The 55,636-nt window shown below is 52.7% G+C and carries 59 protein-coding genes and 3 tRNA genes (1 of these 62 cut by a window edge); 34 read left to right on the top strand and 28 right to left on the bottom strand.

Annotated features, from left to right (window positions below; genetic code table 11):
• The first annotated feature begins 74 nt into the window (after positions 1-74).
• The 6 genes from ACP5H1_RS00630 to infB all read left to right on the top strand — a co-directional run bounded on the left by ACP5H1_RS00630 (position 75) and on the right by infB (position 5,474).
• Entirely contained in the window at positions 75-815 is a 741-nt protein-coding gene (locus ACP5H1_RS00630) for a 30S ribosomal protein S6e (protein ID WP_427970612.1), read from the top strand.
• 107 nt (positions 816-922) lie between these two features.
• Positions 923-2,197, top strand: coding sequence for a translation initiation factor IF-2 subunit gamma (locus ACP5H1_RS00625; RefSeq protein WP_427970610.1), 1,275 nt, complete (start codon positions 923-925; stop codon positions 2,195-2,197).
• Positions 2,197-2,610: a PIN domain-containing protein gene (locus tag ACP5H1_RS00620; protein ID WP_427970752.1), complete on the top strand. Its 414-nt coding sequence runs from the start codon at positions 2,197-2,199 to the stop codon at positions 2,608-2,610. The genes ACP5H1_RS00625 and ACP5H1_RS00620 overlap by 1 nt, the downstream gene beginning before the upstream one ends.
• A gap of 93 nt (positions 2,611-2,703) precedes the next feature.
• A tRNA-Phe gene (locus ACP5H1_RS00615) sits at positions 2,704-2,775 on the top strand.
• A 32-nt stretch (positions 2,776-2,807) separates the two neighbouring features.
• A complete protein-coding gene (locus tag ACP5H1_RS00610; RefSeq protein WP_427970608.1) occupies positions 2,808-3,518 on the top strand; it encodes a nucleotidyltransferase family protein in 711 nt (236 codons plus the stop codon).
• 126 nt (positions 3,519-3,644) lie between these two features.
• Positions 3,645-5,474, top strand: coding sequence for a translation initiation factor IF-2 (infB, locus tag ACP5H1_RS00605; protein ID WP_427970607.1), 1,830 nt, complete (start codon positions 3,645-3,647; stop codon positions 5,472-5,474).
• A gap of 127 nt (positions 5,475-5,601) precedes the next feature.
• Here the strand turns inward: infB and ndk are convergent, their stop codons facing one another.
• Complete coding sequence (ndk, locus tag ACP5H1_RS00600; protein ID WP_427970605.1) at positions 5,602-6,027, bottom strand: nucleoside-diphosphate kinase; 426 nt, start codon at positions 6,025-6,027, stop codon at positions 5,602-5,604.
• Between the two features lie 146 nt (positions 6,028-6,173).
• Here ndk and ACP5H1_RS00595 point away from each other — a divergent pair, with 146 nt between their 5' ends.
• From ACP5H1_RS00595 to ACP5H1_RS00580, 4 genes are read left to right on the top strand one after another with little or no spacing between them, the layout of a single operon-like run.
• The gene (locus tag ACP5H1_RS00595; RefSeq protein ID WP_427970750.1) at positions 6,174-7,082 is read left to right on the top strand and encodes an MBL fold metallo-hydrolase; all 909 of its coding nucleotides are present in this window, start codon (positions 6,174-6,176) and stop codon (positions 7,080-7,082) included.
• Positions 7,079-8,317 carry a bifunctional sugar-1-phosphate nucleotidylyltransferase/acetyltransferase gene (gene glmU / locus ACP5H1_RS00590; RefSeq protein ID WP_427970603.1) on the top strand — a complete coding sequence of 413 codons (1,239 nt, stop codon included), beginning with the start codon at positions 7,079-7,081 and terminating at the stop codon, positions 8,315-8,317. The genes ACP5H1_RS00595 and glmU overlap by 4 nt, the downstream gene beginning before the upstream one ends.
• A gap of 30 nt (positions 8,318-8,347) precedes the next feature.
• On the top strand, positions 8,348-8,572 hold the full coding sequence (locus ACP5H1_RS00585) for a hypothetical protein (RefSeq protein ID WP_427970601.1): 225 nt from the start codon (positions 8,348-8,350) through the stop codon (positions 8,570-8,572).
• A complete protein-coding gene (locus ACP5H1_RS00580) occupies positions 8,538-8,876 on the top strand; it encodes a hypothetical protein (protein ID WP_427970599.1) in 339 nt (112 codons plus the stop codon). Before ACP5H1_RS00585 ends, ACP5H1_RS00580 begins: the two co-directional genes overlap by 35 nt.
• Here ACP5H1_RS00580 and ACP5H1_RS00575 read toward each other — a convergent pair.
• From ACP5H1_RS00575 to ACP5H1_RS00565, 3 genes are all read right to left on the bottom strand, one after another.
• Entirely contained in the window at positions 8,862-9,395 is a 534-nt protein-coding gene (locus ACP5H1_RS00575; protein ID WP_427970597.1) for a hypothetical protein, read from the bottom strand. The two genes, ACP5H1_RS00580 and ACP5H1_RS00575, sit on opposite strands and share 15 nt — an antisense overlap.
• 703 nt (positions 9,396-10,098) lie before the next feature.
• The gene (locus tag ACP5H1_RS00570; RefSeq protein ID WP_427970596.1) at positions 10,099-10,515 is read right to left on the bottom strand and encodes a hypothetical protein; all 417 of its coding nucleotides are present in this window, start codon (positions 10,513-10,515) and stop codon (positions 10,099-10,101) included.
• A gap of 73 nt (positions 10,516-10,588) precedes the next feature.
• Positions 10,589-11,770, bottom strand: a complete 1,182-nt coding sequence (locus tag ACP5H1_RS00565) for a glycosyltransferase family 39 protein (protein WP_427970594.1) — start codon at positions 11,768-11,770, stop codon at positions 10,589-10,591.
• 219 nt (positions 11,771-11,989) lie between these two features.
• Between ACP5H1_RS00565 and ACP5H1_RS00560 the strand changes: the two genes are divergently transcribed.
• Positions 11,990-12,472: a hypothetical protein gene (locus tag ACP5H1_RS00560; RefSeq protein WP_427970592.1), complete on the top strand. Its 483-nt coding sequence runs from the start codon at positions 11,990-11,992 to the stop codon at positions 12,470-12,472.
• 125 nt (positions 12,473-12,597) lie between these two features.
• Positions 12,598-13,821 carry a redox-regulated ATPase YchF gene (locus tag ACP5H1_RS00555; protein WP_427970590.1) on the top strand — a complete coding sequence of 408 codons (1,224 nt, stop codon included), beginning with the start codon at positions 12,598-12,600 and terminating at the stop codon, positions 13,819-13,821.
• Positions 13,822-13,871: 50 nt separating this feature from the next.
• Here ACP5H1_RS00555 and ACP5H1_RS00550 read toward each other — a convergent pair whose 3' ends face one another.
• The 6 genes from ACP5H1_RS00550 to ACP5H1_RS00525 all read right to left on the bottom strand — a co-directional run bounded on the left by ACP5H1_RS00550 (position 13,872) and on the right by ACP5H1_RS00525 (position 18,450).
• The gene (locus ACP5H1_RS00550; protein WP_427970588.1) at positions 13,872-14,264 is read right to left on the bottom strand and encodes an Rpp14/Pop5 family protein; all 393 of its coding nucleotides are present in this window, start codon (positions 14,262-14,264) and stop codon (positions 13,872-13,874) included.
• A gap of 54 nt (positions 14,265-14,318) precedes the next feature.
• Entirely contained in the window at positions 14,319-14,570 is a 252-nt protein-coding gene (locus tag ACP5H1_RS00545; RefSeq protein WP_427970586.1) for a 30S ribosomal protein S28e, read from the bottom strand.
• A gap of 232 nt (positions 14,571-14,802) precedes the next feature.
• Positions 14,803-15,186: a hypothetical protein gene (locus ACP5H1_RS00540; RefSeq protein ID WP_427970584.1), complete on the bottom strand. Its 384-nt coding sequence runs from the start codon at positions 15,184-15,186 to the stop codon at positions 14,803-14,805.
• A gap of 136 nt (positions 15,187-15,322) precedes the next feature.
• Complete coding sequence (gene meaB, locus ACP5H1_RS00535; RefSeq protein WP_427970748.1) at positions 15,323-16,312, bottom strand: methylmalonyl Co-A mutase-associated GTPase MeaB; 990 nt, start codon at positions 16,310-16,312, stop codon at positions 15,323-15,325.
• 16 nt (positions 16,313-16,328) lie between these two features.
• Positions 16,329-16,772: a cobalamin B12-binding domain-containing protein gene (locus tag ACP5H1_RS00530; RefSeq protein WP_427970582.1), complete on the bottom strand. Its 444-nt coding sequence runs from the start codon at positions 16,770-16,772 to the stop codon at positions 16,329-16,331.
• On the bottom strand, positions 16,750-18,450 hold the full coding sequence (locus ACP5H1_RS00525) for a methylmalonyl-CoA mutase family protein (RefSeq protein ID WP_427970581.1): 1,701 nt from the start codon (positions 18,448-18,450) through the stop codon (positions 16,750-16,752). Before ACP5H1_RS00525 ends, ACP5H1_RS00530 begins: the two co-directional genes overlap by 23 nt.
• Positions 18,451-18,588: 138 nt before the next feature.
• Between ACP5H1_RS00525 and ACP5H1_RS00520 the strand changes: the two genes are divergently transcribed.
• Entirely contained in the window at positions 18,589-19,419 is an 831-nt protein-coding gene (locus ACP5H1_RS00520; protein ID WP_427970579.1) for an ABC transporter substrate-binding protein, read from the top strand.
• Here the strand turns inward: ACP5H1_RS00520 and ACP5H1_RS00515 are convergent.
• Complete coding sequence (locus ACP5H1_RS00515; protein ID WP_427970577.1) at positions 19,406-21,001, bottom strand: glycogen/starch/alpha-glucan phosphorylase; 1,596 nt, start codon at positions 20,999-21,001, stop codon at positions 19,406-19,408. The genes ACP5H1_RS00520 and ACP5H1_RS00515 overlap by 14 nt on opposite strands.
• Before the next feature lie 85 nt (positions 21,002-21,086).
• Positions 21,087-23,132: a glycoside hydrolase family 13 protein gene (locus ACP5H1_RS00510; protein WP_427970575.1), complete on the bottom strand. Its 2,046-nt coding sequence runs from the start codon at positions 23,130-23,132 to the stop codon at positions 21,087-21,089.
• A gap of 258 nt (positions 23,133-23,390) precedes the next feature.
• Here ACP5H1_RS00510 and sucC point away from each other — a divergent pair, with 258 nt between their 5' ends.
• Together sucC and sucD are read left to right on the top strand one after the other, a co-directional pair.
• A complete protein-coding gene (gene sucC, locus ACP5H1_RS00505) occupies positions 23,391-24,527 on the top strand; it encodes an ADP-forming succinate--CoA ligase subunit beta (protein ID WP_427970573.1) in 1,137 nt (378 codons plus the stop codon).
• 10 nt (positions 24,528-24,537) lie between these two features.
• Entirely contained in the window at positions 24,538-25,419 is an 882-nt protein-coding gene (gene sucD, locus ACP5H1_RS00500; RefSeq protein WP_427970571.1) for a succinate--CoA ligase subunit alpha, read from the top strand.
• A gap of 4 nt (positions 25,420-25,423) precedes the next feature.
• On the opposite strand, the gene ACP5H1_RS00495 is transcribed toward sucD, so the two are convergent.
• From ACP5H1_RS00495 to ACP5H1_RS00480, 4 genes are read right to left on the bottom strand one after another with little or no spacing between them, the layout of a single operon-like run.
• On the bottom strand, positions 25,424-27,049 hold the full coding sequence (locus tag ACP5H1_RS00495) for a DEAD/DEAH box helicase (RefSeq protein ID WP_427970569.1): 1,626 nt from the start codon (positions 27,047-27,049) through the stop codon (positions 25,424-25,426).
• A complete protein-coding gene (locus ACP5H1_RS00490; RefSeq protein ID WP_427970567.1) occupies positions 27,018-27,482 on the bottom strand; it encodes a hypothetical protein in 465 nt (154 codons plus the stop codon). Before ACP5H1_RS00490 ends, ACP5H1_RS00495 begins: the two co-directional genes overlap by 32 nt.
• Before the next feature lie 42 nt (positions 27,483-27,524).
• Positions 27,525-27,893 carry a methionine--tRNA ligase subunit beta gene (metG, locus tag ACP5H1_RS00485; RefSeq protein WP_427970565.1) on the bottom strand — a complete coding sequence of 123 codons (369 nt, stop codon included), beginning with the start codon at positions 27,891-27,893 and terminating at the stop codon, positions 27,525-27,527.
• On the bottom strand, positions 27,890-28,471 hold the full coding sequence (locus tag ACP5H1_RS00480; RefSeq protein WP_427970563.1) for a DNA-directed RNA polymerase: 582 nt from the start codon (positions 28,469-28,471) through the stop codon (positions 27,890-27,892). Before ACP5H1_RS00480 ends, metG begins: the two co-directional genes overlap by 4 nt.
• A 190-nt stretch (positions 28,472-28,661) precedes the next feature.
• Between ACP5H1_RS00480 and ACP5H1_RS00475 the strand changes: the two genes are divergently transcribed.
• On the top strand, positions 28,662-29,255 hold the full coding sequence (locus tag ACP5H1_RS00475) for a phosphoribosyltransferase family protein (RefSeq protein ID WP_427970561.1): 594 nt from the start codon (positions 28,662-28,664) through the stop codon (positions 29,253-29,255).
• Here the strand turns inward: ACP5H1_RS00475 and prs are convergent.
• Positions 29,252-30,148 (bottom strand): ribose-phosphate diphosphokinase, encoded by an 897-nt coding sequence (gene prs / locus ACP5H1_RS00470; protein WP_427970559.1) that lies wholly within the window; start codon positions 30,146-30,148, stop codon positions 29,252-29,254. The genes ACP5H1_RS00475 and prs overlap by 4 nt on opposite strands.
• A 220-nt stretch (positions 30,149-30,368) precedes the next feature.
• On the opposite strand from prs, the gene ACP5H1_RS00465 reads away from it, so the two are divergent.
• The 4 genes from ACP5H1_RS00465 to ACP5H1_RS00450 all read left to right on the top strand — a co-directional run bounded on the left by ACP5H1_RS00465 (position 30,369) and on the right by ACP5H1_RS00450 (position 33,718).
• A complete protein-coding gene (locus ACP5H1_RS00465) occupies positions 30,369-30,617 on the top strand; it encodes an Lrp/AsnC ligand binding domain-containing protein (RefSeq protein WP_013266982.1) in 249 nt (82 codons plus the stop codon).
• A gap of 184 nt (positions 30,618-30,801) precedes the next feature.
• A complete protein-coding gene (locus ACP5H1_RS00460; RefSeq protein ID WP_427970557.1) occupies positions 30,802-31,872 on the top strand; it encodes a hypothetical protein in 1,071 nt (356 codons plus the stop codon).
• A 34-nt stretch (positions 31,873-31,906) separates the two neighbouring features.
• Positions 31,907-31,980 (top strand) — tRNA-Ile (locus tag ACP5H1_RS00455).
• Between the two features lie 349 nt (positions 31,981-32,329).
• Positions 32,330-33,718, top strand: coding sequence for a dihydrolipoyl dehydrogenase (locus ACP5H1_RS00450; protein WP_427970555.1), 1,389 nt, complete (start codon positions 32,330-32,332; stop codon positions 33,716-33,718).
• Here ACP5H1_RS00450 and cdd read toward each other — a convergent pair.
• Positions 33,709-34,128: a cytidine deaminase gene (gene cdd, locus ACP5H1_RS00445; protein ID WP_427970553.1), complete on the bottom strand. Its 420-nt coding sequence runs from the start codon at positions 34,126-34,128 to the stop codon at positions 33,709-33,711. The two genes, ACP5H1_RS00450 and cdd, sit on opposite strands and share 10 nt — an antisense overlap.
• Before the next feature lie 190 nt (positions 34,129-34,318).
• Between cdd and ACP5H1_RS00440 the strand changes: the two genes are divergently transcribed.
• On the top strand, positions 34,319-35,746 hold the full coding sequence (locus ACP5H1_RS00440; protein WP_427970551.1) for an MFS transporter: 1,428 nt from the start codon (positions 34,319-34,321) through the stop codon (positions 35,744-35,746).
• A gap of 2 nt (positions 35,747-35,748) precedes the next feature.
• On the opposite strand, the gene ACP5H1_RS00435 is transcribed toward ACP5H1_RS00440, so the two are convergent.
• The 3 genes from ACP5H1_RS00435 to ACP5H1_RS00425 all read right to left on the bottom strand — a co-directional run bounded on the left by ACP5H1_RS00435 (position 35,749) and on the right by ACP5H1_RS00425 (position 39,856).
• Complete coding sequence (locus tag ACP5H1_RS00435) at positions 35,749-38,007, bottom strand: DEAD/DEAH box helicase (protein ID WP_427970549.1); 2,259 nt, start codon at positions 38,005-38,007, stop codon at positions 35,749-35,751.
• On the bottom strand, positions 37,970-38,392 hold the full coding sequence (locus ACP5H1_RS00430) for a hypothetical protein (RefSeq protein ID WP_427970547.1): 423 nt from the start codon (positions 38,390-38,392) through the stop codon (positions 37,970-37,972). Before ACP5H1_RS00430 ends, ACP5H1_RS00435 begins: the two co-directional genes overlap by 38 nt.
• A gap of 93 nt (positions 38,393-38,485) precedes the next feature.
• Positions 38,486-39,856, bottom strand: coding sequence for an MFS transporter (locus tag ACP5H1_RS00425; protein ID WP_427970545.1), 1,371 nt, complete (start codon positions 39,854-39,856; stop codon positions 38,486-38,488).
• A 353-nt stretch (positions 39,857-40,209) separates the two neighbouring features.
• Between ACP5H1_RS00425 and ACP5H1_RS00420 the strand changes: the two genes are divergently transcribed.
• The 7 genes from ACP5H1_RS00420 (at position 40,210) to ACP5H1_RS00390 (ending at position 47,688) form a co-directional block, all read left to right on the top strand.
• Positions 40,210-41,523, top strand: coding sequence for a TiaS agmantine-binding domain-containing protein (locus ACP5H1_RS00420; protein ID WP_427970544.1), 1,314 nt, complete (start codon positions 40,210-40,212; stop codon positions 41,521-41,523).
• A gap of 405 nt (positions 41,524-41,928) precedes the next feature.
• Positions 41,929-42,480: a 2-oxoacid:acceptor oxidoreductase family protein gene (locus tag ACP5H1_RS00415; RefSeq protein WP_427970542.1), complete on the top strand. Its 552-nt coding sequence runs from the start codon at positions 41,929-41,931 to the stop codon at positions 42,478-42,480.
• Positions 42,481-42,576: 96 nt separating this feature from the next.
• Complete coding sequence (locus tag ACP5H1_RS00410) at positions 42,577-42,888, top strand: 4Fe-4S binding protein (RefSeq protein WP_427970540.1); 312 nt, start codon at positions 42,577-42,579, stop codon at positions 42,886-42,888.
• Positions 42,885-44,087: a transketolase C-terminal domain-containing protein gene (locus ACP5H1_RS00405; protein ID WP_427970538.1), complete on the top strand. Its 1,203-nt coding sequence runs from the start codon at positions 42,885-42,887 to the stop codon at positions 44,085-44,087. The genes ACP5H1_RS00410 and ACP5H1_RS00405 overlap by 4 nt, the downstream gene beginning before the upstream one ends.
• A complete protein-coding gene (locus tag ACP5H1_RS00400; RefSeq protein ID WP_427970536.1) occupies positions 44,087-45,004 on the top strand; it encodes a 3-methyl-2-oxobutanoate dehydrogenase subunit beta in 918 nt (305 codons plus the stop codon). The genes ACP5H1_RS00405 and ACP5H1_RS00400 overlap by 1 nt, the downstream gene beginning before the upstream one ends.
• Positions 45,005-45,162: 158 nt before the next feature.
• A complete protein-coding gene (locus ACP5H1_RS00395) occupies positions 45,163-46,314 on the top strand; it encodes an AAA family ATPase (RefSeq protein ID WP_427970534.1) in 1,152 nt (383 codons plus the stop codon).
• 9 nt (positions 46,315-46,323) lie between these two features.
• Positions 46,324-47,688 carry a vWA domain-containing protein gene (locus ACP5H1_RS00390; RefSeq protein WP_427970532.1) on the top strand — a complete coding sequence of 455 codons (1,365 nt, stop codon included), beginning with the start codon at positions 46,324-46,326 and terminating at the stop codon, positions 47,686-47,688.
• Here the strand turns inward: ACP5H1_RS00390 and ACP5H1_RS00385 are convergent.
• The gene (locus tag ACP5H1_RS00385; protein ID WP_427970746.1) at positions 47,685-48,560 is read right to left on the bottom strand and encodes a TatD family hydrolase; all 876 of its coding nucleotides are present in this window, start codon (positions 48,558-48,560) and stop codon (positions 47,685-47,687) included. The genes ACP5H1_RS00390 and ACP5H1_RS00385 overlap by 4 nt on opposite strands.
• 127 nt (positions 48,561-48,687) lie before the next feature.
• On the opposite strand from ACP5H1_RS00385, the gene rpiA reads away from it, so the two are divergent.
• Together rpiA and ACP5H1_RS00375 are read left to right on the top strand one after the other, a co-directional pair.
• Entirely contained in the window at positions 48,688-49,410 is a 723-nt protein-coding gene (gene rpiA, locus ACP5H1_RS00380) for a ribose 5-phosphate isomerase A (RefSeq protein WP_427970530.1), read from the top strand.
• The gene (locus tag ACP5H1_RS00375) at positions 49,358-49,846 is read left to right on the top strand and encodes a hypothetical protein (protein WP_427970528.1); all 489 of its coding nucleotides are present in this window, start codon (positions 49,358-49,360) and stop codon (positions 49,844-49,846) included. Before rpiA ends, ACP5H1_RS00375 begins: the two co-directional genes overlap by 53 nt.
• A 2-nt stretch (positions 49,847-49,848) precedes the next feature.
• On the opposite strand, the gene ACP5H1_RS00370 is transcribed toward ACP5H1_RS00375, so the two are convergent.
• The gene (locus ACP5H1_RS00370) at positions 49,849-50,037 is read right to left on the bottom strand and encodes a preprotein translocase subunit Sec61beta (protein ID WP_427970526.1); all 189 of its coding nucleotides are present in this window, start codon (positions 50,035-50,037) and stop codon (positions 49,849-49,851) included.
• A 57-nt stretch (positions 50,038-50,094) separates the two neighbouring features.
• On the opposite strand from ACP5H1_RS00370, the gene ACP5H1_RS00365 reads away from it, so the two are divergent.
• Positions 50,095-50,379: a MazG nucleotide pyrophosphohydrolase domain-containing protein gene (locus tag ACP5H1_RS00365; protein WP_427970524.1), complete on the top strand. Its 285-nt coding sequence runs from the start codon at positions 50,095-50,097 to the stop codon at positions 50,377-50,379.
• Here the strand turns inward: ACP5H1_RS00365 and ACP5H1_RS00360 are convergent.
• The 3 genes from ACP5H1_RS00360 to ACP5H1_RS00350 form a co-directional block, all read right to left on the bottom strand.
• Entirely contained in the window at positions 50,345-51,112 is a 768-nt protein-coding gene (locus tag ACP5H1_RS00360) for a geranylgeranylglyceryl/heptaprenylglyceryl phosphate synthase (protein WP_427970522.1), read from the bottom strand. The genes ACP5H1_RS00365 and ACP5H1_RS00360 overlap by 35 nt on opposite strands.
• Positions 51,113-51,167: 55 nt before the next feature.
• The gene (locus ACP5H1_RS00355; RefSeq protein ID WP_427970520.1) at positions 51,168-51,497 is read right to left on the bottom strand and encodes a hypothetical protein; all 330 of its coding nucleotides are present in this window, start codon (positions 51,495-51,497) and stop codon (positions 51,168-51,170) included.
• Between the two features lie 159 nt (positions 51,498-51,656).
• Positions 51,657-51,735, bottom strand: a tRNA-Gly gene (locus ACP5H1_RS00350).
• 108 nt (positions 51,736-51,843) lie between these two features.
• Here ACP5H1_RS00350 and ACP5H1_RS00345 point away from each other — a divergent pair.
• Positions 51,844-52,959, top strand: coding sequence for an iron-containing alcohol dehydrogenase (locus tag ACP5H1_RS00345; RefSeq protein ID WP_427970518.1), 1,116 nt, complete (start codon positions 51,844-51,846; stop codon positions 52,957-52,959).
• Here the strand turns inward: ACP5H1_RS00345 and ACP5H1_RS00340 are convergent.
• Together ACP5H1_RS00340 and ACP5H1_RS00335 are read right to left on the bottom strand one after the other, a co-directional pair.
• Positions 52,956-54,194, bottom strand: coding sequence for an acyl-CoA dehydrogenase family protein (locus tag ACP5H1_RS00340; RefSeq protein ID WP_427970516.1), 1,239 nt, complete (start codon positions 54,192-54,194; stop codon positions 52,956-52,958). The two genes, ACP5H1_RS00345 and ACP5H1_RS00340, sit on opposite strands and share 4 nt — an antisense overlap.
• A 365-nt stretch (positions 54,195-54,559) precedes the next feature.
• A complete protein-coding gene (locus ACP5H1_RS00335) occupies positions 54,560-54,922 on the bottom strand; it encodes a hypothetical protein (RefSeq protein ID WP_427970514.1) in 363 nt (120 codons plus the stop codon).
• 74 nt (positions 54,923-54,996) lie between these two features.
• Between ACP5H1_RS00335 and ACP5H1_RS00330 the strand changes: the two genes are divergently transcribed.
• Both ACP5H1_RS00330 and ACP5H1_RS00325 read left to right on the top strand, forming a co-directional pair.
• Positions 54,997-55,506, top strand: coding sequence for a hypothetical protein (locus tag ACP5H1_RS00330; protein ID WP_427970512.1), 510 nt, complete (start codon positions 54,997-54,999; stop codon positions 55,504-55,506).
• A 51-nt stretch (positions 55,507-55,557) separates the two neighbouring features.
• On the top strand, positions 55,558-55,636 hold the beginning of the coding sequence (locus tag ACP5H1_RS00325) for an NAD(P)-dependent oxidoreductase (RefSeq protein ID WP_427970744.1). It continues 809 nt past the right edge of the window; only the first 79 of its 888 coding nucleotides appear in the window; it begins with the start codon at positions 55,558-55,560; its stop codon lies beyond the right edge, outside the window.

Genomic DNA, 55,636 nt, shown 5'->3' with positions numbered 1-55,636 from the left:
CCGCAGCGACTCATTATCGCTTAAAATTTGCAGTGAGGTCGTTTTAGTTCGAATAAAGCTGGGGTGTGCTAAGGGTGCCAGGAAGAGAGGAGCGGCCCCCACTAAGGATAGTGATTTCGGATCCCTCCGCAAAGGGGCCCGAACTCAAGGTTAAGGTTAAGGGAGTAGACGATGAAAGCATAGCCTATACGGACTCCATGAAGAAGACCAAGGAGCTGGAGAGAACGGAGCTTCCGAAGGTTAAAATGAGCTCGAAGCTGGCACAGAAGCTTGGCCTCGATGAGGTCGGCGTGGTAACATTATCTTTCAGGTCTGAGGGCAGTAAAACTAACGTGCCAGCTAAGGTCATAATTGATGAGTCGGTACCCGAGAACGAGGTGTGGGCCCACAAAGCCCTAGTCAATGAGGCTGCTGGGAGCGACGAAGCCGAGGCCTACGTCTTTAAGGCTAAAGCCTGGCAGATGGCAGTCCCTGACGATGTGGCCATAAGGCTTGCAGGCCTTAAGATAGGCGATGAATTTGATGGCGTGCTTATAGGCATGCCTGGCATAACAATGAGAATAACTGGAGGCACGGACGCCTCAGGATTTCCCATGCACCCAGGACTTCCGGGATCTGTGAGAAGAAAGATAGTGCTCAGCGGCCCTCCAGGATTCCACCCCCAGAAGGAGGGTGAGAGGAGAAAGAAGACCGTCCGCGGAAACAGGATTCCAGACCCTAGAGCCGAGAGAAGAAAGACCTCGCTGGCGCAGCTTAATATAATAATAGTCAGACGCGCGGAGCAGAAGGCTGCCGCGCAACCTGTGCAACAGTGAGAGGCCTTTTAAGAGCCGCTATGTCGTAAGCTGTTTTGTACAACCTTTAACAAAGGCACCTTAGCTTAAAAGGGAGCGCGAAGTTAGATAAGGTGGTGCTATAAAGCTTGTCGGAGGAGAGCGCCACCGAAGTCAAGCGCGAAAACGAGGAGAGGCCTCAGCCAGAAATTAACGTAGGGGTCGTGGGCCACGTAGATCATGGTAAGACCACGTTAGTCCAGGCCCTAACAGGGGTTTGGACTATGAGGCACAGTGAGGAGATAAAGAGAGGTATGACTATAAAGCTTGGCTATGCTGATGGCGAGATCTGGGAGTGCGAGGGCTGCGAGTTCCCAGAGAAGTTCTCCACGGAGCCCGTGTGCGAGTGTAACCCAGGCGCCAAGCCCAAGCTGCTCAGGAGGGTGTCGTTTGTAGACGCCCCCGGCCATGAGATACTTATGGCCACTATGCTTTCAGGAGCAGCCCTCATGGATGGAGCCATACTTGTGGTTGCTGCCAACGAGCCAGCGCCTCAGCCTCAGACAAAGGAGCACTTCCTTGCACTCTCAATACTTGGGATCAAAAATCTCATAGTGGTTCAAAACAAAGTAGACGTGGTCTCACCTGAGAGGGCGCGCGAGAGCTACAAGGAGATCAAGAAGTTCCTTGAAGGTACCTGGGCCGAGGATGCCCCAATTATCCCCGTGAGCGCCCTGAAGAGGGTCAACATAGATGCGCTTCTTGCAGCAATTCAGGAGTACATACCTACGCCTGAGAGGGACCTCTCTAGCCCTCCACTAATGTATGTAATCAGGAGCTTCGACGTAAATAGGCCAGGCACTCCCCCAAGTGAGCTAGTGGGCGGTGTTCTAGGAGGATCGCTGGTAACGGGTACCCTAAAGGTGGGTGATGAGATAGAGATCCGCCCAGGAATACAGGTGAAGGAAGGCACCAAGATAAGATATGAGCCTATACAGACCGAGGTCACGAGCCTCTACTTTGGTAAGTATCCAGTCAAAGAGGCTAAACCAGGGGGCCTAGTAGCGGTGGGCACCAGGCTGGATCCATCCGTTACAAAGGCGGACAACCTGGCTGGCAACGTAGTTGGTAGGGCTGACCATATGCCTGAAGTATTTGACACGCTCAGCATAGAGCACCACCTCTTTGAGACTGTCGTAGGTATGAAGGAGAGTGTCAGGGTAGAACCAATAACCAAGGGTGAACCGCTTCTATTGGCTGTAGGCCCGGCCTTAACGCTGGGGGACGTTATATCGTCTACAAAGGACGTCGTAACGGTTAGACTTAGGAGGCCTGTGGCCGCGTGGAAGAACGTTAGAATCGCCATAAGCAGGCGTGTGGCAGGCAGATGGCGCCTTATAGGCTGGGGGCTAGCCAAAGTTTGATGGAAGTCAAGGTCATACTTGACACCAATTTTATAATTGAGATTTCCAAGGGGACCGTTGCCCCCTCCATGATAGATGAGGTCTTGAACGCGAAGTATTTGTTAATAACGACCGACTCGATAGTAGAAGAGCTTAACGAGATGTCTAAGCATAATGATGAACTCTCAAGAATGGCCAGGGCCTCGCTCGAAATAATTAGAAGACTTAAAATCGAAGTAGTCCCTACAGACATTGCAGATGGTGATGAGTCCATTGTAAGCCTTGCAAAGAGGCTTAAGAGCGAAGATGAGCCTGTGGTTGTCGCAACCCTTGACAAGGAGCTTCAAAAGAAGTTAAGAAAAGCCGCTGTACCTTACATGTCCTTGAGAAATCGTGGGAAGAGACTAGGCTTATCATGGGATTTACTTTTCTAATCGTGCCTAGAACAGCCTTGGCTCAAGTTATCACCAACCGAACGTGAACCATGTAAGAGCTTAAAAGTCGCCACTACAAGCGCAAATTGCGGTGCCGCCGTAGCTCAGCGGGAGAGCGCCCGGCTGAAGACCGGGTGGTCGCGGGTTCAAGTCCCGCCGGCGGCACCTTTAATGTTAATAAATTGAGGTGCAGGCTGATGACAGTTGCGCTGATATTAGCAGGAGGTTATGGAAAGAGGCTTCGTCCTCTCACTGACGACAAGCCAAAACCGCTGGTTGAAGTCGCTGGGAAGCCTATAATTATGTGGCAGATAGAGTGGCTCAAAAAACACGGTATAACCGACTTCGTGGTACTGGCTGGCTACCGCAAGGAGAAGATAATAGAGTCCCTGGGCAGTGGGTCAAAGCTTGGGGTATCGGTATCATATGTCATAGAGGACGAGCCCCTTGGAACAGGAGGCGCGATAAAGAACGCAAGGCTAATCTACTCGTCGCAGGAGTTTTTCATAGTAGTGAATGGAGACATTATAACTAATATAGATGTTGAGCCCCTCTTTGATAGTCTTAAAGGGAACCCCCAGGCCGTGGCAGCCATGGCGCTAGTGCAGCTTAGGAGCCCCTATGGGATTGTTGAGACGGACAACTTTAACCGCGTTATCAGCTTCAAGGAGAAACCAATCATAGGCAACTACTGGATAAATGCAGGAGTTTACGTAATGAGATCCTCTATAGTCGAGTACCTGCCGGACAGAGGTGATATAGAGAAAACCGCGTTCCCTAAGCTTGCGGCTGAGGGCAAGCTCATAGCTGTTAAGTATGAGCTGACGAAAAACTACTGGAAGAGCATTGACACCTACAAGGATCTCGAGGAAGCCTCTGTAGACTTGCAGGCAACGCCTCTGATTTGAGCGGAGTTACAGCCTTTTTAAGGCTAAGCAGGTGTGCGATCTTTAAGGGTAACAGCCTCTCACCTTAGGTTTAGCTACTAACAGCTCTTAACGGCAGGACCTAGCTAACCTAGCTAGGGAAGAGACATGTCAACGCAGTCGCAGCAGCCTAAGCTAAGACAGCCCATAGTGGTAGTCCTGGGCCACGTTGACCATGGCAAGACCAGCCTTCTCGATAAAATCAGAAGCACGGCCGTTGCTGCCAAGGAGGCAGGGGGCATAACTCAGCACATAGGCGCAAGCATAGTTCCAGCCGATGTCATAGAGAAGCTGGCGGAGCCCCTCAGGAAACTTATACCAATCAAGCTATCGATACCGGGCCTCCTCTTTATAGATACCCCCGGACACGAGCTGTTCTCAAACTTGAGGAAAAGAGGGGGCAGCGTAGCTGATTTCGCGATTCTAGTAGTTGACGTTACCAAGGGCTTTCAGAATCAGACCTACGAAAGCCTCGACCTGCTGCGGTCTCGCAAGGTGCCCTTCCTAGTCGCTGCTAACAAAATTGACAGAATACCTGGTTGGACCTCGTATCCAGACGAGCCATTTATAATATCGTACGAGAGGCAGAGCGAGGAGGCCAAGAGAAACCTCGAGGAAGTCATATATGGTAAAATAGTCCTAAGTCTATCAGAACAGGGCTTCAGCGCAGACCTCTTCACTAGGATCAAGGACTTCACCAAGACTGTGGCTGTTGTACCAGTCTCCGCCAAAACAGGAGAGGGCATACCGGACCTTTTGGCCGTACTTGCGGGCCTCACGCAACAGTACCTTAAGAAGAGGCTACAGTACGCTGAGGGACCTGCTAAGGGCTCGATACTTGAAGTAAAGGAAATACCTGGCCTTGGGACGGTGATAGATGCCATAATTTACGATGGAGTCATCAAGGAGGGCGACACCATAGTCCTTAACGGTAAAAATGGGCCAATAATAACGACTGTAAGGTCGCTCCTGATGCCGGCGCCGCTGAGTGACATGAGAGCAAAGGGCGTTAAGTTCATTTCAGTACCAGAAGTTCAGGCCGCCGCAGGCGTAAGGATAGCTGCCTCAGGACTTGACGACGCTTTGGCCGGATCCTCGCTTTACGTAGCCACGAGCCCTGATGAAGCCAAGGAGATGGCAGAGAAGCTTAGGGGCGAAGTTAAGGAACTCATATTTAAGGGTGACAACGTTGGAGTAATAGTTAAGGCCGACACGCTGGGAACCTTGGAGGCTTTACTGGAAGCCCTTAGAAGGCTCAACGTGCCTGTCAAGTCAGCTGACGTGGGCAACGTGAGCAAGAATGACGTGCTAGAGGCCAGCCTAACAGCCAAGTCTGACAAAAGCCTTGGGGTTATACTTGCATTTAACGTGAAGGTTTTACCTGAGGCGGAGCAGGAGGCCGCCAGAAGCGGGGTTAAGATATTCTCTGACAACATAATATATCACCTGTTGGACCAGTATACAGAGTGGCGCGAGAGGCTAAAGGAAGAAGAAATAAGTGCGCAGCTAAACCAGCTGGTCAGGCCTGGTAAATTCATGATACTGCCCGGCTTTGTCTTCAGAAGGAGCGACCCTGTTATAGTAGGGATAGAGGTACTAGGCGGCGTCATAAGGCCAGGGTACCCCTTGATCAGCTCCAAGGGAAGAGAGGTGGGCAGAGTCCTTGCCATAAAGGATAACGACAAAAGCCTCGACGTAGTTAGGACGGGCGCGAGGGTGGCAATCTCTATAGAGGGCAAGGTAATGGTGGGCAGACAAATAGATGAGGGCGATATAGTCTACACTGATGTGCCCGTGGATCACGCAATTAAGTTATTGACTGATTTCAGGAAATTCATAAGCGACGATGAAGTTATAGTTCTAAAGGAGATAGCGGAGCTAAAGAAAAAGCTAGGTCAAAAGGAGTATGTAGTAGTCCTAAACAGGCTAGGATCTTAGCTTTAGCTGACAGGCAGCTCCTTAATGCCCCTTGGCAATCATCTAGATCCTTTCTCTCATAGATTTTGTAATCAGCCTTTGGTCTGAAAACCTATGGATGACCTAAAATAACTAAATTATGAAGCCGTTAGTAGTTAACATAATCCTCATCGCTAAATATAACCTTGGACTCCCTTTCGAAGCTTTCTGAGGAGTCACTGGCATGTACTACGTTCTCCTGCACTGACAGGGCGAAGTCACCCCTTATGGTGCCTGGCTGCGCTTTTCTGCCATCAGTAGAACCTATCATCTGCCTGACCACCGAGATCGCAGAGTCCCCTTCCAGTATCATTGCCACTATTGGGCCGCTAGTCATAAAGTCCACCAGGTCTTTGAAGAAGGGCTTATCCTTATGTACAGAGTAAAACTCCATGGCCTTCTCACGGGATAGCCTTAGCATTTTCATTGCCACGATCTTAAGGCCCTTTCGCTCAAAGCGCGAGATAACCTCGCCTATCAGGCCTCTCCTGACGCCATCAGGTTTAACCAGCACTAGGGTCCTCTCAGCGGTCATTTCGCACCCCACATGGGGTCGTAAATGAGACGGATTAAAACGCTAAACTGGCTTCAAAGCGTAAAAATAATCTAAGATTCCTTGCATTAAGCATCCCTAGACCTAACCTATTAATGCGCCTTCCTTGCCAATATACAAGAGGAGTGATGGAAGAGGTTAAAGAGTTAATAAAGTTTGAGACGTGGAGTGCCCCACTTGATAGACCTGCTAACAGCTACCTTGTGATAACTAGTAAGTACAGTTTGCTCATAGACGGTGGGTCGTCGCCTATACCGAACTTAAAGTCATATGACATAGACTACGTCCTGTTGACGCACTGGCACTGGGATCATGTACTGGGCCTAGTAAGATCAGACCTTGACGCTGTTATCTGCGCTTCCTCAAGAACTATCAATTATATTTCCAAAGAGCTTCCCACGTACGAAGGCTTCCAGGCGCTGAAAAACGCTTTTGGCGCGGTGCCTACGGAGTTCGAAGCGGTTGCCCAGAAATCCCTGGGCAACACCGTTACCGTGCTCGAGCACTTCTCTAAAAGAAGGGACCAGCTGGTCGACATAAAATCGTGCGACCCGGCGAGATTAGGCTATGTTAGCGTTGTCGAGTGCCCTGGCCATTCTGACGACCATGTGTGTTATATAGTAGGGGAGCACGCCTTCGTTGGCGACTCTATAAATCCTGGCGAAGGCCTCGCATTGCTCAGCGTGCCAGATTACATGAGTTCTATGCTAAAGCTGCTTGCCATCGATAACTGGCACGTGGCTCACCCTGGTCATGGCCCAGAAGTTACCAGGGAGCAGGCAGCCCAATGGCTCTCGGAGCTCTTCAGAAGCAAAATTGAGAAGATGGCCAAACTGGCCTCTTCCCTTGACGGGCAGTGGAGGCCCCTGAAGGATTACTTAGACGTGCTTTATCCTGAGGCCAGTCCTGTGATTAGATGGATAGGTGCCAGGAGCCTTCTAGGTTACGCCATTTCGCTGCAGCAGCTCGGCGTGGCAGAATTAAAAACTGACGGCTCGCCCTGGCTTATAAGGGCCAAAAAGGGTAGCGAGCCGTGAAGCTAGTAATCTTAGCCGCTGGCAAAGGAACTAGGCTCCAACCGCTTACCGAGACCAGGCCCAAGCCTCTGCTACCCATACTAGGTGAACCGCTGCTCTGTCGGCACCTAAGGCTTTTTGCCAACCGCATTAGCCCAGACGAGGTTATTATTGTAACCTCGTACATGAAGGACGTAATATCCAACGCCATAACTAAGTGCGCAGGGAACCTAAACCTTAAGATTAGTTTCGTAGACCAAGGTGAAGAGCGCGGCACAGGGGACGCCATAAGGGTTGCCATGGAGTTTGGAGGCCCAGGCAACTACCTTATAGTTTATGGAGACCTTTTCCTCTCAGAGAGGGCCTATGATATAATATCTTCCATGAGGCCCTACACGGTGCTGACAGCAAAAGCTAAAGAGCCCTGGAATTACGGCGTTGTAAAAATAAGCGAAGGCAAGCTAACAGGCGTTGTTGAGAAACCCCCCAAGGAGGATGTTAAAAGCGACTTAGTTTACTCGGGGGCTCTTTCCGTGGACTACGACTTCATTGAATACCTACGTAAGATAAGGCCTTCGCCGAGGGGGGAATTCGAAGTTACAGATGCCATAAATATGCTCGCCAGCAAGAATGATGTTAACATCGTTTCCATAGATGTAGATGACTGGCTTGATGTAGGTAGGCCATGGGACTACCTGCTAGCTAACAGAAGGGCCCTTAGAGAACTAAAGGGGCAGACCGTGAAGGGTGAAATTCATAGCACAGCCGTTATAGAGGGTCCAGTTTACATCGGGGAAGGATCTGAGATAGGCCCCTACACCGTTATAGAGGGTCCAGTTTACATCGGAAACGGCGTCAAGGTGGGGCCCTCCACCCACATCAGGCCGGAGACAGTGCTATTAGAGGGCTCCAAAGCAGGATATGCCGTTGAGCTTAAGGGTTCTGTGCTCATGGAGTATGCCAGGGCGCCCCACTTTAATTATGTCGGAGACAGTGTAATAGGTGAAGATGTCAACCTAGGTGCCGGCACCATAACGGCTAACCTGCGATTTGACCATAATTCCATCAAAATGTTAGTTAAAGATCAACTAGTTGACACGGGCCTCCAGAAGCTCGGCGCAATAATGGGTGGCCACTCCCAGACAGGGATTAATGTGTCGCTTATGCCTGGAGTTAAGGTAGGTTCCTATGCAATAATATATCCTGGCTGCGTCGTCAGGAGGGACGTGAGGAGTAGAGAGGTCTTTAGGTGCTAGATGTTAAAGTACTGTTAGGGCAGGAGAAGCTTGAAGGCCAGGGTGGCCAAGAGAGGCAACCTTGCATTCATTGAAACGGAGCTGGGCCAGAAGGCTGTAATTCCGTGGGACACTCTCTGCTCATTTATAGCAAGGTACAATCTTGACGTCACAGTCGAGGGCGGACAAATGCCCAAGTGCGTAGAGTACACACCTCACAGCCAAGAGGAGGTGGAAATAGATGTCGAGGGAGAAGATGAAGAAGATAGCAACTGAGGCGCGGGAGGTTGTTAAGGAGATCAGGGATCTAGGTTACAGGTGTTCGGAACCCGAAGATGCGGGCGACTGCCTTGAAAGTTACGTCGAACTGAATGATAATGTGGTGAGGCTCGTGTTCTTGCAACCAAGGTATACCGACCTTATATTGATAAAGCTCACTGATGAGGTAGGCGGCTGTGAGGAAGCCATATACTCACCGCGGGGCCTCTACGTTTTAGCCAACAATCCTAGGGAGGCCGCAGATGCCATAATAAGTAAGGCTAAGATGCTTACCGCAAAACCCAGGTCAGGCCCTTCCTGACGCCCTCTGAACCTGCAGCTGCTTGGACCCACCAACGCTGCTGTCCTCAAGCTCGCTGGTTATCTTAACCTCATCGCCTGCGGTGATCTTTATCCTGCCGTCGTTGGAAAGAGTTATTGCGCCCACAACGAAGGGGCTCACTATCAGGTTGATCGACACGCTACCGCTGACGTCGAGTAAAAGCTTTGAAGCCTTAAGCGTGCCTATCCTGGGCACCTTTATGCTTACCTTCCCAGTGGCCTCATCGACGTCGAACTTTATGGTAACCTTGCTGAACTCTATTATATACCCATCCTCAAGCTCATTTAAGCTGATAACCCCTGAGCCTGAAACGTCCGACTCAAAGGTCCCGCCTGAGGAGACCTCAACCACGTCCTCTGAGGAGCTGGCCTGAGGAAGTGTGTCGAACTCGCCATCAATCTTAACTATGCCAAAGGATATCTCGCCGGTGAGCTTCTTAAGACCGACAACTATCATGTGAGGGTTTTCGTAAACCCTACCATCGAGGTTAAGCCTCATACTCTCTATGTGTAAAGAGGTTCTAGGTTCCTGTGACATTAACTTATGGCCCCCAATAGGTCTTCTTTGCGGTGAGAGGCTTTAACTATATCTCTTACCTCTCTAACGGCCCTTTCGGGCCTCCCACGGGTAAACACGCAGTTATGATAACTCTATAATCCTTCTAGCCAACTTAAGAGCGCCGCCGACATAAGTCATGTTAATCTTGGACCCGCTGGCATAAGGGCCTACAAGTCCCTTGGCATAGCACTCCTTACAAACTCTCCTTACTTCATCGATCTGAACGCTATCTTCGTAGCACACCAGTCTTCCACATATGGGACAGAACGTTATTGATGGCCTCTGACGGCACAGCTCACAGAGGGATCCCTCGCATATTGCACAGATCCCTCTCTCTTTATCAAAATGCCTCTCGCAGACCTCTCTGCCGCAGATCTTACATCTGTATCGCGCCTCGGAGGCCCCGCAAATCTCGCAAAGCTTATGTTCGAGGCCCGTGCCTCGCACCCAGCCTCTATAACACGTTAAAACTTTTTAGCTTAGAAAACAGGCCAAAGAGACTTTCTCTTTTTACATTAACCAAAAGCATTGCCTTTTATGTACCCTGCCAATGAGAAGCTCCTCTGCGGCTAGACGCCTCACTGGCCCAAAGGTCGGCTTAGGTTACGTATCACGTTAAGCTTGTAATCGCAAAATAAAGTGCTTAGTTGCTATTGTCCTCATATAAATTCTCTTGATCCTCGTTGGCGTTCCTAAAAACTAGCGGGTTCTTTACCTTATTCATCTCAAGTTCTGGCACATAATTTGGAAGGCTGTATCTAGTGTGCGTCAGCTCCGCAACTACGTTTCTGGCCTTAAGGCTTCCCAATATCCTTCTCAGCCTGTCCTCCCCTACTATGCCCTGGAAAATAGCCTTCAGCTCTCTCCAGCTTACAGGTGACTTTGCCTCCTCTAGCGCTAGCAGCACCAGCTTCTCAACGTCGGAGTCATCCAATGCCGTGGTCACCAGCAGACCTCCTTCATTGACAAGTTGCATTCTCATGTTATCGTATTCGCTCAGCACCTTAGCCCTCACTCTTTGTATCAGCAGCTCGCGTTTGATAGCGCTAGGATTTACCATTGGTCGGTCGCCTCTTATCTTCTTATAGTCTCCGAGAGTATATAAACAGTAACACATACCATATATAGAATTTTTATTTAAATATTTTTACTTTACTAGATAATATGTCTAGGACCTCGGCCAAAGTGACAGCCATTGCAGGGGTAAAGACTACGGAGTAGAAGCTGTAAAGCGTATGGTTACCAGCCATATAGACGGCCCAGAGGCCCACGAACTCTGCAACGAAGAACGTGCTGCCAGCCCTTATGAGAGCTCTTTCCCTTGAGACGCCTACCACGAACAACGATATGGCTGCTACGAGCGCCACAAGCTCCAGCTGTATGGTCATCGACGCTGCAAGCAGTGGAGAATAGGAGAGCACGAAGGGGTCAACGTTGAAGAACCAGCTGCTTGGCGTACTGGTAGGCGGCCCTGGAGGGCGGCTTACCAGATCCCATTTATAGCCTCCTAATGTCTCTTGGATTACATATAGAACTCCAAAGTGAACGAATAGAGGAATATAGGTAATTATAAAAACTCCAATAACTATAGTGAATATCTTCAGGAACTTTAAGACGCCTGACCTGTTGGGGCTGCGGGAGAGCACCAAAATAAGCAGAGCCAGGAGCCCTGGCAGCGCCGTCTCCTTGGAAGCCCATGCAAGGCCCTCAAATACTGCCGATAGATAATAATGCTCCCTGAAGGCGCTTACAACGGTCAAAGACAAGAAAAACGCTGCATATATGTCAAGCATGGCAACAGAGCCCATAGCAATTAGTATGTGATCTGCGGACGCTGCAAGCCCGGCTATAGCTCCTATAGCTATCCACCTGAGGTCCTTGCCCCATGCTAGCCCAATGTATATTATCAGCGGAATAAGGGATGCCACGATTATGCTTGGTACCCTCCAATTAAATGGCTTATCTCCTAGAAGTGCCATAGAGAGCGCTATTATGTACTTGCCCAGTGGAGGATGCTCAAAGTTATAGTAATTAGACGCGGTCTCACCGCTATATGGAAAGAGCTTTCCATGATATCCAAATGCGCTTACCAGAATTCTCCTTGCAGCATCGACATAATATATTTCGTCGCTGATATATGCGTTGTCATAGCCTCCTCCTTCGACATGGGAGGCATACCAAGAGGCTTTAGCGGCAACATGATAAGAAGCCAGCGCTACTATTATCAGACCACCCAAGAATATTGCCAGCGTGAGCTTCTTACCGAGCCTCCTGCTGGGGAGGGCTTCATCTGCGGCGGATTTGTCTGAGCTCAAACGGTGTCCCGCTCATTTCTCTCTTCAAGAGCTTTTAGTCTTTCATAGGAGTCAGTACCTCACGACCTCCAAAAGCTTATCCCCGCGGGGAAACAATACTAAGCCTTAAGCGAAGCGACTAACTTGTTCATAATAAAAAGGTAGTTATCTCGCGAGTTTAATAGTTAGTTAGCGTAGGCTATAAAGTTACGACTAACAAGTACTAGAAGGGTAGAGGCTGTGAGCGAGTGCAAGGTTAACGTAGACTTCCTTAGGCATATAGCTAATCCAACCTTAGCGCTGGCCATGGTCAATATAAGCAATAGCAGGGCGGAACTGCAGGCTAAAAATCAAGAAGAGAGCAAGCAGGTACTTCAAAAGATAACATCGGCCCTGCTGGATATAAAGAAAGGCCTGAGCAACGGTGAGATAAAATATAATTTCAGCATATATGGAGGGGATCCTCGTAATATTGCCAAGTATCTGGCTAGCCCCGAGTGGAGAGGCCTTGTGGAGCTTACCTTCGGCGAGCTTAAAGATACCCCTGGTGCCTGGGAGTTCGTCCAGGGTGTGCTCGTAGAGCTTCTTACAAAGGCCGCAAATACCTACAGCCCCCGATGCCCTGAGGTGGCAGAGGCCTGCAAGAATGCTATTGAGGAGTTGTCTAAGATGAAGTCAAGCCTCCCTAAGAATCCCGAAGGGACAGAGCTCTCTAAGGCCTAATGCCTTGTTAGCGTTAAAATGATATCTTAGTAGATTCCTAGATTTTGATGAAACAAATGAAACCTTTTCATTCCAAAAACGTTTAAGTGCCTTATGTATATTAACAACGTGGCAGATGACGGCATATGGAGCCAACTAACGCGCTAATCGGCATAGTTGGCAAAACCAACGTAGGCAAGTCGTCGTTCTTCTCGGCCGCCACTGGAATAGAAGTCCCCATTGAGAACAGGCCCTTTGTTACCATAGAGCCGAACGTAGGGATAGGCTATGCAAGAAAGAGATGCGTTCACGTGGAGCTTGGCCTGCCTAAGTGTGACGCCTCCAACAGCGCATGTATTATGGGGTATCGCTACATACCTGTCAAGCTAATGGACGTTGCAGGGCTCATACCCGGAGCTCACGAAGGCAAGGGACTTGGCAATAAGTTCCTGGATGACTTACGCAGGTCTGACGTCTTTCTTTTAGTTGTTGACGCTAGCGGCTCAACTACTGCGGAGGGCGTTCAGGTAGGACCTGGCGCCTACGACCCTGTGGAGGAGGTCAAGTTCGTTATGTTTGAGCTGGACGAGTGGATGTACGAGTCTATCAAAAGTGATTGGAATAAATTCACAAAACTGGCCTCAGTAGGAGCCCTAAGGGATCCTGTTGGCGCCTTCTCTCAGCGAGTATCGGGCTTTGGAATAACTAAAGCTCAGGTCGAGGCGGCCCTGGAGGCGTTAAAGATCGGCGACGCCGAGCTACCCAAGTTGGGCGACGACCAGCTGAGGGAGCTCGTGGTGACCCTGAGAAAGATGACCAAGCCTATGGTAATAGTTGCTAATAAGGTGGACGTGCCGGGCTCTGAGAAGAATATAGAGAGGCTTAAACAAACATACCCTGATGTGCCAGTAGTGCCCGCAAGCGCACTGGCTGAACTTCTGCTAAGGAAGTTATCAAAGCAGGGCCTTATAGACTACCTACCTGGCGACTCGGACTTCAAAGTCAGGGGGGCCCTGGACCAGAGGACCCAGAGGGCCGTCGATATGATAAGAGAGCTGTTTAGCAGGTACGGGGGCACTGGCGTCGTACAGGCTATAAACACGGCGCTGTTTGATGTGCTGAAGCTTATAGCAACGTATCCTGTTGAAGATTTCAACAAGTACACTGATAAGAGTGGCAGGGTGCTTCCTGACGTACTGTTGGTGCCCAGAGGTACTACTGCTAGGGAGCTAGCCTACAGGATACACACAGATTTAGGGGAGACCTTTCTTTACGCAATAAACGCCAAGACGAAGCAAAGGGTAGGCGCCGACTATAAACTCAACGATGATGATGTAATTAAGATAGTAGCGGCTGGAGCTAAAGGCTAATACGTGATGGCCTAATTATTAGTTCTCTGCTCTCATCTCCTAGGCCTCTCTCAGGACCGAAGCTTCTTCAAGGCCCTCCTTACGGTGCCGCTCGTAGCTAGAGGGTATAAAAATACCCTATAGTTATTTATGCTCCTTACAAAGCCCAGAGTAGCCATCAGTTGATCAAAATAGTTAGACCTAACTCTTATTATGCCTCTCCTAAGTTTTGGATCATACATAATGAGCCTAAGCCCCGATAGTGTTAGGCCCTCTAACCCGAAAATATCCTTAAACTTATTTTCTATGGCAGCCCTTAGATCGCTCTCCTGTATCTCGGCCACGGTGGCCACCTCAAACACTACGTATCTTCTCCTTATGCGGCTTCCAAACTTCTTGTTTCTCTGGACAAAAACTACAAGGGTACGCTTAGAGGCTCTAGCAACTACCAGTGAGACGAGCAAGGAAGTTACAGCCGAAAACAGTATGGAAACTACTATGTCTAAGTTTATTAGTTTTCACCTCTTCTTCGTGAGCTTCCTAGCCTCCCTTTCGGTCTCCCTCAATATTATTATATCTCCCACCCTCACAGAGCCCATGACGTTCCTTGTTATGATCCTACCCTTATCTTTACCCTCAAGTATCCTAACTCTTACCTGAGTTACCTCGCCAGCAACACCCGTTCTCCCTATTATCTGTATAACCTCAGCTGGGAACCCTATCTCCTCTGTTGTTGTAGAGGCCTGCTGGGCGCCACCTGCTGAGCTCATAGGTGCTCCCACACAATAGATTATTCAGGTGATTTTAAGCTCTCATCACACAGGCTTGCACGGGCCGAGAGTCTTTTAAATAAACTATTACGTTATGCTGAAACAGAACCAAGTAGAGTAGGTCGATTTCTACTCTATCAAAAGCCTGCAGCAATGCATTTTCAAAAGACTATCGTGAGAGACGGAAACGCTTTTGCCGCGCACCAGAGGTTACAATATAAACCCGGGTTCTCTAACCCTTGCCTCCAACAAGCGTGGAGGCGCTAGGTTCCGTTATTATGCCTGCCTTGAAGAGCGAGTTAATTATATCAACGAAAACGTCGTCGGCCAAGTCGATATATTTTAGAAGCTGAGGCACGTCAGTTGCCCTCAACACAAGCGGCTCTAGCCCGCTTATTCTGCGGTACAGGAGCAGATAATTGTCTCCCAAGGAGTCCCTGGGTACCGTTATCAATAGTGACTTCAGAGCGCTCACGTACGAGAGCAGGTTAGACTGTAACTGCCTAAAGTCATAGGCACTGACGACGTTAGTTGAGAGGGAGCCCCGTATCTTGGCTGCAGTTGACAGCCTTTCTTCTATCACACCCTGCACATAGGTAGCCCTCAAGATGCTCATCCTCGACCCAGGAGAGATTATCCTGCATAGGACTTATTGAGATACAGGCCCTGTGATACTCAGAGAAGATTTTAATGTTAAGATTGGCTGGGAGGCTATTGCTTAAATAATAATGACGTAGCGGGTATGCTGCGACTTATCTCCTGGGAGGCTCAGAAGCACCACTTAAAGAGTTGCAAGCATCGCGGGCGAGCTCAGACGCCACTTCAAGTATACTGTTGACATTTACTACCCTCTCTCTGACCTCCTTTATTCTAGCCTGGAGCGCCTTCTGAACCTCGTCGGCAAGCATCCGCTCAGCCATAAGCCTCACCAGCGTGAGCCTTCTTGCCACAACTTTTTCATTTACCATACCGTTACTCCTCAGGTAACTCATGTGGTCCTCTATCGCACTGGCTACGTCAGCTATCCCTGACCCCATCACTGCACTCGCCCTCAGGAGTCGTGGTTTCCACCCAGGGTTCTGCTGACCTAACTCCCCCTTATCTATAGCGAACGACAGGTATTCGAAAGCTTCCTGGGCGCCAGGCATATCGCTTTTGTTAAGCACATATATGTCGCCTATCTCCATAACTCCAGCCTTTAGCGCCTGTATATCATCTCCAACGCCAGGCATCGTAACTACTACAACGGTATGAACGGTGTTCATGACATCGGTTTCTGACTGGCCGACCCCTACGGTCTCTATAATTATCTTATCATATCCTAAGGCATCCAAGGCCTCTATCATTGAGAGGGCTGCCAGGCTAAGGCCTCCCTTCAGCCCCCTTGTGGAGACGCTCCTTATGAAGATGCCCGGATCTTCAGCCCTCTCCTGCATCCTGAGTCTATCGCCTAACAGGGCGCCGCCTGTAAGCGGAGAGCTGGGGTCTATCGCTATGACTGCGACCTTGTAGCCTCGTCTCCTGAACTCTATGATAAGCTTCGATATTAGGGTGCTCTTACCGGCCCCTGGTATGCCAGTGACCCCAATGACGTGGGCCTTGCCGGCCATACGGGCTATGGAGTCGAAGACCTCCGACGGTAGCTTGTAAGGGTTCTCCATGAGTGTCAGGAACCTACCTATGCTCCTCAGGTTGCCCTTAGAAGCGCTCTCGAGAAGCTGTTCCAGCGCCTCCCTTTCCACTGCAGCCAAGACTTTGTCACCCCATTAAAGCCTCCGACTGACGCTTCTTAGCTGCGAGCTCCCTTATTATTTCAGCCATCTTGCTTAGGCTCTCGCCCGGCAGGAATACCTCCTTGACGCCTAGCCTCTTAAGCTCGTCTACATCAACTATAGGTATAGTGCCTCCGACCACGACGGGTATATCTTCACCTCCTAGCTCTTTCAACTTCTCTATGAGCAGCCTGACGTGGTGCACATGCGCCCCGCTGAGTATGCTAACGCCTATTACATCAGCGTCCTCCTCTATGGCGGCCCTTGCTACCTGCTCAGGAGTCTGTCTTATCCCCGTGTAAACCACCTCAAAGCCGGCGTCCTTGAGGGCTCTTGCTATAACCTTGGCCCCCCTGTCATGGCCGTCAAGGCCAAGTTTAGCTACTATTACTTTGTAAGGCCTCCCCTCAATATATTGGAGGCTCGACATAGACGCCATACACCTCCTTGAGGGTGTTCATTATCTCGCCTAAGGTTGCGTAAGCCTTCACTGCGTTAAGTACATAGGGCATTATGTTCTCACCTTTTTCGGCGGCCTTTCTAAGCTCGTCGAGGGCTCTTGACCACCTCTGCTGGTCCCTCATGGATCTCACCTGCGATATCCTCTGCTTCTGCCTCTTCTCTATCTCCTGCTGGTCAAACTCCAGGAGCGGTACCTTCCTGACGTCTTCTACCTCGTTCTCTGTAAATATGTTAACGCCTACTATGAACCTCCTTCCCTCCTCCACGTCCTTCTGGAACTTATATGCGGCGTCAGCTATCTCCCTCTGCGGGAAGCCCTTCTTGACAGCCTCCAACATGCCTCCCATGCTCTCTATCTTGTCAATATACTTCCAGGCCCTCTCCTCCATTTCATCCGTTAGCCACTCCACGTAGTAGCTTCCTGCAAGTGGATCTATAGTATCCGCTACTCCCGTCTCATAGGCTATTACCTGCTGGGTCCTAAGGGCAATCTTCGCCGCGAACTCGCTAGGAACCCTGAACGGCTCGTCGAAGCTGTTGGTATGCAGGCTCTGGGTGCCTCCTAGCACGGCAGCGAGCGCCTCTATGGCTGTTCTTATTATGTTGTTCCACGGCTGCTGGGCAGTCAGCGAGACGCCTGCGGTCTGCGTGTGGAACCTGAGCCACCAGCTCCTTGGGTTCTTAGCGCCGAACCACTCCCTCATAATCTTGGCCCACATCCTCCTTGCCGCGCGGAACTTAGCTATCTCTTCAAAGAAGTTTATGTGCGCGTCGAAGAAGAAGCTGAGCCTAGGCGCGAAGAAGTCAACGTCGAGGCCTCTGTTCTTGAGCTGCCTCACGTACTCTATGCCATCGGCCAGCGTGAAGGCCAGCTCCTGAACTGCGGTGGCCCCCGCCTCCCTTATATGGTAGCCGCTTATGCTTATCGGGTTCCACTTAGGGAGGTTCTTGACGCTCCACTCTATTAGGTCCATGGCCACCTTGACCGCGGGCTCTGGGGGGAAGACGTAGCTCTTCTGCGCCATGAATTCCTTCAGGGGGTCGTTCTGCGTCGTGCCCCCTATCTGAGAGTAAGGCACTCCCTGCTTCTCTGCAACCGCAACATAAAATGAGAGGAGCACCGGCGCCGGCGGGTTTATAGTCATGTTAGTTGTAACCTTGCCCATGTCTATGCCATCAAAGACCACCTCCATGTCAACTACCGTTGGAACGCTGACGCCAACAATGCCCACCTCGCCCTCTGCCATAGGATCATCGGGGTCTATACCCACAAGGGTTGGGTAATCAAAGGCTAAGCTTAGGCCTGTCTCGCCATGCTCTATGAGGAACTTAAGCCTCTTGTTGGTATCCTCGGGGCTTCCGTAGCCGCTGAACATCCTCATCGTCCAAAGGCGCGCCCTGTACATAGTTGCATGTATTCCCCTCGTGAAGGGGTACTCGCCTGGCAGGCCAAGCTTTTCCATATAGTCGAAGTTAGGTATGTCGGCGGGCGTGTAGACCTCCTTAATCGGTATATCGCTCAGTGTAGTGAACTCCTGCTGCCTCTCAGGAAGCCTCTGAAGCCACTGCTGTAAAGTGGTTCTCCGCCACTCTGAGATCTTATCGCTTATCTTCTTAATTTCGTCATTATTAAATGTTGCACCCAATGCAGAGCACCCAAAGGTATAACCTATTACAAAGTTTTTATAGGTAATCTAAAGGGCTTAACTAAACCTACACAAACATAACTACCGCATTTAAGTTAACCCTATAAACATCTGGGGGCTCGAGAAAAGGGGGATCACATGGTAAAGTTATTCTCTGAAATCCTGGGAAAGGAGGTTGAGGTGCCAGAGAGACCGTCGAGGATCGTCAGCCTTTCTCCTGCTATAACGGAAACCCTCTACCTACTAGGAGCCGAGGACAGAGTTGTTGGCGTAAGCTTCTTCTGCGATAAGCCGCCAGAGGTCTCCAAGAAGCCCAGGGTAGGCGCTTACCTGAACATAAATTATCAGCTGCTTCAGAAGCTGAGCCCCGACCTAGTGCTCGTGACCACGGGGGCTCAGAGGGATAAGATCTTTGAACTGGAGTCCAAAGGCTACGTAGTGTACCCTATTCCACTTCCAGTCAGCATGTACGGGATACTTGATAACATTATTGTAACAGGCATAGTGATTGGAGAACTTTCGCGGGCCAGGGACCTCGCATCAAGCCTAGTCAGTAAGTTCATAAACCTTAAAGGCGCTCTAAAGGGCGTAAAGCTCTACTACGAGATAGACCTAGGAGGGCCCGTGAGCGTGGGGGCCCACAGCTATATAGGTGACGCCTTTGACTTCCTTGGGGCCGAACACCCATTTCTAATGAGCAGGGTCCCCTACGTAGTTAACCCGGACCCCGATGCCATTAAAAGCTTTGACCCTGATGTAATAGTCTACGAACAGAAGTTGGGAGAGAACGCGACGCCAGAAAAAGTGGCCAGAAGGCTGGCCTCCAGGGGCCTTGACAGCCTTAGGGCCGTTAAGGAGAACCGCATAGTTATACTTGACTACGACAGTTTGGCGCACTACGGTCCCAGCTTCTTCTCCGCGCTAAATGATATGGTTGAAAAGGTCCTGAGGGTGATCAAGAGGGGCTAGCCCTCTCCTCCTTACTTATGGCCTGTGAAGCCTTTACTTGCTCTTCCTTATAGTAGAACTCGTTAAGGGTCCTGTTGATGTCAACGAACTTATATGACGTCTTTAGCGCGGAGAGAGCCATTGACTTGTACTTCTCGCTCCCATATATGTTTATAGCTTCGTTGAGATACTTGGAGAACTCCTCGTAATCCTTTTCATCAATTTCCTGCGCCTTTGGGTCCGTGTAGATGTTTATAAGGTCTCTAAGGTCCTCCCCAAAGAGCCATCCACTGACTCCATGTTGAACAACCTCAACCACAGCGCCATCCTTAGAGGCTACCACTGGTATAGCATTCACAAGGGACTTCATGAAGCTGGTGCCGCTCGCCTCCCATCCTGAGAAGGGAGTGAAGGTCTGTATGTCGGCCCCCGCCTGAAGAACCTTAGCCTTAACTACGTCGTAGTCGTATATGTGCACCACGTTTGGGAACTGCTTTGAGAGCCTGTGGAATTCCTTCATGTACATAAGGCCATCCGTGTCCCTTGGATGCGCCTTACCGCCCACCACGAAGAGCACATCGCTTAAACCGTTCTCCTCTATGAACCTGGCTATGAAGTAGGGCCTCTTGTAGCGCGTGTTCCTTCTAAGCCACACTATAACAGGCTTGTCCAGGTACTTATCACCTATGTCCTTGTAGGCCTTTATCATGTTAATGAAGTCCTTCTTAGCCTGAGCGTGAGCCTGCCACACGTCATCCTCTGCTAAGTTATCAAGGCCCTTGGAGGCTATCAGCTGCTTCAGTGCGGGGTGCTGCCACCTCTCAACGTCGACACCGTTGGTTATATGGGATATCTTCTCGGAGTACTCCTTGAACGTTTTCTTCGTTATCTCCTCATGCTTCGCTGAAACGGCGTAAGTTACCACCGCGCGCTCCATGCCTACCTTAGTTAATATGACATATGGATCTGGGCTGCCAAAGCCAAACTCTTCGCCGAGGATCGCTGTAGGGTACACGGGGTGTCCCCAGGGTCCTGGCGTGTGAGTTATGAAGCGATACTGCTTAAACTCGGGCAAAGCCAACATGACCAGTACTGTATATGCTTCCTGCAGGTCTATGTTCCTTACATTGTCGAGACCTATGTAGTCCCTGATGTAGGTGGCGGCAGCCTTGGCAAGGAATATGTATTTGTATATGTTCTCCTCAAAACAGTTTTCTATGTAAGCCTGCTCGCTGTACCTTCTCGCCCATTCAGGACACGCCGCCTCCATGAACACCACTTTAGCCTTACCCCTGTCATAGATCCAAGGCCTAGCTACTATGCTGCTTCCCTTCACCTTCACCACAAACTCCTTCTCTGGCCTTAGCAGGGCCTCAAGCTCAATAGGCTGCTCCTGCTCCCTGGGCACAGGAGTGTTGTCCTCCTCAAAGGTATAGTCAATGTACCCATGCCTGTAGAGGAGCGTTATCACGTAATATTTAGCGCCTCTCCTTGCCATAGCGTAAAACTTGTCCCCTTCAAGAACTCCTAGACCTCCAGCGTAGCTATACAGCTCGTCCAGCGCTATTTCCGGCGTGACAGAGACTATCACGTCCTTTGCCATATTTTCACCTGCAGGAGCAGGGCCCCTAGCAAATAATATTTATATCGTTAGAGCCGCATCTAGAGAATCTTAATTGGGCGGTCCTTCACTTAGCCCTGCACAGAATGTATCCGTCCAGATGGTTGTTCCTTAAGCCGCTCTCCAGCAGCGTTTCCCCGCACTTCACTGGCGAGGGTAGCTCTACGGCGCGGCGAGTTACGTAACCCATTATCGTTTCCCCTCCGTAGGTCCTCTCTACATAAATAGCATCAGAACCTAGGGGGCTCGCCCTAAAGTAGCCATACCTCAAGGCTTTAGATGCCTTCCGAAGGGCTATGAGCTTCCTAACTAGGTCGAGAAGGTCCTTGTCCCACAGGCTCTCATCCCATGGCATTGGAAGCCTGTTGTCGGGATCCTTGCCTCCCCTGAGCCCGATCTCATCGCCATAGTAGACACTAAAAGAGCCGTACATGAGGGCCGTTAGAACTAAGGCTCTGGCGACAAGATCCTTGGAACCTAATATGTCCATTACGCGAGGCGTGTCGTGGCTGCCCAGCAGGTTATAGAGCGCGTTGGCAACATATAGGGGCAACCTAAGGTACTGCCTATTGAGCTTTTCCGAGAGCTCGAAGGCCGTAATCTCGCCCCTGAAGAAGCCCAGTATAGGGCCTCTGGCCTCATAGTTCATAGCGGAGTTTGAAATTATTCCCATGGGGAACGCTGAGAGCTCGCCCATTATTTCCATTATAACCGGCGACTCAGGCCTCCTGTGCAGTATGCACTCGTACAGGTATTTCATAGCGTCGTCGGGAAGCCCGTGCGCCACGTCTATGCGAAAGCCGTCTATACCTCTTGTCACCCAGTCACCTACTGCCCCGCAGAGCTCTTCCAGGACGGCCCTGTTCTGGTGGTTTAACTTTGGCATCCCCCACAGCTTTGCAAAGGTCTCATAGAACGGGTCCTTAGAGCGAAGTTCCTCAGGGAAGCTCCTACAGCCAGAATCAACGTACCTCTCGAGCAGCTCTGCGTCGCGGGCCACTTCATCCTTTGAGTCCACAAGGAACCTGTACCAGTTCCAGTAAACCGAGCTTTTCCACCCCTTCAAAGCGTCGGAAAACTCCCTAGAGCAGGGAGACGTGTGATGCACAACTAGGTCCAAAACCACCTTAATTCCAAGCTTGTGGGATTCCTTCACTAAGTTCTCTAAGGCTTCATCGCCGCCCAGCGATGGGTCTACGTGATGTTGGTCTATAACGTCGTAGCGGTGATAGCTGTTAGAGACATATATGGGGGTTAAGTATATGGCTTCGAATCCAACGGATTTTATGTAGTTGAGCCTCTCTGCAAGCCCTTTAAGGTTGCCTCCTATGCGCTCCCTGGGCCTTGTTTTTAGCTTAGCAAAATCCTCCCTATAGCCCGCGAAGCTGTCCGGAAACACGAGATAATATGAAGTGCCCAGGTACCATGGTATAGTATCACTGTAGTAGCCGTTTCCTGCTACCCACGGCTCCCTTGACCCCAGGCCGTCAAACCCGAAAGGCAGCTTCCTGCCGTCAACCGAGAGCAAGAAGTAGTACGCCTCGACTCTTCCAGGAACCCTAGCCTCGTAGTAGTCCCTGTAGGAGTCCCTTAAGGCCAGTTCCGCTTCAAAGGACTTCCATGATCCTTCTACGAGAGCCAGCAGTGTTACGGAGTCCACCTCTTCCCGCACAGTAAAAACCCTCACAGCAGTGATTCCTCCATAGCCCGAGAGGTAGCCTGGCCACCTTTCGTCGTGCAGTATAAGGTTACCGTGAAGCCCGCCCTCAGAAATGGCGTCCCTGATTTCCTTAAGTCCGGCCTCGGCAACGCTGGCTGTCACTCTTCCCATGTTTAGGCCTAGATCCACCTCAGCGACTCTTGGGTTCTCATAGTCCGTATAGACTCTGTAAAGGCTGTCGACAAACGCATAATGATAAAGCCCTTCCCTGACAGGTACTCGTGCAACCCCCCTGTCACCTTTCCTCTTCAGCTCAACTCTGCCTGGGAAGTATGACGTAAACTCTGACACCACATATAAGTGCCTTCCTACGGCCACCTTAGGCCACGGATAGCTGAAGATAAAGTCCGGTTCACCATACCTGTCCTTGCCTAGCCGCGGTCTGATGCTCATATACATGGCTTCAACACCGGCCTGCGCCTTTAGGCGTTCCATATTTACGTTACGGTCTAGCTTGCTCTATGTAAAAAGGGTAGCTGCAGGCCCTGAGTTAGTATAAAGTTATTCGAGTGCTCACCTGATAACAGCGCTGATTCCCCACCCAAAGGGCAAGGCTTACCTTTCATTTCTCAGCGACTTTCCGAAACGCTAGAAGGGGGCCTCTTCAGAGCTTATTAATTAATCCTGAGACTGGGAGGCGTGGGTGGGCCTGTGAAGCTGTTTGAGTATGAGGCTAAGGAGATCATAAGGAAGTACGGCATCGAAACGCCGAAGGGCGTCGTAGTGCGCGAGGGCGACGATATAAGGAAGGCCATAGAAAGCTCAGGCCTAACACCTCCACTGGCTGTTAAGGCGCAGGTCCTGGTTGCCGGAAGGGGCAAGGCCGGCGGAATAAAGCTTGTAAATAGCGTTGACGAGGCCGTCTCGGTGTCCCAGCAGCTCTTCAAGACCCCAATCAAGGGAATAAAGCCCTCTATCCTGCTTATAGAGCAGGCCGTAAAGCATGATGTGGAGCTCTACGCTGGAATAGTACTTGACAGGGCCGAGAGGAAGCCCCTCGTGCTGGTAAGCAAGTACGGTGGTATGGATCTTGAGGAGGTTGCTAGGGAGCACCCCGAGGCCATAATAAAGTACTACGTGGACCCATACAAGGGACTAAGAAATTATGAGGCCAGAATACTAGGCAAGCAGCTTGGCCTCACAGGCAAAGCACTTTCAAGCTTTGAGAACTTCCTGCAGGCGCTGTACAGGGCATTTATGGACTATGATGCTGAGCTCGCCGAGAGCAACCCGTTGGCGCTTCTGCCAGACAAGGTTCTGCCCCTTGACCTCAGGATAATAATCGATGACAACAGTCTCTTCAGGCACACAGAGTACGCTGCCACCGAGAAGGAGAGGCTCGGAGAGCTCAGCGAGAGGGAGATAGCAGCCAGAGAGAAGGATCTTGCCTACGTGGAACTTGACGGCGATGTTGGGGTTATCGGAAACGGGGCGGGGCTCACTATGACCACCATGGATCTCGTCTACGAGTTTGGAATGAAGCCTGCCGACTTCCTTGACGTAGGAGGTGGAGCTGAGGCTGAGCACATAAGGGACGCCGTTGAGTTTGTTATGAGTGACCCCAAGGTCAAGAAGGTGTTCATAAACATATTCGGAGGCATAACTAGGGCCGACGAAGTTGCCAGGGGCGTAGTAATGGCGCTCAAGGACCTGGGCAACAAGGCCAAGCCTCTAGTTGTGAGGTTAACTGGAACCAACGAGGAGCAGGGAAGGGAGATTCTTAAGGAAGTAGGCATAACGCCGTACAGTGACCCGCTGGAGGCGCTTCAGGCACTTAAGAACCTGTGAGGTGATAGGGATGGGCATAATAGTTGATGAAAACACTAAAGTAATCGTGCAGGGCATAACTGGTAGGGAGGGCTTGTTCCACACAAGGCTGATGCTTCAGTATGGCACCAAGGTAGTTGCTGGCGTGACCCCAGGCAAGGGAGGCACTACTGTTGAAGGTGTGCCGGTTTATGATACCGTGGATGAGGCAGTGAAGGCGCACCCTGAAGTCAACACATCAATAATCTTCGTGCCCGCTAAGTTCGCCGCTGACGCCGTCTTTGAAGCCATAGATGCGGGCATTAAGACCATAGTTGTCATAACTGAGCACATACCCATACATGATGCCATGGCATTCGTCAATTACGCCAAGGAGAAGGGCTCCATAATAATAGGGCCCAACTGCCCGGGCATAATAAATCCAGGCAAGACCAAGGTTGGCATAATGCCAGCCAATGTCTTCACGCCGGGGCCCGTTGGAGTGATGTCCAGGAGCGGTACCCTCACCTATGAGGTGAGCTACTTCCTCTCCAAGGCCGGCCTAGGGCAGTCCACGGTGATAGGAGTTGGCGGTGACCCCATAACTGGGCTCACGTTCCCAGAGGTAGCTGAGATGTTCGAGAGAGACCCGCAGACTAAGGCTATAGTTATGGTGGGCGAGATAGGCGGCGACGCTGAGGAAAGGGTGGCCAAGATGGTTAAGGAAGGCAAGATAAGGAAGCCCATAGTGGCGTTCATAGCTGGCCGCACAGCGCCTGAGGGCAAGAGGATGGGCCACGCAGGTGCCATAATAATGCTTGGCACCGGGGCCTACAAGGACAAGGTTGCAGCGCTGGAGGACGCTGGGGTGAGGGTGGCCATAACGCCCTATGAGATTCCTAAGCTTGTGAGCGAGGCCCTCAAGAGAGCCTAAATCACTAGTCCCCAACGGCTTCCCTCCTTTTCTTTGATTGCACGACCTCGCTGGTGCCGCTTGCCACGACCTCGTATAGCACTGCAGTCTTGCCAGGCATGGGCCTTAACAGCCTGCCAAGCCTCTGTATGAACTGCCTCCTGGAGCCAGTTCCAGAGACAAGTATCCCAACGTTGGCGTCAGGTATGTCAAGGCCCTCATCACCTACGGTGGTAACTACAAGCACGCCGCTCTTAAGCCTCTTAAACTCGTCAAGGGCCCTGTCCCTGGCTTCCCTCTCAAGGCCCCCATGTATGAGGAGCGCGCCGAGCCTCTGAGCAAGCTCCTCGGCTTGCTTCTTATACTGCGTAAATATTATTATCTTGGAGCCCTTATTCAGCTCCTGCTTTGCAATATCAACTACCTTGTCCAGCTTGCTCCTGCTCTCCTGCACTATAGACTGCATCTGGGCCCTGATCCTCAGGGCCTGTATGGCGTTCTGCTCACCTTTCTTGGCAGCCTCAAGGACCTCTTGGAAAGTCCTTCCCATAGCGAATGAGGCGTACCGCTTCCTCAGTTCATCGTATAGCTTCTGCTCCTCCGGTGCGAGCTTGACCGTGACCCTCCTTATCACATAGGGCGCTAGGAAACCCTCCTGCATTAACTCGGACGCGCTCTTCTGATAAACTATGCCTCCTACCAGCGGGAACACCTCCTCCTGTTTGTTATCCTCCCTGACCGCTGTGGCAGAAAGTCCCATGCGATACGGGGCCAACATGTACTCCGCTATTGCCTTAAACTTGTCAGCTGGCAGGTGATGGGCCTCGTCAAAAATGACCAGGGCGAACCTCGGGGACAGCTGCCTCACGTACCTATATGCCGTCTGGTAAGTGGTCACTGTTATGTCGCCTATGGACTTCTCGTCCCCATAGAACGCCCCCAGCAGGCCGCCGGCATCTGTGAACCTCCTTATGGCGTCGCTCCACTGCTTCACGTGCTCTTTGGTGTAGGCCACTATGAGGGTCTTCACGTTGGCTGCCGCTATGGCAGCTATGGCAACCACCGTTTTGCCCGCGCCCGTCGGCAGGACTATTACCCCTCTGTTGTTGTTCTTTGACCAGGCGTCAAGAGCTTCCTGCTGATACGGCCTTAGCTGGCCCACGAACTTTACCTGCCTGGACAGCCTAGCCCTCTCCAGCAGTCCTACCTTATCATCAACTATTACCCCTTTACCGTTCAAGTGCTTGACAAGGTCATAGTATAGGTAAGGCTTAGCTATGTAGCTTCTTAGCTCTTTGCTGTACTTAAGCTGCGCAAGATACTCCTGCAGGTATGGTTTCAGCATGAGCTCGCTGGATATCACGACCTCGCTGCTAGAGTTGAGATTTATCTTAACTGTGCCCTTTCTCCTCAGGTACTCCCTCAATATTTCCAGGTCCTGCTGGGGAATGGAGTCCTTGAGCTCCTCCAGCTCCCTTAATATGTCAACAGGACCTAGGCCTGACTCCTTGGCCTTCTCATCGCTCAACTCAAATATGGAGAACCCTCTGTCGCGGCCCACGTACTTGGAGAACTCGAGGATCCTCTGAAAGTCCTCGTCGCTGAGCCAGCCACGCACCTTAAACCTCGGCGGGATCTCCAACTTGATCATCCTTTAGCAACCTATAGCCCTGCAGGTCGCTGGGCTCTCCTACACCTAGCTTTCTCAGGAGGTTCCTTATCTTTATAGGGGGGTCAGGTCTTGATATAAGCTCGATGCAGTCACCCTCCAAGCTGGCAACGTCCACCTCAGGCAAATTGATGGCGTCTAGGCGAGCTTCATTTCCGCAAAGCCTCGCCACTACCTTTAGAACCTCAAGGCATGTAAGGGACACGAAGCACCTAGCGTAAATTTCCCTGTTGTCATCCGAGTGAATTAGCACGTCAACGTAGTTTACCTCGCTTGAGACCAGCTGTGAGAACAGCTCGTAGACATCATCTCTGCTGAGGCTCGTAAACAGCTCCTCCAGGCAGAGGGGGCTGGCTCCTGGCGTGGGTTCTAGGTCATCCCCTTCAGAGGGGTCCCCTCTTAAAACCCTCTTCATAGCCAGCCCCCTGAGCTAACGATGTCTGGAAGTCAAAAGTCACTAACAGACCTTTGAGCCGGGCTGGACGGGCTCGGCCACGGTAAGTATAACTGGCTTTTCCGAGTCCCCGCACGGGGCTGCCAACAGCATGCCCTGGCTCGTCAGCCCTGCCATCTGCTTAGGCTTAAGGTTGGCTACAACTATTACATATTTACCCACCAGATCTTCAGGCTTGTACCACTTAAGCAGCCCGGCGAGTATCTGCCTCTGCTCTGATCCAAGGTCAACGGTGAGCCTTATCAGCTTCCTACTATTAGCTACCGGCTCTGCAGACAAAACCTTGCCAACCCTCAGGTCTACCTTTGCAAACTCGGAGTAATCAATAATGTTACCACCGGTCTGACCCTGCGGCTGGCCCTCCTGGCTCAAGAAGCCTCACCCCCCTCGCTTCCCCCCGCAACCTGCTGCTTCTCCGTGTACCACTCCTCCTTACCAAGGTAAGGCTGCCTCATGGTTAGACCTATCCTAACCGCTGCCATCCTCCTCGAGGCCTTGCTGACCTGAGTTATCCTCACCCTGACTATGTCATTAACTCCAACTACCCTGCCGCTCTCGCGGCCCTTGAAGCTCCTGGTCTCCTGCACGAAGTCGGCGTCCTCATCCATTAGCTGGGTCCTGTGCACAAAGCCGTCGGTCGGCCCGAGGCTCACAAAGGCGCCGAACTCCCTTGCGTCGCTGACTATGCCTTTGTCGACCTCCTGGAGCAGAGGCTCAAAGCTCAGGACCCTGTACCTGACGGGGAAGTAAATCTGGGGGTCGTTAGGCAAAAGTACCCCATCGCCCTCTACGTCAGCGTCTATCACGGATATTATGATACCCATGGTATCATCCACTTGGCCCTCAAGCTCCTCTCGAAGCGACTGAAGCACTGCCTGCTTTATCTCACCGCTGTAGGCTAACTCAGGCCTCACCCCAACCCACTCGTAAAGCGTATACTCGGCGTACAACTGCGCCCACCTGTTCTTAGCTCCTCTCCACTCAGAAATCGGGAGGCCTTTAAGCTCTCACAAGGCTAACAGGTACTGGGGTCTAGATCTGAGCGACTTTAGCTTTAACGAGCTCAGGTATAGGTCTGTCAAGCTCCTTAGGGCAGCCAGGGCCTTCTTCCAGCTCACCGACCTGTCTAAGATAACGGGCTTGCCGTCCCCTATGCTGTCACGTTACATCAATGGCAGCACGCTGCCCTCCGAGGGCAACGCTAAGAAAATCGTGGACTCCCTCCTCTCGAGGGAAGTTATCACAAGCATTGTGGCCAAGGCCATAAAGGTGTACAATGGCTTTTACAACATAACCGGCGTAACGCTTGACCCCATGGCCTTAACGCTGGTCTCTGAATACGTTGTAAAGAGGTTTGACAAGACCTTCACGTGCGTGCTGACGCCTGAGGCCGGAGGCATAAGCCTGGCCACCGCCATAGGCCTAGCGGCCAACGTGCCTATAGTGGTCGCCAGGAAGCAGAGGCCGCCCTCAGAGGAGCCCATACTCGAGGCCATGTACCTCTCCGGGCCCGCCTCCTATACGGTGTTCTACGTGACTAAGAGGGAGCTTCCCAAGGACTCCAGGGTCCTAATAGTTGACGACTTTAGCATACATGGCCACACGCTCAGGGCCCTGGCCGAGCTTGTTAGAAGGGCTGGGGCTAAGCTCGTTGGAACCGTTGTAGTGGTAGCCGTGGGAACAGACTGGAAAGTTGCAGAGAACTCAGAGGCTCTGCTAGAAATAAGGGGTTAAGCTAAGGCTTTGACTAGCTCTTTAGCGACAAGCGGCGCCACGTCAACCTGCTTGACGATGTCGCTCTGAGCCGGCGTGGTGTTAGCGGCGTAAACCTGGGCTATGCCTGCAGACCTAAGCCTCTCTTCGGCCCCCTGGGCCAGGACAGCGTGCGCGACCATAACAGTGATGCTCCTGGCGCCCTGCTCCTTAAGCATTTCTGCCGCCTTGGCCACGGTACCCCCCGTGCTAATGATGTCATCCACTATTATCACGTCCTTGCCATCCACGTCCAACTGCTTTGGCTTCATGGTGATCTCGCCCGTGACTCTGTCCCTTTGTTTTTCAATGTAATCATAAGATGTTCCCAGGCGCTCCGCGAGCGACTTCGCCCTTTCAAGGGCTCCAAGGTCGGGCGATAGGACCACGTAGTTAGGGCCGCTCATCCCAAGCGTGTCAGCCATGTAGGAGTAGGGCCTAACGTTAAGCGCGACGCCAGGGAACTGCCTTAGGCTTTCGGCTTTATGGATCTCTACCGTAGCTATGTGAGTAAACCCGGCTGACCAAAGGGCTCTCAACACGGACCTTATGCTGACCGGCTCCCCCTGAAGGAACTGCCTGTCTTGCCTGGCATATGCAAGATAGGGGGCTACTAATATGACCCTGTTAGCCCCAGAGGCCTTAAGCGAGTCGGCCGCCAGCAGGCTGGCCACCACCGACGAGTCTTGCTTAGGTATCATGGTCTTAACGTATATAGCGTCCACGCCCTTAACATCACATGTAACTCTAATATACTGTTCACCATCAGGGAACTCCTTGTATTGGGGCTCGCAAAGGGATCCATTTATTGAGTTAGCCAACGACTTAGCGAAAGCCCTAGACACCTCATCCGAACCTGGCACTACTGCGTACAAGGGCCTGCGCCCTTGAGCTTCCTTGAGCCTTAGGAATTTAGCTCTATAAGTTAAAGCCAGACCCTTAAGGGCATGTATTGCATGTCAGCCTAGCGAGAAAGTTAAGCGGACTTTTTATAAGCTAGCACTTTCCCTAACGTAAAACTATTATGCCTAATGAGCCACTAAAGGTTATATTCGGCAGGGCCCTAGATAATATAAAGTGGTTTGGGGACTGTATATGGGCGCACAGGCCATCGTTATGATAAACACGGACGTCGGCAAGGAAAACGACATATTTAATGAGCTTCTTAAGATAGATGAGGTCAAGAAAGTCTACATGGTGTACGGCATTCACGATCTTGTGGCCTTTGTAGAGGCAGAGAACATGGATAAGCTCAGATCGCTTATAACTGATAAGATAAGGAAGCTTAACGGAGTGAAGAGCACGCTTACCAGCATAATAGTCGTTGGAAAGGAGAGAAGCTAAAAGGAGTGAAGAGGAGAGTGAGCACTGTTCTCCTGTATACTTTTATATAATATTTTGTTAAGCATTAGTTGTTAGCAGCGACTATACTTAAATCTTGTTGCCTAGGTTTACATCCTTAAAAAGAGTATTTGTCTGTGGAATTAAGGGTCGGCAGTACAAGATCTTGTAAAGAGCGTGAGCTCCCTTGAGAAAGCCTACAGGCGACGTAGTGATCGCCGGTTTAGGACTCGCCGGCTCCCTGCTCTCGCTGAGGCTTGCCGAAAGAGGCTTTAAGGTGATGGCCTTTGAACCCGTAGAGTCTTCCTACGTTAAGCCGTGCGGCGAGCAGCTGACGCTCGAGGAGCTGCCATTAAGGCTAGCCAAGGCCTATGACGTCATAAAGACTATAGTAAACTTTGTCCATGTTTTCGTTGAGGGCAAATACGTAACCACGACCAACATGAGCGGAAACTCCAAGTGGGCCATAATAGATAAGCCCCGGCTTATAATGTCGCTCAGGAGGTCAGCCCTGGATAATGGCGTTGATGTAATAAGGAGGCCGTGGAACGGCGAGCGAGGGGCTCTGACCATAGATTCAAGGGGGCCTTATAACCTACCCCTTTCATCGGAAGTCCTTGCACTGAGGGTTATAGCTAAGGTACCCGCGTGGAGCTCTGAGGAGGCAACCCTTGACTTCAGGCCCTCTTCTGGAGGCCTTTATTGGGTGTTCCCCTACGATGACAGCGGCCACTTAATAAACGTAGGCGCTGGCTTTGTAGGACTTTACGACGCCGTCCACCTAGAAGGCCTGGTCCGAGGGTACATTAAAGAAAAGATAAGCCCGTGCTTTGACGTTTTGGAAGTTAAGGGCGCGCCCATAAACGTGTTTACTAACCCCTCGCTTAGTACCGGTGACATTATTAACGTAGGTGAGGCCGCAGGCCTTGTAATGGCATGGAGCGGCGAGGGCAACAGGCCCTCTATAGTCTCTGCGGAGGCGCTAGCTGGTGCAATAGCAAGTTATGGCGTTGAAGACCGCACCTCCATCCTTAAGAAATACTCTGAAGGCATATCCAGTCTTTTAAGTTCAGCTGTGCTATCGCGGCTCCTAACCAGGGCCAGTTATAGGTCCCCCTTGGCTGAGGGTCTCCTAAGGAACATGCCTAAATGGGCCTGGGACCTTTACGTCAGGCAAGAGCTTAGCCTAGGCGACTTTCTGAGGACTGTCCCTCAAGCTATAGCTTCCATGCTCGTGAGGCGAGAGGATAAAAGATAAGCTTTAAAGTTAGCGCGGGAAGGCTCTACCGTGAGGGCCCGTAGCTCAGCCAGGTAGAGCGCCCGGCTCATAACCGGGTGGTCCGGGGTTCAAACCCCCGCGGGCCCATAGCCCCCTGAGATTTTAGTAAAGCTCGCGGGGCTCTTCTACGTTCAGCTACTGCCTAACCCTTGGCCAACAGATGACTGTTATCCCAAAGTAAAAGGCGACGCAAGAGTAAAAGGGGCAAGCCGCAACTCGATTAAGCGGCAGCGATGAGGATGGTGGAGCGACTCTGAATAATGATGTGCGACTATCCCCTGAGCTGCCCTCTGAAGTAAGCGTGTATTTGGTCTTTTCCTGCTAGAAAAACTTATAGTAGATAAGTAAAATATATTCAGCTAATGGGTGAACTGAAGACCTTAAAATAGGCTTTTAAGCGACTGTATACAGCTCTCTCCTTTCGACGGCGGTGCCTATGAAGCTTCCAGAGAAGGTTGACGTGGTATTCATAGGCGGTGGTGGCGCCTCTTATCCTGGAGCCTTCGAGCTGGCAGAGGCAGGGCTCTCAGTGCTCATGGTTGACGAGAAGGGCAACCTGGGTGGCGACTGCCTCTACGCAGGCTGCATACCATCGAAAACCGTGAGGACGAAGATCCTGGAGTACACCTCGACCACAAATAGGATAGACCCTGAGCAGATATGGCAGGAGGTCGTAAAGGCCAAGGAGGAGGTCCAGAGGATCAGGTACGAGCACCACATGGAGGAAATAAAAGAGCACGAGCCTAACCTATCCTTTGCCAAGGGCTGGGCCACAATACTTGGACCTAACAAGGTCAAGGTGGATACTGAGGAGGGAACCTTTGAGGTTGAAACCAAGAGGCTCGTCATAGGCGCTGGGGCGGAGCACGTGATAATACCGATTCCCGGTAAGGAGCTCGCTATCACCAGCGACGCGCTCTTCGCCTACCAGAAGACAATGGGCCACCTGCCAAAGTCCCTGGCAATAATAGGCGGCGGCTACATAGGGGTTGAGGTAGCCGACATGCTGAGCAGGCTTGGTACTCACGTATCAATTGTAGAGATGATGGACAGGCTCCTGCCCAACATGCCTCCAGAGCTCTCAGAGGCAGCAATGCAGCGCATGAAGGAGGCGGGCGTTGACGTGTACCTCAGGAGCCCGGCCCAGAGCATCGAGAAGAGGGGAGAGTACAAGGTGCTTAAGGCTAAGAGCGCCGATGGCAAGGAGGTTGAGGTTGAGGCAGAGGAAGTACTAATGGCCGTGGGAAGGAGGCCCAGGACCAGGGGCTATGGGCTGGAAGCGCTTGAGAGCCAGGGGCTTAAAGTCGACAAGACCGGCGTGCAGGTGACGCCCGGCCTCAGGACTACCTTGCCTAACGTGTATGCCGCTGGCGACGTCACTGGCAAGGCCATGCTCTTCCACGCAGCAGTTAAGGAGAGTGTCATTGTGGCAAAGAACATACTTGCCGGTAAGGAGGTCTACAGGTTTAACTACCACTCAGTGCCATACACCATATTCACGTACCCTGAGATTGCCATGGTCGGCTACACGGAGGACGAGCTGAAGGCTCTAGGGATACAGTACGAGGTGGTCAACTACTCGCTTAAGCATGATGCCCAGTCAGAGATCGTGGGCCACAGGGAGGGCTGGATGAAGATACTGCTCGAAAAGGAGTCCCTCAGGATACTGGGCTTTGAGGCCTACGCCCATGATGCCGCTGAGCTAAGCGCTGTATTTGCGGCAGCTATAGAGAACAACCTGACCGCCAAGAACCTCGCATGGGTGGCAGGGCCCCACCCACTGACATTCGAGTCCATAAACTATGCCCTGAGGCCCTACTTCTGACCCTCTTTGATCCCTAAGAACTCTTTTGAGAACCTGTGAGGTAACAGCTCCGAGAGCCTCCAGACCTTTAACTTATTTCCTTCATTTGAGATTGAGTATACTATCGTGTCATCATCGCCAAACTCAGCTATCACCTGCAGGCATGCCCCGCAGGGGGGAGCGGGCTCCCCCCTCTCCACCATGACTAAGACCTCCCTTACTTTTCTCTCCCCGCTGCTTACAGCCTTGAATATGGCAACCCTCTCAGCGCACATGCTTAATCCATAGCTCGCGTTCTCTATGTTAACGCCACTATAAATGGCTCCAGAGCCGGCTCTTACGGCTGAGGCTACCCGATAGCCGGAGTAGGGCGCATATGCCCTGTTTATCGCCCCTCTGGCCTCCTTTAACAGGTCCTCGGGCACGCTCATGAGCTAAACACCACCCTTTATAAGTTCCGACCGCCCGCCTAAAGAGCCTCCCAGCAGCGCTCCCCATAGTTCCTATAGTCTCAATTATTACAACATAGCATATATATTATCTATAGAATTCTATAGAACTCTGCATATAGCATAGAATTGCTTAAATAGGATAAGTAGCACGGGACTACCTGGTGAACCAGTGTCCGACGGAAAAGGATTAAGCAACAGCGCTAAGGGCTCCCCGTTCAGTCTTCTTGACAAAGGAAGGTTTACCATGGGCCTCCTCAAAGTTGTCTTGGTCTCCGGGATGGGTTTCTTCACGGACGCCTACGACCTCTTCAATATCAACATAATGCTGCTCTTCCTGACGCCCCTGTGGCACCTCACAAGCGTGCAGGAGGCGCTGCTAGCCTCCTCAGCAATATTCTCAGCAATCGTAGGTCAGCTGCTCTTTGGGAGGCTTCTTGACCTTCTTGGAAGGAAGAAGATATATGGAATAGAGGCAGGCATACTCGCCGCTGGAGCCATGCTCAGCGCTTTCTCAACGAACTTCACAATGTTGTTGGCCACTAGAACCGTCATGGGCCTAGGCATAGGCGGTGATTACCCAGCCTCGGCCACCATAGCAAGCGAGTACGCGCCCACTTCTAGCAGGGGCAAGAGCGTCGCGCTAGTCTTCTCAATGCAGGGATTTGGCATAGCCACAGCGATGATCACGGGCCTCCTGGCGGCTGCCTACCTGCCTGCAGACATGGCCTGGAGGGTTGTGGCCCTTGTAGGGGCAATACCCCCCGCCTTTGTTGTCTACTTCAGAAGGCACGTGCCCGAGACGCCCAGGTACTCCCTGCTTGTAAGAGGTGACGCTAACGAGGCCAAAAAGGGCCTCAGACTGGTCCTAGGCTCTGACGGCGAGGTCGTCAAGGCAAAGGCGCAGCACACGCCCATCTCTGAGTTCTTCAAGGAGTACTGGCCCCTGCTTATAGGCACTACACTGCCATGGACGTTTATGGACATGGCGCTCTACGGCACCGGTGTGTTCTCGTCCTATGTGACTTCATCGTTGCTGCCTGCAAAGAGCTTGACCGCCTCTGTCCTGAGGGCTGGCATACCTCTGCTAATAGGGATACCTGGCTACTTCGCTGCGGCAGCGCTCGTCGACAGGCTTGGCAGGAAGTCCCTTCAGCTAATCGGGTTCGCCATAGTGACGGCCATTTACATCCCCATGGCGCTCTACTACATGAAATTCATAAACATAAACAGCTACCTACTCTATGCCTTCTTCGGACTCTCGTTCACCGCACTTAACCTGGGGCCGAACACCACGACATTCATACTGCCGGCGGAGGTCTACCCGGTCAGATATAGGTCTACAGGCCACGGCATCTCGGCCGCCGCGGGCAAGGCGGGTGCGGCAATAACGACGTTTGCGTTTCCGCTGATAAAGGCCTCCCTGGGCAGCAGCCTAGGGCTGGCGTTCATCTTTGGCCTGCTGGCCGCTGTCAGCGTCATAGCTATGATAATAACTGCCGCCTTCATACCCGAGACCAAGATGGTGCCCCTCGAGGAGGCCAGCAAGGAAAAGCTAGTTGTTGAGTCCCCAGTACCCGTGCCGCACCGCTCTAGTTAACTTCAGGCCGCCTTAAGCTTACGCCACCTTAGCATCTCGTCAACTTCCAGCCTCTCCTTCTCCGCTAATGTAAGGCTGTTGAGAACCCTCAGCGCGCCGTGCCTCGAGAGGTACCTGTTATTGTTACCGCAGTACGGCGAGTAGACGCAGCGGGGGCACCCATCCTCGCAAGTGCACGATGAAACTATGCTCTTTGCTATCTCCTGTATCTTAAGCAGTCTCTCGTAAACTAGCCTAGAGGCGCCATTACCTCCGACATGGGAGTCATAGATAACTATGTGGCCTGTGGGGTAACTGACGCCGCTTAAGTCCGTATCGCTGGCCCCCACGACAGGCCTTGAGGCCGCTATGAGCACGTGCTCTAACGCATGATAGGCGCTGAGCGACGACTCTAACGTGTCAAACTCCAGCAGCGGGTACCTCAGAGCCACCCCCTTGGTCCAGTAGTCCCAAGTTATGGGGCTCTCGTACTCCACCTCATTGAGCGTGGCGCCGCTGAACTCATCCTTAATCACATACCCCGTCACCGAAACTTGAACGTGGACGTCCCCATAGGCGGCGGCCACGGGCCCGTAGTTGGTGGAGCTCTCGGCCCTGACCTCAAGGATATCTATGCTGTACAGGGGTTTCGTGTAAAAGTTGACGTTCTCTGACAGCTTTACCGTGTAGGCCCTCATAGAGCTGAGGTCAAGCCTTGACGAGAGCAGCGGCTGCCCTGCGTGGTAGTACAGCGCCCCTGGGTGTAAGTCGTAAAGGGCCATGGGCATTTCCCTCTCGCCTACCACCTTGTTATTGAGAACTATCTTGACCATGGGGCCCGTGGACCTCAAGCCCTGTGATGCCAGAAACTCACGGGCGGGCCTCCACTGGGGCATTATTATGTCTCCCTTTAGGCTCAGAAGCCCCTTGTCGACAGCCCACGTTATGGGGACCTGGAGCTCCCTGGGCAGGGAGCTCCTCCTCAGGGCGCCCCTCTGCATTGCCAGTGCGACCAGGTGTAGCTTCGTCACCTCGGCGTTGCCTGGCTCTATATAGCCGGGGTCGGGCTCCCTTGAGAAGAACTCCTGAGGCCTTGAGGCGTAGTAGGCCTCTATAGGGTCGTCCCCCATAAGCGTCGCCACGAGCCCTGGCCTTCCCCTCCTGCCCGCCCTGCCAGCGCGCTGAACGTAGCTTGAGTAGCTCTTCGGAAGGGACGCCATGACCACGGCGTCCAGGTCGCCTATGTCTATGCCGAGCTCCAGGGTTGACGTCGCCACGACAGCGTTAAGGGTGCCCTCCGCGAACTCCCGCTCAACTTTCCTCCTGTGCTCGGCTGGGAGCCCCGCCCTGTGGACCTCCGCGTTAACATTATAGTTCCTCCTAATGATCCTTGCCACCAGCTCGGCCATCTGCTGCGAGTCAGTGAAGCCCAACACCTTGAGGCCCTCCGAGGCCAGGGAAGCTATTAAGTAGGCCGCGAAGGACCACCTGCTGAGCCTGCCGTAGTCTACAAACGCGTGAACAGCCTCCCCCCTGCGCCTCCTGGGGCCTTCGACCACCTCCACGTCCTGCCTAGAGAAGAGCTTAGCCCCCAGGTCACCCGGGTTGCCTATAGTGGCCCCCGCGCCCACCAGCTGCAGCCTGCCAGCGGCCTGAGAAAGCCTGTATATGACCCACTTGACGTGAGAGCCCAGTACACCCTGGTACACATGCATCTCGTCGAACACGGCCGCGCTTATCCCGGACACCAGTTCTCTGAAGTCTTTGGACTCGGCCAAACCTACGTGTATCATGTCGGGGTTTGTGATTATGAACGACGGGGGATCCTCGTATATTGATCTGCGCTCCGCTGGGGGTGTGTCGCCGTCGAGCACCGCATACCTTAAACCGACGCCCGACAGCAGCGAGGAGAGCCTTCTGGCCTGGTCCCTGGCAAGGGCCTTGGTGGGGTAAACCAGCAGGAACCTCTCCCCTCTGCCCTTGAGCGCCCTCTCTATGAGGGGTATCATAAAGGCCTCGGTCTTGCCCGTCCCCGTGCCAGCCACTATTATCGTGTCCTTGCCCTGCCTTATCCTTGATATGGCGTCCCATTGGAACCTGTAGAGCCTGGCTATGCCTCGGGCCTCCAGGGACCTAACCAGCTCCTCAGGAAGCCCTAAGTCTGTAACTGAGGGACCTGGCTCGGGCTCACCCTCGGTCTCATGATATAGGTAAATGACCTTTCCGCCGTTACCTCTAACGGCCTTACTGAGGAGCTCTTCTAGCCTCTCCACGCTTTCCATAGTTTCTGCGCCTCACGAACTTGTCCAGACCTAGGGCTCCCACGGCAGCATCGACAACCCAGGAGAGCTCCGGGGACCCCCTGGACAGCCTCAGCTTGAACCTCTCATATTTGACCCTAAGCCTCTCAGTGCCGCTCTCGTCATATACCGTGAATGATCCCTTAACTCTCTTCCTGGGCCCCATGATAAGCGAAGCCACAACCGCGTACTCACCGCGGCCGAGCTTGACTTCAACGTAACCTGCCTTGCCCCTGCTGTAAGTTCCCTTGCCAGGCCTCTGGGGCTCCGCTATAATGCGTTGGTTCTGCCCACTAATTACAACAACTACGGTTCTCTTTACGTGTAGGCCTCTGCGACTCCTAGTGAGCTCAACTGGAAGCTCCAAGCCTCAGCTCCTGGTTGGACAGCTGTGACAAAGGGCTATTAGGGTAGCCTCTCCGACGGCCTTTTTAGGGACCATAAGAAGAGAGGTGTTTGCTTAATGGACGTTCCTGTCCTTTGAGGTATCTGAGGAAGGATCAGGGGCGCTCCCCGTTATAGGGGCTAGGTGGCTTAGGTCGAGGCCCACCAGGCTTCTGTTAGCGGTCTCGAAACCAAAGACTCTCCATATGATGGCACCACCGAGGCCAAGGAATGCCATGACTGTCATTATTGAGGCGCCCAGAATGAAGCTGTTACTAACATATGGCAGCGTGAGGACCCCAGTTATTACGCCCGTGAGTATCCACACAAGGGCCCTGACGGCTGACACGTAGAGGCCTCTCTTATTGGTTGGGAACAGCTCAGGCTCCAGCAGGGCCCTGGCAGCCCAGGTCAACTCCACCGGTATGAACGTGGCTGCAAACGCAATTAAGAGCGGCAGAGTAAAGGCTAGATGATAGACGTAAGCCATAGCGGCCAGCGCGATCCACATGACTAGCTGAAGGCCAAATGAAAGCGTGGCAAAGGTCCTCCTTTCAGCCTTAGGCGTTATCGCAAACGCCGCTATAATGCCAACAACGGTCATTATGAATCCTCCCAGCAGCGGTACCAGCGTTGTTACGCTCATGCCGGCGAACTGTGAAGATGAGAAGTAAGCGTAGGTTATTCCATATGTTATGTACACGAAGGCGACGTCCTGCGATATACCTAAGGCCAGGAGAGTCGCAAACCTGAGCCCTATGCCGGACGTAGGAACCACCGGCGCGGCGGAGCCCCCATCAACGGCCCTCCACGCGCTCTTGAGGTCCAAGGATCCCTCCTTCACGGCCCTCCACGGAAGGCTCTCCGAGAGGCCAATCCACGCAATAATGAAAGCCGCCACGGGCGCTATGTACATAAGCATGAGGGCCAGCCTCTCGTTCATAGTTGAAGCGGCGCTGCCGTGGAACAGAAGCAGCGGCACGAAGGCCAGCGCCACGCCCAGGTTACCGAAGTTAGGGGCCAGGACCAGCAGCTTGCTCCTCCTGGCCGGGTCGTAGCTCTCAGCTATTGTCGTGAGCACGGGACTTTCGAGACCTATGGCAGCCATGCCCACCAGTGCCATTGAGGCTACCAGCAGCGCCAGGTTGTCCATGTTAAAGAAGTAGACGGGAACGTAAAGCAGCAGCCCAACTATTAATATCGCTGACGTCAACAGAAAGGCTTTTCTCCTTCCTAACCTGTCAAGCGTGATCCCAGCGAATATAGCTCCCAGCCCACCAAATATGTATGGTAGGCTATAACCAAGCCAGCTGTAGGAGCTGGGCACTACGTTGCTTGCCACGCTGACAGGGCCGTAGCTCTCCGCTAGTCCATAAACTATCATGCCTATGGACAGGGCCGCGAAGGCCAGCCACTGCTGCGAGCCCTTTGTGCTCAAGCCAGGCACCAAGGCTGGTCTTTGAAAGAGTCCTTATAAACTGCGTGGTTTCTGTCTACTTGAAAATTAACTTAGTTAAGTAAAAATAGTCTACCTAGGGTGTTAAAAGGACCCGTAACTGTTCTGTTGCTACCGCTGCCAACGTGGCCACTTACCTCCGCTGGTACCATTGAGGCGGCCAGCTACCTCTAAGATTGCCTTAACAGGCCTTGTGTTGATATTGTGCGCCGCCAGTCGCCTCTGGACCTTCGATGGTTGTCGAGGTCATATAGACATGTAACTACGTAACTGACGCTTTAACGGGCCCGATTTAAAGGTTCTTTCTTAACCTTCGCTGGTCCCATTCGGGGAGGGCCGCAAGGTTGGAGCGTCAGCTGCTCAGCGTTGCCATAGATGACACTGATAGCCAATATGGAGGCTGCACAACGCACCTGACCGGGCTGATACTTAAGGAGCTTGGCAACAGGGCGCTTTTAGCCGACTACCCGCTCCTGGTTAGGCTTAACCCAAACATACCGTGGAGGACCAGGGGCAACGCCGCCACGGTGCTCAGGCTTATTTATGATGGCGACCCTAAGGACCTCATGGAGATGTTGTGGTCCATAATAGAGGAGTACACGGAGCCCCGCCCTCCCCTTCCTGGCAAGTCGCCAGGCCTAGTGGTGGCTCCTGGGAGGCCCTGGGAGTCGGAGCGACTTAAGTGGCTTTACCGTAAGGCCCTCTCTGACGTCGTTACACTTGACGTGGCCACTGAGAGCCTCAGCAAGTATGGAGCCTTATGGCGTGGCGGCAGGGGAGTGATAGGGGCCGCCTCCTCTTTAGCGGCCCTCTACCCAGGCGAGCCTTACACCTTTGAGCTGACCTTCTACAGGAGGCCGGAGAACTGGGGAAGCAGGAGGTGCGTTTACTCTGACAAAGTAGCTTACCTGGAGGGCCAGAGCAGCGGCACGCTGAACAACTTAGAACTTGATGAGGGCGTTACAAGCGCGGCCCCCGGCGGCCCTGACCCAGTGCTGGCCGGCTTCAGGGGCACGGACCCTGGGGAGCTCTGGAAGTTCGACGAGGCCCTGTGCGAGAGGCCCCACTTCGCGGTACTTTACAGGTCGAACCAGCACACCGGGGTTCACCTGCAGGCCCAGGAGCCTAAGATATATCGCTCCGTGAACATTACAGTAAGCGTCAGGTCCTCCCCGCTTAAGCTTCCCGGAGGACATGTTATAGTGGAAGTCAGCGACGGGGTGAACACATATGACGCTGCCTTCTATGAGGACTCCGGTCCCTTGGCCAGGGCTGCAGAGCTGCTATACCCAGGGGATGTCATTAACATAGCTGGAGGCGTTAGGCCATACTCGCCCCGGGGGAAGCTGACTATCTCCGTCGAGGCGATGAAGGTCGTCAGCGTGGCGCAACGCAGCGTGCAGGTCCCCCCTCGCTGTCCTAGGTGCGGGGCACGCATGGAGAGCCTGGGGAGGGGCAAGGGCTATCGGTGCCCCAGGTGCGGCCTGAGGTCAAACGACCACAGGCAGTCCCTCGTTGTAGAGAGGGAGCTGCTGCCTGGCAGCTATTATTATAAGGTCGGCAGGGCCAGGCACCTATCCCCAGTAGGAGCTAGGTTGCCGACGCTGGACAGGCTCCCGGTTACCATAAACGTCAGTGACGTCCTGAGGATCTACTGACGTGTTAACTCCCCAGTATACACCCCTCTGTTTCCTGTGGAAGCACCTATGGTACGGGCGCCCCTCAGCTTCTATTGCAACGCATAGAGGTTGCAGGACAGAGGTCTCTGAAGTTCCTGCTAAAGAAAAGCATTTGGTTTGTACAATATGTTTTTGTAACGACACTTATTAATATTATTTTTAGATTTTTAATTTGTATTTAATATTCCAAGGAAACAGTATTGAGAGGGAGTGATTCGCAAAGGAGTCCACAGCCTGCCTCCACAGGAAACAGAGGGGTGGCCCAGCTAGCCCAAGGGCCTGGGCCTTAAATACACCCCTCTGTTTCCTGTGGAGCCCCTTTCGGTGGCCGGCTTAGCAACAACGCTAAAAAAGATCAGGAGCCTTTAGTAGCTGGGCGAAAGAATGTATACAGAGCTTAGATTTCATGGCAGGGGAGGGCAGGGCGCCGTAACAGCAGCTACCATACTTGCAAGGGCAGCGCTCTTTGAGGGTAAGTGGGCCCAGGCAATACCTGAGTTCGGGGCCGAGAGAAGGGGCGCCCCTGTACGCGTCTATGCGAGGATCTCTGATAAGCCAATTCAGGTGCACAGCACCGTCGTGGAACCTGACATAGTGGTAGTCCTTGATTATGAGCTTCTGAAGCTGGTGGATGTCACGGAGGGCCTGAAGCCTGAAGGCATTGTAGTGTTAAACTCCCCGGTTAACACAAGCCCCTTCCCTAAGTTCAGGACCTTCTGCGTCAACGCAACTAAGATCGCTAAGGACCTGAACCTGGTGGTCAGCGGGTGGCCAACGGTTAACACTGCAATGGTGGGCGCTCTGGCCAAGGCCAGCGGCATCGTCAGCATAGATTCCGTGGTAAAGGCCATCGGTGAGTACTTCAGCTCTCCAACGCTAGCTAAAGCTAACGGCGACGCAGCAGTAAGGGCTTTCGAAGAGATAACGCAATGCTAATTTTAAAAGTGGGCCTAACAAAATAATCTCACTCAGTACATATAAAGCTTATTTACAGTAGAGTTTGGTATTCAGTAATGGGTACATTAGGAAGGGGTGTCTGCAACGGAGGTGCTAGTTGAGAAGCCTCGCACGTATTGGGCGGCGCCAATATCATACCCGGCCGAGGGGTCCTCAGGCAAGACGGGCCTCTGGAGGACTGAGCGGCCGGTGGTACATTTGGACAAGTGCATTAAGTGCCTCTTCTGCTGGCTCTACTGCCCCGAGGACACCATACTAAGGAGGGAGGACGACTATGTTTATGTGGACTATGACTATTGCAAGGGGTGCGGCATCTGCGCTCAGGTGTGCCCGACACACGCGATAGAGATGGTGCCTGAACCGTCGCTAGGAGGTGAGAGGGCATGACAATGAAGGCTTTGACCGGCAACCACGCGGTCTCCGAAGCCGTAAAGCTGGCTAGGGTTAAGGTAATAGCGGCCTACCCGATAACTCCTCAGACAACCATGGTTGAGAAGCTCGCCGAGATGGTGGACAAGGGCGAGCTCGAGGCTAAGATGATAAGGGTGGAGAGCGAGCACAGCGCCCTAGCAGCCACCCTGGGAGCGGCGGCCGCGGGTGCCAGGGCTTTCACGGCAACTTCAAGCCACGGGCTCCTGTACATGCATGAGGTGCTCTGGTGGACCGCAGGGGCCAGGATACCTGTAGTTATGGCCGTGGCTGCCAGGGCCATAGGGCCGCCGTGGAACATACACGTTGAGCACAGCGACGTCATGGATCAGAGGGACACTGGATGGATAATATCTGTGGCCCAGGAGAACCAGGAGGCATTTGACCTGACGCTGCAGGCCTTCAGGATAAGCGAGGACCCCAGGGTATACCTTCCCATGATAGTCACGCTTGACGGCTTCATACTATCCCACACGGTGGCCCCCGTAGACATACCTTCACAGGAGGATGTCGACAACTGGTTGCCGCCGAGGAGACAGCCCTACGTGATCACGCCTGAGAGCAACGTGGTAATGGGCAACATAGCGTCGGACGAGGACTACTTCATGATGAGGTACTCCATACAGGCAGCCATGAAGGCGGCCAAACAAGTTATAAACGAGGTTGACCTTGAGTATGGAAAGGCCTTTGGAAGGTCCTACGGCGGGCTGGTGGAGTGCTACCGCTGCGATGACGCGGACTACGTAATAGTAATAACGGGCAGCTGGGCTGGCGACGCTAAGAAGGCCGCCGACATGTTGAGGGACAAGGGCGTCAGAGCGGGCGTCGCAAGGATCAGGTTTGTCAGGCCGTGGCCTGAGGAGGACCTCAGGGATAAGCTATTCAACAAGAAGGGGGTGATAGTGTTTGACAGGAGCGTCTCGTTTGGAAGCTATGGGCAGCTCTTCAGCGACACGGCGGCAACGCTGTACGGAGCTAAGGTGTCCATGAGGGGCGTCGTAGCGGGACTTGGAGGCGTCGACGTGAGGCCTGATGATATAATGGCTGAGGTTATGGACTTCGTTGGCAGGGTTGAGGAGAGAGGCCTCGTGTATGAACCGCAGAGGTGGATGCTGCCTAAGAAGTACGCCCAGGTAGGTAAGGAGGTGGGCCTCTGATGCCCATAAGGCTGGCCGACCTTCCCAGGAGAAGGTACGGGATGCCAGGGAACGCGGCGTGCCCTGGCTGCCCTGAGACCATGGGGCTAAGATACGTTAAGATGGCGCTCGGGGACAACGTGGTGCTAGTGATACCCGCCGGCTGCAGCAGCGTCATCCAGGGAATAGTGCCTAGGAGCGGCATAAACTTTCCAGTGCTCAACATAGTTTTCGCCTCGGCCGCCAGCTCCGCAGCTGGCATGAAGGCGGCGTTTGAAATGATGGGCAAGAACTATAACGTAGTTGTCTGGGCTGGCGACGGCGGAACCGCCGACATAGGGTTCCAGTCCATGAGCGGGGCCGCCGAGCGCAATGATGACATAATTTACATATGCGTAGACAACGAGGCCTACATGAACACTGGCATTCAGAGGAGCGGCCTAACGCCGTACGGTGCGTGGACCACCACAACCTACGCAGGAAAGACGGAGAAGAAGAAGCCCCTGCCGTTCATAATGATAGCTCACAACGTGCCTTACGTGGCTACTGCCACAGTCGGCTACCCGCAGGACTTTATAGAGAAGCTCAGGAAGGCGGCCTCAATAAGGGGCTTCAAGTACATACACCTGCACGCACCATGTCCAGTAGGGTGGAGGTTCGACCCAGGGCTCACCGCTAAGATAGCCCAGCTGGCGGTCCAGACGGGGGTCTTCCCCCTGTTCGAGTACGAGAATGGCAAGTTGAAGCTGAGCTCCTACAGCGGCATGTACAGGAACCCGCAGAAGAGGGTGCCCCTCGTAGAGTACCTCAAGCTTCAGGGCAGGTTCCAGCCCGTGCTTAAGGATCCGGAGAAGCTCAAGGGCCTGCAGGAAGAGATTGACACCATGTGGCGCTGGATAGAGATGTTGGAGAAGTACGGCCCTCAGGCACTGAAGTGAAGTCCTAACCTTTGTTTCAACCGCTTTGCACTATTCCATCTTTTCAACAACGTCCAGTACTTAGTTAGAAAATTTTGGCATTCAGAAGCCTGCTAGGAGTGCAGGTTTTTCACCTCCTCCAATTACTATCTAGGTAGCCGAGCATAGGTGTTACGTGAGTGTCAGCTCAACGGCAGCCTGAGGAGTTAATGAAGCTGGCCTCGCAGTTTCTTAACGAGCTTGAGGCACCATTCGTGGGCAGGCATGAGGAGTCGCTAGTGATAACGCTGGCCCTCATGACGGGCGAGCACGTGGTACTCATAGGGGAACCGGGCACGGCTAAGAGCGCCATAGCAAGGAGGTCCGCCGACCTGCTTAATGCCAGGTTCTTCAAGTACCTCCTGACAAAGTTTACAGAGCCCAGTGAGCTCTTCGGACCCCTCGACATAAAGTCCCTCAGGCAGGGGGTCTATAAGAGGATAACGGCTGGAAAGCTGCCGGAGGCCGAGATAGCCTTCCTGGACGAGATATTTAATGCCAACAGCGCCGTGCTCAACAGCATACTCAGCATAATGCAGGAAAGAGTCCTATATGACGGCTATACTGAGATAAAGGTGCCGCTTTGGACCCTCGTGGGGGCGTCCAACAGGGTTCCCGAGGAGCCCGAGCTTGAGGCGCTGTATGACAGGTTCCTCTTCAGGCAGAGCGTCAGGCCACTGGATGAGGAGTCATGGGACAGCCTCCTTGATGCTGCGTGGAAGCTTGAAATGGGGGTCTCACAGTCAGCCCCTAAAGTTATGACGATGGACGACCTCAGGGCCATCAATAACCTCATGTTTAAGGTTGACCTAAGTCCCATAAAGAGCAAGTTGATAAGGCTCTTCATGATCATGAATGAGAAGGAGCTTCACATAAGCGACAGGAGAAAGGGCAAGATATTGAAGGCCATAGCGGCCCACGCGATGCTCGAGGGCAGGATGCAGGCCACGGAGTCGGACCTCGTAGTACTTAGGTATACCGTGCCCAGGGACATAGACGATTTTGACAAGGTAAACACCATATTGGTGGAGGAGCTCAAGACTAAGGAGAGGATACTGCGTGAGCTTGACGAGATAGCTAACAACGTTAAGAACGCCGAGAAGTCAATAAAGGAGCTTGAGGCCTTCGACCCCAGGCTCCTGGACATATACAAGAACCTGAAGGTAGCTAAAGGCAAGATACAAAGCCTCGTACAGGACGTCGAAGATGAGGAGGTCAGGAAGAAGGCTGAGGAGGTGGACGAGATGATAGAGAATCTGACGCAGGAAATTATGATAAAGTTAAACATGTGAAGAGTGAGGATGATGAGCGAGGACAAGGAGAGGAAAGACCGTGAGAAACGGCCTCTAACGAGCGTCCACCCGGAGGTAGGCTTAATAGATGAGATAAAGCTTTACCGTGGGGAGAAGGTCCTCTCCGTGGCTAAGAGAATAGCGGAGAAGGACCTTGATCAGAGGATAACAGCCGCCCTGGCCGTCGACGTCTTTTACACGTACTACTTGCCCGTGCCTCTGATACCGGAGCAGAGCGAGACCGACGATAAGGACATGAACTTCAGGAGATCTATAGTCTCAGCTATGGTGAAGAGCGAGAGCCTTTGGAAGTCCAAGATCTACACCACAGCGGACACCCTAACTAGCATAGTAGCCTCAGCATCATTCATAGAGAGGCTGAACAGGCTCCTTCCGCCTCCTGAGGGCTCGGGCGGAAGCAACAAGTCGCAGGAGCAGCAGGAGCAGCAGGAGCAGGAGGGGCCTGAGTCAGGACCCCCTAACATCCAGGAGGCTGTTCAGAAGGCTGCCGAGGCCGCAATGAAGGACTCTGAGATGGCAAAGAAAATAAAGATGACGGCCGAAAGGCTAGGCGCAGGCAAGGGGAGCGTCTTCTCCCTGGAGAGCTCCGCCGAGCTGGTGTTAAGGCTTGCAAGGGAGACGGACGTCGCTAGAATACTTGAGAAAATCGAAGGCTTCAGGCTGCCCTCAGTAAAGGGCAGGAACACCACCAAGTTCTCTAAGGGTTGGGTCTCAGGGCTTGAGTACGGGGGCGACGTAGAGAGAATTCACTACAGCCAGCTCGCGCTTCCAGATGACCTCTTTTATGCGGACCTGGCCAACGGCAAGCTGTTACTTTACGAGAAGGAGCTGCCGGCCTCCAGAGGGCCCATCTACGTGCTCCTTGATAAGAGCGGTAGCATGGTGGGCTCTAAGATAGACTGGGCCAGGGCTGTTGCCGTGACCCTCTTCAAGAAATCCATGGACGAGGGTAGGACGTTTATAGTTAGGTTCTTCGATTCCATACCCTACAGCCCAATGGTAGTGAGGAGTAACTCAAAGCCCAACGACGTGTTAAGACTACTCTCTTATCTTGCAAGAGTGAAGGCGGGCGGAGGAACCGACATAACTAGGGCTGTCTCATCAGCAGTTGACGACATTGACAGGATGAAGTTGGGAGGCAAGGACAAGCCAAGCGACATAATATTGATTACTGACGGCGAGGACCGGCTGAGCCCTGAGGTCCTCCAGCGCATGTTAAAGAAGGTCAACGCGCACCTCCACTCAGTTATGATACAGGGACACAACACTTTCCTACAACAGGTCTCGTACAGGTATCTAACGGTGCGCAAACTAGAGCGCAAGGAAGCCCTAGAAGTTATAGACTTCAGCTAAGGTGGGGAAACGCCATAGCTTTTTACAATATTGTCTATGTTGACCTTATATAGGAGCTCCTCCGTGACCAAGGAGTCCCTCAGTAGCCCTGCTTCAACTTCCGCAAGCGACCATGGAGTAACAACATTGTTTAACATAACTCCAGGAAAGTCACTTTCTACCATAAAATCCCAGGCGTTCAAGGCGGCGGCAGCCCTCAGTACCTCCTTCCTTCCGAAAACAGTGGCGGCGTATCCAAGGGAGGAGGCCGCGGGAATCATATCGGGACGGGCGTGATGGAATACTATCTTGCTTGACGGCTTCACGTTGAGCTTCCTTATCACCTCATGTGTCAAGAGCACGGTGTCAGGGCCTATGTCCTCCAAATGAAGGTGAATTACGCAGTTCTCCTCAGAGCCAGCCTTAATGGCCTCCTCCATTAACAGCTCTGACACCAAAAGACTGAGGGGCGCCGCTTTATAATGCTGTCTTCCCACCTCTCCTATTCCATCAAGGAGACCATTCCTACAGAGCTTCAACTCGTACTGCAGGACCCTCCTGCCAAGGTCCAGGACTTCAGACGGCCTTAGTCCCATGGATAGAAGCTCATCAACATCGCCAGGGTAGAAGCCGTCTATGCAGGCTGCGGAAACACCCTTAGAGCGCAGCTCCGAGCAAGTTTTGACATGTATGTCCACGGACTTTAGATAGGCGTCCCTCAGGCTGGGGGGCATAGCGCCATAGTCCCAAGGCGATACTCCAACAAGGGCCACGAACCATCCATTAGCTTTATGGAAGGCTTCCGCAAACTCGTTTGCACCGAGGCCCTTGACGGCATTAATATGTGAGTGGGCGTCGGCTATGGGTACCTTGGAGCTCTCGTTGACACTCATATTCAAGGTACCTAAATCAGGTGCCGCTCCTAAAGTATTATGTTTTAATAGCCCGTCCGCTGTAAACTTTTAGCGTAGCTTTAACCTTACATTAACGGCTAGCCCTGAAAATCTTTGGTGAGCTTAAGTGAGCTGCAACCCAAAGGAAGCTGCGGCAGCTGGTGCCGTCGAGGTCGCTAAAGAGTTCATTGCACACGCTTCCTTAGTAGGCATAGGCACGGGAACCACTGTTAAGGAGTTTCTCATGAGAGCCTCTGGCCTGCTTAGGGGCAAGAGGGTGGTGAGCTCCAGCTTATCAACGGCCCTCTCTCTCAGTGGCGAAGGCGTGGACGTCATATATTATCCAGCTGGCGATGCCTTAATAGACGTTTACATAGACGGAGCCGACGAGGTCACATTAAGCGGTGACATGATAAAGGGTCGAGGAGGAGCGCTGCTGGGAGAGAAGATGTTGACATTCTTCAGTAGGATCAGCATATTTATTGTGGGTGAGGACAAGCTTGTTGAAAAGCTAGGCTCCAGGGGGCCCCTGCCGCTGGAGGTGGTCCCAGAGGCTTACCCTATGGTTGCCAGCGAGCTCAGGTCCATGGGATTTAAGGTGGTTCCCAGGGAGGGCAGCGGTAAGGTAGGTCCCCTAATAAGTGATTGGAGGGGCATGATAGTCGACGTATACACAGGGCCCATAGAGGATCCAGGAAGCCTTGACATGAAGCTGCATAATATACCTGGCGTAGTCGACACGGGGCTCTTCCTTGGAATGGCGGACTATGTAGTGGTGGGCAGGAGGGACTGCAGGTATGAAGTTCTCAGGGTTACAAGGAAGACCAAGGCCTCCGCTCTACGACGCTGAGCAAGCCATAGAGTCAATGGCGCGACTTAGGAGCTATCCTAAATCATGGGAGTCCAGCATAACCGAGGAGGAGACGTCGCAAAGGTACGTTAAAATTAGATCCGGAAGACTTGAGCTGTGGGTTTACATGGGCGCTCACGGCGACCACATCATAGTTCCAGTAGCCCCCAGGGGGCGCACGCCCAGAGGCGCCGATGCGAAGCCAGTATACTGCAGCTGTGAGGGATTTCAGAGGAGGCTGCTCAGCGAAGACGAGTTTGGGTGCACGCACGTAATAGCTTTCAGTAAGGCTTTGAGGAGGGGCAGTAAACCTCATAGCTTAGAAGGCCTACCTATAGGCGATGTGCTTAATATAGTGAATGAGGTGCTGACTTTAGGACAGAGCGTCACCTTAAGGAGGCTTTTATATGGCAATGTTCAAAAAAGCACTTCCTGAGGTTAGTGGACTACCATCCTAGCTATGATGACAGCCGCCGCTACCATGGCAGATATGATGACAAGCGAGGTGGGCGAGATCTCAATCTTAGACTTATAGTTCTCGTAGAAGGCCATGAGGCCAGCCGCGGCCAGGGGTCCTGACTCCTTCCTCTTCTTACCGCTTGAGGCGCTCTTTTTCTTATCAGGCATAGGGCCTCGCGCCCTTAATGTTAGCCGGCGTTATTTAACCTAACTTGGGGCAAGCCCTTGGAGCTCAGGTGTGTTCAGAGGGCCATGAGGGATGAGTATTTCAACAGGGACAGCGAGAGGGGTCTCTTTCCAACTTTTGCATGGTTTGTAGAAGAGGTCGGGGAGCTTGGCGAGGCCCTGTTGAAGAGGGATAAGGCAGGCATCTCGGAGGAGCTTGCAGATGTCATAGCGTGGGCCATAAGCATAGCTAATCTACTTGACATAGATGTCGAGGAGGCGCTGCGGGGCAAATACGGGCAAGAGCTTGCTAATGCCGGCTGCTGCGAAGGCGCAAAGAGTTGACCATATCATACAGTGAGCGCGGGTCTTTCTCAACAAGGGTACCATTAACTATGCCATCAGCTCCAGCCTCGGCTATAGCTGCGGCGACCTCGGGCGAGTTAATGCCGCCGCCAACTATCAGGAGACCATCAAAGCCAGCTGAGTTAAGCACGGACTTAACAACCCTAACGGAGCTGGGCGGTATAGGCTGCGGGGCGCCGCTGCCAGCCTCAAGGTAGATTAGAGAGGCCCCCATCATAGCACTTGCCAGTGCATAGGCGGCCAGTATGTCGCTCCTCTCGTAGGGTATGGGCCTAGCCCTGCCTATGTAGCCTGCGGCACCGCCATAGCCAACTATTATGTAAGCGGTCGGGATGGGCTCTATGCCCATCCTTAACACTATGGGGGCCGCCTGGGCCTGAACCCCCGTGACATAATACGGGTCATCGCTATTCATGAGGGTCATGAACAGTACGGCGTCAGCGTGGGGCGTTAAACCATTGATGTTTCCAGGGAACAATATTACAGGAAGCCCTGACTTCCTGACAGCCCTGACCACCTCGGACAGCAGAGGCTCAAAGATACCTAGGGAGCCCCCTATTAGAATCGCCGTGGAGCCGGCGTCCGCCGCCGTCATCGCTATTCTTTCGGCCTCCTCGGGCGAGGTCTTCTCAGGGTCTATGAGGGTCAGGTGTATCTTACCCTTTTCATCCCTCTCTGAGAGCAGCATCCTTAGGACCTTTCCTATCTTCAAAGCTCCCTTCCTCTGAGTCGGCTTGAGAAATTAAGTAGTTCCTAAATTTTAAACGTTATTCTTCCTTCCCCTCCTCGCTGCCCTCTTCCTCGCTTTCGCTGCCCTCCTCAGATGCTGGACGCGAGCACTCGTCTAGACGGTTTTCATAGGCTAGGTCAGATATTTTGTTGTAAACGTCAACCTTGTCAAGAGTTATCGGGACCCTGAGCTCACAGTACAGGTGGCATGTACCACACCTGGCTATCGCCAGCTTCTCATCAGCTGAGTCCAGCTTTTTGAAGTCCACAGTCAGCGTCATAGCGCCGCAGCGGGGGCACTGGAAGTACCTTGAAGGCTTCCTCACTCTTTTGACTTGTTTAATTCTTCTCTTCCTCCTCCTTGCCACCCTAGCCACCCGCCTAGCCTCGCTCCTTGACGAAGTTAAATAGCTCGCTGAAGCTAAACCTCTTCACATGTAAGATAATTGAACCCCATAAGGTAGTGGATCCCTTCCGGGCTTCAGCGAACCTGGCGTAAGCAGGACGGTTCTCCTGGCTAAAATAAATGGTGCGGCGGCCGGGACTCGAACCCGGGACCTCCGGCGTGGCAGGCCGGCGTCCTAGTCCAAGCTAGACTACCGCCGCACCAGTTGAGTTACCTATAGCTCCCCTTTTTTAAGCTAGCTTCTATCTTAGTGCGCGGTGAGGGCATTGCCCCTAAAGCCTTTCGAATGGACTTACAGCTGCACAAAGGTGCACTTCGGACCCAGCTCCGAGGAGTCACTGAGAAGCTACATTAAAGGCGTCAGGAAGGTCATTATAGTAACGGGTAGGATCGCAGCCAAGGCCAGCGGAGCGCTCGATGACGTCATTGCCATATTGAGGGATAACGGAGTAGAATATTCTGTATTCGACAGAGTTGTGGCTAACCCACCTTCATCGCTTGCGGATGAGCTGGCGAAGTACGTTAAGGACTTCGGGGCTGAGGCCCTGATAGCGATAGGCGGAGGAAGTACAATAGATACTGCTAAGGTTGCCTCTGCCATAGCTGCTAATGGCGGCACAGCCCTGGATTACCTTTACGGCAAGCGGCGCGCCCAGACGTGTCTACCGGTTTACGCGGTGAACCTTACTCACGGAACTGGGTCCGAGGTCAACCGCTACGCCAATATGACGGACGTCACCAGGGGCGACAAGCTTGGCAACGAGGTCTGCTACCCTAAGGCGGCCTTTGACGATCCAAGGTACACCATCTCTATGCCCATGGAGCAGGTACTTTGTACTACTTTCGATGCGCTCTACCATGCTTACGAGGCCGCCACGACGGTCGGAAGCTCGCCGCTGGTCTGGGCTTTGGCCGAGGAGTCTATAAGGAGGATTGCTGAGAACTTACCCCTGGCGGTGGCTAACCCCAAGGATGAGGCGCCCAGGTACTGGCTCATGTATTCATCCATGATATCGGGCGTCGCTATAGACCTCAGCCCGACAAACATAGTACACCAGATAGAGAACATATTGAGCGGCCTAGTGCCGTCGCTGCCTCACGGGTGCGGCCTGGCGATAATAGGGCCCGCCTTGGCGCCGATAATACATTCGGCCTCCCCTGATATATCTACAAGGCTTCTGAGAATACTGGAGCCCTCTGGGAACATAACGGCGGAAACCGCCGGCTATATACTTGGAAAGTTCGCGGAGTCCGTCGGGTTTAACAAGAAGCTAGGCTACTATGGCATAGGTAGGGACATAGTGAGGGAGGCCGTAAGGAGGGCCTTCAGCAACCCAATAGTAGCCGAGAGGCTTAGGACCAGGCTTGGAAGGATAAACCTTGACGAGCAAAAGTTGACGGAGCTCCTAACATCTATGATTTAGCCTTTAACGTAGTCCTTTCCTATGAGCTCCCTCGCCACTATGTACCTCATTATGTTCTGCGTCCCCTCAGCCCCCACAAAGTATGACAGTACGCCCAGGAGGTTCCTGAACACGTTAGCCTCCTCCGTGTAGGCCAGCGCGCCGTAGGTCTTCATTAGGACCTCAGCGGCGTTCAGGGCAGTCTCAACGGCCTCTATCTTGGCGGCTGAGGCCCAGTAGTCAAGGTCGTGAGGCCTTAGGCCCGCCTCCTTCCTTATGTAAATTCTGTCTGCCACCTGTGCGGCCTTGTAGACAAGTAGCCTGGCAGCCTCTAGCTTTGAGGCCACCTCAGCTATTGGGAAGCTGACGCCCTGGTAGGAAGCTATAGGCCTGTCGCCAAAGAGTTTGCGCTCCCTAGCATAGCTGATTGCTGTCTCCAGGGCCCACTGGGCGGCACCTATGTTAGCCGCGCTGACGAGAACCCTGGCCAGCGAGAAGCCCTCCATGGCTATGTAGAACCCCCTCCCCTCTTGGCCGATTACGTATCTGCTCTCCACAGGGGTTCCGTTGAACTTGAGGGTACCCGTTGATATGGCATGTCTTCCTATGGTATTGAGTATCGAGTACTCAAAGCCTTCAGGCCTCTTACCTCTGTAGTTGCCTATGAAGGCAAATCCTGTGAGGGCCCTGTGGCCAGGCTCGGGCGAGGTGCGGGCTATCAGGTACCAGGAGCCCAGGTCTAGCTGCTCCATGGCCTCCCTGACGCCGCTTATGTAAACTTTCTCCCCTGAAACCCTGTAGATGCCATTGGCGTCCTTAACAGCTGATGTTCGCTCCCCTGCAACGTCGCTGCCGCCGGTCGGTTCCGTGGAGGCTATGCCAAAGAACGCCCTGCCCCTGCCCACTAGGGGCAGTATCTCTTGCTTCACCTCCTCGTTGCCGTAAAGGTAAAGTATGTATGGCCACGCGTTGTTAAGCAGCGTGAAGACAGCCGTGGCTACGGCAGGGTCGTTATAGGCCACCTCCTCAACAGCCAACGCTGCCAGCAGGAAGCTGCCCCCCTGCCCCCCATACTGCTCCGGCACTGGGATTGCAAAGAGGCCCTGCTCACCCATTCTATGGATAAGGTCCGTAGGTATCATTTTCTTGGCATCCATGTCACTCCATATAGTCGCCAGTTCCTTGGAGAGAAACTCGTGGACCGACTGCTTAAACAGTTTCTCATCCTGAGATAGCTCGAAGTCCAACGCGCTCACCGGGGTAGCCCAGGAGAGGAAAATATTAAGTGTTGTCAAGTGAGCTGCCATAACATAATTTACGTAACTGCTCGTTATTTTAATTGTTTCTAACCCTTTAATGCCACTTAAGTAAGCCGGACGCCGTGCGTCCGTCAAAGCCCTGACAAGGTTTATAGAACTCCCCCTTAACTAACGGTGATCTGGAGGGCGCCACCGTGAAGCCGTGAGCAGTCGCAAGGCGGAGGAAGGCGCCCAGTGAAGCTCCCGCGTCGTGGCCGGGGGCCCGCGCTCCCTAACCTAGGCGCGGGGAGGGGGCAAGGACGACGAGGCCGAGCTACTAATGGCCACTAAAGGTGGCCGTCAGTCACGGCAAGGGCCGAACCCTAGTCACCTTCACCGCAGTTAGAGAGTATCGAGGTTATCATGTCGCTGCATTCCTTTACTAGCGTTGCAGCGGTCTCTGATCCATGATTAGAGGCTTCAAGGAGGCCCCTAACGGTCTTGCAGAGAAGGTCCTCATATTTAAGGCCAAACTTTTTCAGTGTGATTTCGCTCACCGCCAAGGACGTAGTCCTTATGAAAGGAAGGTAATCATCGCTGACTATCGCTCTAACATAGATGCCTGTGGAGTTAATGACGACTTCACGTCCCTTGCCTATATCAATTGATATCTCATGATCTCCTGGGGGAGGCGCTAGACATAGTATAAGCTCAAGGCCCTCCTTACCGCGGCAGCGGCAGCTCATTATTTATCCGAGTCCGAGGCTTCCCTGGTAGACTTTAAAAGTGAGTCAGCACTACCCAGTGCAAGGTGTAAATATTGAGCTCCCCGCTCAGCAAACTTGAAGAGATATCGAGGACGTCCAGGAAAGGGGCCGCGTCACTGCAAGTGTCCTCTATGATATCTGAAATCATGGAACTTAACAGCGCTGTGGACCAGGTGGCAAGATATGTGGAGTGCCTGGCGTCGGCCAAGGGAGGCTGCACTCAGCTTAATGGGGCCTCTCTCTGTTCCGCCAGCTGTGGCGAGGCTTTCTACATGAATGACGCCGGCCTGCTTAAGATATGGAAGGTAGGCAGCAACGCTCTATCAATAGTCAGGGGATCCGACACATTCCTTGTGAGCACGAAGAACTTCAGCGTCCAAATAGATCAGACTTCCTACAGGGCCAGGCTCTGGAGCTCTTCAATAAGCGGTCAGCTCACCCAGGAGCAGCTCGCTAAGGACTCCCAGTTGATCCTCCAGGCCATAAGGAAGCTTCTGCCAAAGGTGAAGACCTTAGCGGGTTCCCTAAGCCAATGCGCCCGTTCCCAGGGCATTAAGTGCTAGGCCTTGAGGCTTTACTAGGATAAACATTTTATTACTATGGGCCAGCGACGCATGGGGTTAAGGATGGCTAGGGTAGGCGTCATAGGCCTAGGTGTTATGGGTTATAGGGTAGCAGCTAACCTGGCCAAGG

The sequence above is a fragment of the Acidilobus sp. genome, assembly GCF_049973875.1.
Lineage (GTDB): Archaea > Thermoproteota > Thermoprotei_A > Sulfolobales > Acidilobaceae > Acidilobus.
This window is presented reverse-complemented; position numbering and strand designations above follow the sequence as displayed.

What these genes read in the sequence shown, in the direction of transcription:
- ACP5H1_RS00620 (WP_427970752.1), top strand. Translation starts at nt 2,197, where the DNA reads ATGGAAGTCAAGGTCATACTTGACACCAATTTTATAATTGAGATTTCC.
- ACP5H1_RS00610 (WP_427970608.1), top strand. Translation starts at nt 2,808, where the DNA reads ATGACAGTTGCGCTGATATTAGCAGGAGGTTATGGAAAGAGGCTTCGT.
- infB (WP_427970607.1), top strand. Translation starts at nt 3,645, where the DNA reads ATGTCAACGCAGTCGCAGCAGCCTAAGCTAAGACAGCCCATAGTGGTA.
- ndk (WP_427970605.1), bottom strand. Translation starts at nt 6,027, where the DNA reads ATGACCGCTGAGAGGACCCTAGTGCTGGTTAAACCTGATGGCGTCAGG.
- ACP5H1_RS00595 (WP_427970750.1), top strand. Translation starts at nt 6,174, where the DNA reads ATGGAAGAGGTTAAAGAGTTAATAAAGTTTGAGACGTGGAGTGCCCCA.
- ACP5H1_RS00580 (WP_427970599.1), top strand. Translation starts at nt 8,538, where the DNA reads ATGTCGAGGGAGAAGATGAAGAAGATAGCAACTGAGGCGCGGGAGGTT.
- ACP5H1_RS00575 (WP_427970597.1), bottom strand. Translation starts at nt 9,395, where the DNA reads ATGAGGCTTAACCTCGATGGTAGGGTTTACGAAAACCCTCACATGATA.
- ACP5H1_RS00570 (WP_427970596.1), bottom strand. Translation starts at nt 10,515, where the DNA reads ATGGTAAATCCTAGCGCTATCAAACGCGAGCTGCTGATACAAAGAGTG.
- ACP5H1_RS00555 (WP_427970590.1), top strand. Translation starts at nt 12,598, where the DNA reads ATGGAGCCAACTAACGCGCTAATCGGCATAGTTGGCAAAACCAACGTA.
- ACP5H1_RS00545 (WP_427970586.1), bottom strand. Translation starts at nt 14,570, where the DNA reads ATGAGCTCAGCAGGTGGCGCCCAGCAGGCCTCTACAACAACAGAGGAG.
- ACP5H1_RS00540 (WP_427970584.1), bottom strand. Translation starts at nt 15,186, where the DNA reads ATGAGCATCTTGAGGGCTACCTATGTGCAGGGTGTGATAGAAGAAAGG.
- ACP5H1_RS00530 (WP_427970582.1), bottom strand. Translation starts at nt 16,772, where the DNA reads ATGTCGAGCCTCCAATATATTGAGGGGAGGCCTTACAAAGTAATAGTA.
- ACP5H1_RS00520 (WP_427970579.1), top strand. Translation starts at nt 18,589, where the DNA reads ATGGTAAAGTTATTCTCTGAAATCCTGGGAAAGGAGGTTGAGGTGCCA.
- ACP5H1_RS00515 (WP_427970577.1), bottom strand. Translation starts at nt 21,001, where the DNA reads ATGGCAAAGGACGTGATAGTCTCTGTCACGCCGGAAATAGCGCTGGAC.
- ACP5H1_RS00510 (WP_427970575.1), bottom strand. Translation starts at nt 23,132, where the DNA reads ATGAGCATCAGACCGCGGCTAGGCAAGGACAGGTATGGTGAACCGGAC.
- sucD (WP_427970571.1), top strand. Translation starts at nt 24,538, where the DNA reads ATGGGCATAATAGTTGATGAAAACACTAAAGTAATCGTGCAGGGCATA.
- ACP5H1_RS00495 (WP_427970569.1), bottom strand. Translation starts at nt 27,049, where the DNA reads ATGATCAAGTTGGAGATCCCGCCGAGGTTTAAGGTGCGTGGCTGGCTC.
- ACP5H1_RS00490 (WP_427970567.1), bottom strand. Translation starts at nt 27,482, where the DNA reads ATGAAGAGGGTTTTAAGAGGGGACCCCTCTGAAGGGGATGACCTAGAA.
- ACP5H1_RS00465 (WP_013266982.1), top strand. Translation starts at nt 30,369, where the DNA reads ATGGGCGCACAGGCCATCGTTATGATAAACACGGACGTCGGCAAGGAA.
- ACP5H1_RS00450 (WP_427970555.1), top strand. Translation starts at nt 32,330, where the DNA reads ATGAAGCTTCCAGAGAAGGTTGACGTGGTATTCATAGGCGGTGGTGGC.
- cdd (WP_427970553.1), bottom strand. Translation starts at nt 34,128, where the DNA reads ATGAGCGTGCCCGAGGACCTGTTAAAGGAGGCCAGAGGGGCGATAAAC.
- ACP5H1_RS00435 (WP_427970549.1), bottom strand. Translation starts at nt 38,007, where the DNA reads ATGGAAAGCGTGGAGAGGCTAGAAGAGCTCCTCAGTAAGGCCGTTAGA.
- ACP5H1_RS00415 (WP_427970542.1), top strand. Translation starts at nt 41,929, where the DNA reads ATGTATACAGAGCTTAGATTTCATGGCAGGGGAGGGCAGGGCGCCGTA.
- ACP5H1_RS00405 (WP_427970538.1), top strand. Translation starts at nt 42,885, where the DNA reads ATGACAATGAAGGCTTTGACCGGCAACCACGCGGTCTCCGAAGCCGTA.
- ACP5H1_RS00400 (WP_427970536.1), top strand. Translation starts at nt 44,087, where the DNA reads ATGCCCATAAGGCTGGCCGACCTTCCCAGGAGAAGGTACGGGATGCCA.
- ACP5H1_RS00390 (WP_427970532.1), top strand. Translation starts at nt 46,324, where the DNA reads ATGATGAGCGAGGACAAGGAGAGGAAAGACCGTGAGAAACGGCCTCTA.
- ACP5H1_RS00385 (WP_427970746.1), bottom strand. Translation starts at nt 48,560, where the DNA reads ATGAGTGTCAACGAGAGCTCCAAGGTACCCATAGCCGACGCCCACTCA.
- ACP5H1_RS00375 (WP_427970528.1), top strand. Translation starts at nt 49,358, where the DNA reads ATGAAGTTCTCAGGGTTACAAGGAAGACCAAGGCCTCCGCTCTACGAC.
- ACP5H1_RS00370 (WP_427970526.1), bottom strand. Translation starts at nt 50,037, where the DNA reads ATGCCTGATAAGAAAAAGAGCGCCTCAAGCGGTAAGAAGAGGAAGGAG.
- ACP5H1_RS00335 (WP_427970514.1), bottom strand. Translation starts at nt 54,922, where the DNA reads ATGAGCTGCCGCTGCCGCGGTAAGGAGGGCCTTGAGCTTATACTATGT.